The sequence below is a fragment of the Mediterranea sp. An20 genome, assembly GCF_002160055.1.
Taxonomy (GTDB): domain Bacteria; phylum Bacteroidota; class Bacteroidia; order Bacteroidales; family Bacteroidaceae; genus Bacteroides; species Bacteroides avicola.
Genome location: NZ_NFJV01000001.1, coordinates 57,672 through 115,342, shown reverse-complemented (window position 1 = coordinate 115,342; position 57,671 = coordinate 57,672). Strand labels below are relative to the sequence as shown.

The following is a 57,671-nucleotide window of genomic DNA, read 5'->3' as shown; positions in this document are numbered from 1 at the left end:
TGGGGGCGGTCAGCGTCATGTCTACGCTGATGTCGAAATCGTCCGTCACGTCTATTTTGTAGATGAGGCCGAGGTTGTAGACATCCACGGGGATTTCGGGGTCGTAGACTGTCTTCAGCATGGCCACGATTTTCTCTTCTATTTCAAATTTGGTCATATCGCAGATGGTTAAGGGTTCGACGGGCAAAACTAAATAAATTCATTGAAATGACAAAATGCCGGGCGGCTTTTCTCCACAAATGCGGCATGCCCCTCTTTTGGGGTGCCCGTGCTGTCGGAGGCGGGGTGCATATACAGTCGGAGCGTGCTTCCACGCGGTTGGAAGCACGCTCCGGATATGTTCCGAGTACGGAGGTTGTAAGATGCAGTATGTCAGTTCGTTATTTTAAACCCGACGAAGAAGGTGCGCGGTTGGGTAGGCCCGTAGAAATAGCCTGAGTCGCGAAACTCCCCCCGGTCCAGGTCTTTCTGGAAACTGTTGAACAGGTTCTGCACGCCCGTGTTCAGCTGTAGCTTGATGTGGTCGTGCAGCACGAAGGTATAGTTCAGCTTCACCCCCATGTCGAAAAACTGCGGTGTGTGTTCCATGCGGTCGGCCTTTATATAGCCTGCATAGTGGGGCACAATCATCCGTCCGGTGTAGGTGCCCGACAGCGAGAAGTCGAAGTTCTTCAGCGGGGCAGACGAGAAGGTGAAGTAGCCGTAGTAGTCCGGTGTGCGGGGCATGCGTTTGGTGGTGAGGTCCACGCCGTCTACCTGCGTCCATGCCTCCGCATGCGTATAGCGGCTGCGTTGCGCGGTGAAGCCCAGTTGCAGTTGAGCTTCCTTGCCGTGTGCTATCCGGGCGTCGATGTTGGCCCCGTACACCCGTGCTCCGTTGCCGTTTCGGCGTTCTTTGATGACGTCGCCCAGTTCGTTGTAGCCTATGTCTTCCAGCACGAACACGTGGCGCAGGTCGGTGTAGAAGCCTTCCACCAACACGTTGGCCTGCCAATGTCCGAAGCAGGTGGTCCAGTCCACCGAACCGCTGTAGCTGTTGGAGCGTTCCTCGCGCAGTCCGTCGGCCAGTCTGATTTGCACGCCCTCGCCGCCCACGGCCGTTACGTGCAGGTCTTCGTCGTAGGCTTGTGGGGCGCGGAATCCCGTGGAGTATGTCAGGCGTGCCTGCAAGTTGTCTGCCGGTTTATAGAGCAGGTTCACGCGGGGGCTGACGATGAGTTTTTCTATCAGGTTGTGTTTGTCCAGGCGCAGTCCGGCAAGGAGCGTCAGTTGTTCCATCTTCCACTCATTCTGCACGAATGCGCTGGCTATGCGTACCTTTTGTTTCATGTCGCGGTGGTATCCGGTCATGATGTCGTGCAGGGAGTTGTGCTGGTATTCCAGTCCGCCCGTAAAGGTGGCAGGGGCAAAGAAGCAGTTGTCCATGTTGCCCACATACATGCCGCCCGCCACTGCCGTCAGGTCGTCGGTCGCGCCGTAGGCGTTCATGTTGCGCTGCGCGCCGTAGTAGCTGTTGCGGTCGGTGTGCTGCACGGAGGCATAGAGCGACACCTTGTGTTTGTATTCTCTCCAGAACAGGTCGTAGCTCAGTCCACCGCTGTTGATGACGTGCTTGGTCTGCTCGGTGATGTCGGTCTCGTGGGGTTGCAGGTCGAATTTGTTGCCTCCCCGCCGGAATTCGTTCGTGGTGTGATATTCCAGGCTGATGCGGCTGAAAAGGGTGGGGCGGTAATACGCCCGGAGTCCGAAGGTGTTCATGTTCAGCTTGCCCAGTTCCGAGAATCCGTCGCCGTCGCGGTCGTACGGATTGCGGTTGCGGTAGCTTTCGTACAGGGCGATGCCATACGAGTTGTCCTTGGCCACGAGCGATACGTTGGCACCCATGTACTGCTCCCACGACTGTCCGTCCATGTTGGAGAAGGTGCCCGACACTTGGAACGAGTTGCTGACGGGGTCTTTCGTGATGATGTTGATGGTGCCTCCCACGGCATTGGCCCCGAACAGGGCGGAACCTCCTCCGCGCACCACCTCGACACGCTCTATCATGTTGACAGGTATCTGTTCGAGCCCATACACTCCGCCCAATGCGCTGATGACGGGCCGGCTGTTGATGAGTATCTGCGAATAAGGCCCTTCCAGTCCGTTGATGCGCACCTGCGGGAAGCCGCAGTTCTGGCAGTTATTCTCCACGCGCAGTCCCGACTGGAAGTTGAGCGACTTGGCGAGGTCGGTGGAGTTCACCGTTTCAAACAGCTTGGCACTCATCACGTTCACCACCACGGGGGCATCCTTGCGGTTTACCTCGTTGCGGTTGGCGGACACCACCACTTCGTCCGTCAGGAAGCTTTCTTCCTCCATCAGGAAATGCACCACGGCGGTATAGTCCTTGTGTACGCTCACTTCCTTCTCTTGCGTCTTGTATCCCACGAACGAGACACGCAGTCTGTACGTACCTTCCGGCAGTCCGGTCAGGGAGAACTGCCCTTCTTCGTTCGTTACCGTGCCCTGTCCCGTGCCCACAATGAGCACTGTGGCATAGGGTATGTTTTCTTCCGTGCCCTTCACGATGACATGGCCGGAAATCATGTTGCCTTCTTTCACGGGTTTCGTCTCTCCCGCGTATGCCATGCAGGCGGCGAGTGCCACGCATAGCGCCAGTAGATATTTCTTCATCTTGATGATTCGTTTTAATGGTTGGTAATTGATGGCGCAAAGTCCATCTGCTGCGTCCTGAAGTCTCTTCCTCAGAACGCAAAGCGTCTCTTGGGGCGATTGCCGTCCGTCATGCGGGGAGGCGCATCGCCCATGCAGGGTGGAAAAACATGCCGACAGGGCACACCCTTTCCGTCCTCGTGCAGGAACACCGTCGCACGACAGTGCCACTGCCGGGCACAGACAGCATGTTTAACGGATGAAGAAAGATGTGGGAGGGGCTCTGAGCGTAAGGCGTCCCCACGGTCTGCGGACAGCAAGCCGCGCCAGCGGGGCACAGTACAACACGGTCAGCAACACCAAGAGCGGCGACGGGCAAACCGCTTCTCCGCCGGTCGGGGAAGTCAGAGGCTCTGCATGGCCGATAGCCAGGTAGGAGGAGTGTGTGTGTCCGTGGGTCTGGTGAAATGGGTGCGAGTGCACCACCGGAACGCCGTCTACATAGTGTACGTGCAGGAATGCCGTGTATCCTGCCTGATACACAGCGAAAAGTACCAGCAGGCACAGGGCTTTGATCCTTGTCTTACCTTTTTTCAACTGTTGCATTCCCGCGTTCCTTACGTTATGAGCCGCAAAGATACGAGAAATCTGTGGAATATCTGCCGGATTGCGCCGATTAACTTCCCGGAGAGGCAGTATGAGGCATGCGGTGCGAAGCGGTTACAGCCTTCCTTCGTCGTTGAAGCTATACCAGGCGCCGTCGGTCACTATCAGATGGTCCAGCACGCGTATGTTCATCAGGCGGGCAGCCTGCTGCACGTTCTGCGTCAGCTTGATGTCGTCGAGGCTGGGCTGTGCGTTGCCCGACGGGTGGTTGTGCACCAAGGCGAGTTGGGTGGCATGTTGCAGGAGGGCCTCGCGCAAGATGGTCCGCACGTCGGCGGTTGTCTGGTCGATGCCCCCTCGGCTGATGCGCACCTTGTCGATGACACGTCCTGCCGGGTTGAGCAGCAGCACCCAGAATTCTTCGGTGGGCAGGTCGCCCAGGAGGGGATAGAACAAATCATAAATGTCTTTCGACGAGCGGATGCCGGCGCGTTCGGGCCGTTGCTGTAAGGTGCGTCGCTTGCCCAGTTCGAGGGCAGCCATCACGGCGATGCTCTTGGCGGGTCCCATGCCTTTGAAGCGGGCAAAGTCCTGCACCTGCCATTTGCCTAAGTTGTGCAGGTTGTTGCCGGCGGCAGCCAGCACGCGCTGCATCAGTGCCACGGCGCTTTCTTCCGTATTGCCCGAGCCGATGAGGATGGCCAGCAGTTCGGCATCGCTCAGCGCTTCGGCGCCTTTCTGCATCATTTTCTCGCGGGGGCGGTCTTCTTCCGCCCATTGGTTGATGTTCAGTTTGCTCATGGGGAGCGGGTCGGTTAAGCAGAGGTTGTTGGGTGGATTCTACTGCACACAGGGCCGCACGGGTCTTCCGCTTCCGGCGGTTGCGGCAGGGAAACGGCGGCGGAGGCACAGGGGAGGTCTGCCGCAAGCGGCTTGTATCATTCCTCTTCTCTGTGCCTCCGGCTTTCTGTGTCGGAGTGGCTGCGGTTTATCAGAAATCACTCAGGTCGATGGACGACACGCCCACCAGGTCGGGCAGGCTGATTTCTTCCGCGCCTTCCGACTCGATGGACACGGCGTGCTGCGTCCCGCCGTCTTCATACGTATGTGAGATTCCGGCGGCATAGTCCTCTTCGGTGCCGTCGCCCCAGTTGATGCGTGCCGTGCCCAGGGAGGGTCCGGTCAGGGTGGGGGCGGTAAAGACCGTATTGGTATGTACGATGACCACGGTTCCCGCCTGCTGTACGCCGCTCTGCACTACGCGGATGGTCTGCTTCAGCCCGTCGGAAGTCAGTGTGATGAGGGCTTCGCGCGGTTCGAGTGCTTCGTTGGCATCGACCACAAAGCTCAGCGGCACTTCCTGGAGGGCGCGGGTGCCGGTAGCCTGCCTGAGCCAGTCGGCAGAAACGCTCACCTCAAACGTCACGTTGGTGTTCACGCTGAAGTTCAGGTTGCCGCCGGCAGGGCTTACCTCGTAGGTCTCTTTCGCCACTAAGATGGCATCTCTCTGCACTTGGGTGACGGTCACCACCTCGTCGATTTTCTCTGCTTCGTTGACGAAGTGAATCTCGGCGGTGCGCAGGTCGTAGCCATCGTTGGGTGCCACTGTCAGGCGGTGCGTGTAGGTCGACAGGGCGCGGGTGTCGGCTTGGGTAATCCACGTCACGTCGGGCAGCCGCATTTCATAGTCGATGTTGCTCTGCAGTTCGATGACGATTTCTTCGCCGTCGCTGCCCACCGTATATTCGTTCTTCGTCAGCACTATCTCCGGCACGATACCGCTCTGGTAGACGGTGACCGTCTCGCTCAGTGTGCCGCTGCTCAGCAGAATCTTGCCTTCGCGTTTCTCTTCCGTCTCATTGGGTTTCACGGTGAAGCGTAGGGTGGTTGTCTCCAGGGCTTTGGTCTGCACCGGCACTATCCAGTCCGAGGCGGCTTCTTCCACTTCGTAGTCGAACGCGACGTTGGCCTGCACTTCGACGGCAATCTCTCCACCGGCCTTTGCCACCTCTATCTTGCCCGACGTCACCGTGAGGGCATCTTTCTGTTTTTGCACGACCACGATGCGCTTCGTGGTCGTGCCTGCCTGCAAGATGATGGCGGCATTGCGTTCGTTGGGCGTATCGTTTCCTTCTATCGTGACTGTCAGCGAATGGTTGCCAGCCTGGCCCGAGGCGGGCGATACGCTGCACCATTCCTGGTCGGCTCTGGCTGTCCAGGCGACGTTGGTGCTGAAATTCAGGTTCCGGCTTCCACCGGTGTTCTCAAACAGCAGTTGTTCTCCTTCTTCGCTATCGAGGGTAATCACGGGAGTCTGCGCACCCGGTTCTTTGTTGTCGTCCGAACAGGCTGTCCATGCCAACAACAGGAATCCTATCAGTAAGTAACCATATTTCTTCATTGTCGTAATCTTATAAATCGTAAGTAATCAATCAAATTTAAGTAATCAATTAGATTTAATTTATATTCAACACAGAGACACAGAGACACAAAGTTCCGTAGCTGTCTGTCAGAGAAATGACGGGAGGGCACAGAGTCCGCGGCTTCGCCGCATACGAAAGAAAGAAAATTAGCTCTGTGAGCCGTGTACAAGAAAACAAAAAACTCTGTGCCTCCGTGTCTTTGTGTTTAGTATCACTTCATTGGGAGGCGGTTAGCGGTTGGCAGCCCCTGTGGTAAACTGCAGTCGCTTCTCCACGTTCCCTTTTTTCAGCACAATCGTGTGGGTGCCGGCCTCCAGCTGTGAGGTGTCGATGGAAACCGTCTGTCCGCTGCGGCTGCACAGACTGCTCCGGTCGGTGCCGTCGGCTCCGGTCAGGGTCACGCTGACGTCCGTATCTACCTGCAGGCGGATGACCCGTTCGTACCTATTGTAGGTGAAGGAGGTGCTTTCTTCGATGCTTTCTTCTGCCAGGATGATTTCCCACGCCGTGTCGGTCTCTTCGTTGCCGCGTATCAGCGCCCAGTCTGCCATCTGGTCGGTGCGGTAGAAGGCGCGGATGCGGTAGCCGCTGCGGATGGGTTGTGTGATGACACACTGCTGTTCGAACGAGAATCCGTAAGCCGGTTGCAGTTCGGGAGAGACTACCGGGTTGCCCAGTGTTTCCACTTCCTGTCCGTTTCTGTCGGTCACAGCCAGTTTCACCGTGGGGGTGATGTTCATCACGCCGCGGTTGGTAATCAGTCCCGCGCGGACGGTAAACGGTTCATTCTGCGCGATGGTCCCGTCGAGTGTCAGGCCGTTGTATTTCGTGCCGTTGGCATCTTCGTAGGAGACAAACAGCACGATGTCCTCGGCTACTCCACCTGCATCGCGTTGCATGCCGATAACGGCTCCCTGTCCGTCGTTGTAGCTGCCCGAACCTCCGGCTCCCTGTCCGTCCGGTTCCATGGCCGTGAGCAGGAAATAGCCGTTGAACCGGCCGCTCCATCCCCAGTTGACAGAGAAGTAGTTGTCGGTGGTGTAGCCGTCTAATACGAAGGCATGTCCGGCATTGGAGTTATAGCCCGTGTAGATGACGGGGCGGTCGTTGTCCAGTTCGCCTTTCATCAGGGCAATCCATTCATCCATCGTATAATATCCCCGTTCGACGTAGCGCATGGCCTTGTCGTAGCCCATAAACGTAATCAGTCCGGTGGGTATGTTGCCGGCATAGGCGGCGGTGCCGTCGCTGCCGATGACGCCGAAGTCCGATTGCAGCATCAGGGCGCAGTCGCGCATGAGCGTAGCCACGGCTTTTGCTTCGGTGTCCGAATAGCCGGTGCCGTACGTCAGCGGCATGTTTGCCCAGTCGTAGGCATGTCCCAGTCGTTGCGAAGGGATGGCTGTCTGCGTGGAGGCCGACGTGTAGGCAGGCAGTACGCCTTTGCCGCTTGCCGGCCACTGGTGGTAGCGCATGGCGATGGCAAGTGCCGTGGCGGTGCATCCGGTGTAGGTTTTCTGGCCGTTAATCACCGGGCAGAGCTGGTTGTAGGGTGCCTCCTGGTTCCAGTCGGCCGTCTGCAGTTCTACCACAACATTCCCGGCGCGGGTGTCGGTCCAGGCCCGTGTGACGGTTTCTTCGGCCGTTGCACCGCTGCGGCGCAGGTCGTTGACTTCGCGGCGCACGTTGTCGAGCCAGTCGCGCAGGTTGGGTGGCAGGGTGCCTTGCGGGAATTCTTCGCTGAACGAATAGCCCAGGACCGGGCGCACCAGGTCGTCGCCCGCCACGATGACGAAGCCGCTGCCCGCCGTGTTGTCGAAGACGTAATAGGCGGGAGCCGAACCGTCGGAGCGGGTCAGGATACTTTCGCTGTCGAACACCAATTGGAGGGACGACGCGCCAACTCGGGTTTGGGGGGATGTCTGCAGGAAAGCGGCGGCCACCCGGCGGGCTTCCTGCTCGCTGATGTTTCCCGCAAAGGCCAGTCCGGACAGTAGGAATAGCCACAAGAAAAGAACGTATCTCATAAGATGAACTGGGTTTAAAATAGTCATGCATGCGGATGCAGGACCGGTTAACAAATAATCTGCAAATATATGCATAATTCTTACGCCTCCAACTATTCTGCCTTTCTTTTTGTGTCGGAATACAAAAAAATATATTCCCATGCCGCAAATACACCCCGAAACGAGTATCTTTGTCCGGCGAAGCCATACGTAAACATCCTTATGAAGTATTCATTCCTTATTCCCGTCTACAACCGTCCCGACGAAGTGGACGAACTGTTGCAAAGCCTCGCCGCACAGACCACGGCCGGTTTCGAGGTCATCGTGGTCGACGACGGCTCCACCACCCCCTGCGCCGAGGTGGTCAGCAAGTATGCCGACAGGCTGGACGTGCACTATTTCGAGAAACCCAATTCCGGTCCCGGACAGACCCGCAACTATGCCGCCGGGCGGGCGCAGGGCGATTATCTGCTCATCCTCGACTCCGACGTCATCGTGCCGCCCGGCTATGTGGAGGCGGTCGACAGCGAACTGCGGCGCGAGCCGTGCGACGCCTTCGGAGGACCGGACCGCGCCCATCCCTCGTTCACGCCCCTGCAGAAAGCCATCAACTACTCCATGACTTCGTTCTTCACCACCGGGGGCATCCGCGGCGGACGCAAGAAGATGGACCGCTTCTATCCGCGCAGTTTCAACATGGGCGTGCGGCGCGAAGTCTACCACGCCCTGGGCGGATTCTCGGCCATGCGCTTCGGCGAAGACATCGACTTCAGCATCCGCATCTTCGGCGGGGGCTACCGTTGCCGGCTGTTTCCCGAAGCCTGGGTGTGGCACAAGCGGCGCACGGACTTCCGCAAGTTTTTCAGGCAGGTGCACAATTCCGGCATTGCCCGCATCAACCTCTACAAGAAATACCCCGACTCGCTGAAGCTGGTACACCTGCTGCCGGGCCTGTTCACCTTGGGCACCGCCCTGCTGCTGCTCGGCACCCTCGTCTGCCCCTACGCTCCCTTGCCCCTGCTGCTCTACGCCCTGCTGGTATGCCTCGATGCGGCGGTGCAGAACCGCAGCCTGCACATCGGGGTACTGGCTGTGGTTGCCGCCTACGTGCAACTCATCGGCTACGGCACGGGGTTCTGGCGTGCCTGGTGGAGGCGCTGCGTGTGCGGCAAGGAAGAGTTCGAGGCGTTCAAGCAGACTTTCTATAAGTGACCGGCTGCGGGTGTCGCCTGCCTGCAGCCGTCATCGGTGCCCATCGGGGCATACACATTATAATATATAAAGGAGGGAGTGCCGAAATGACAAACAACTGTTATTAGCTTCGCTCAGAACCTCTTTTGACTATTTCATGAAGGTATAGTCTGTCATGTTGAGCGGAGCGGAGCGAAGTCGAAACATCTCACTCAACCCATCTTGAGATTCATCGGCTACGCTCCCTTAGACAAAATGATAGGTACTCTCTATTTTGATACACTCTCTCAAGCATTGTTCAACCTCTTTGAGGTTGCCGGGTGTGCGGGGCAAGAGTTTCTTTTCTTGTGCGGGAGATTTCCGAGAACTCTTCCGACACTATCATTCTGTCATCTCGCGCAGTCGAGGGATCTCAAGACACGTTCCTGTAGATTTAGTGGGATGGCTCGACTTCGCTCGCCATGACAGAATGATAGCAGCTGAGAGGTTTTCGGATAGCCTGGCGGGGGACTGGCGGGGTGGACTCCCACTGCTTTCACACTTTCTTCGCATCTTAGGCTTTCCCAAAGTCACAGTTACGCTGCTCAAAGTCACAGTTACGCCGCTCAAAGTCACAGTTATGCTTCTTGTCTATAAGGAGCCCGCTTCTTGTCTATAAGGAGTAGGCTTCTTATATATATGCAGTTTCTATCGGATATTTTTGTCAAAACCGATACATATATAATTGCTTCTCTGTTTAAATAGGTTAAAAATGGTGGATTCCCATTGTTAAATTACTAATGATTGATTTCTGATTTAAAAAAATGAGTACATTTGCAACGAGAATTTTAAATAAACAAAACCATGTTAAAGCATTTTATTCCATTGGGCGCTCTCCTGCTCGGCTCTTTAGCTTGGGGAGGAACCGCATACGCAGCGCCAAATGCAGCCACAGGTATCAGCTCCGTCCAGCAGGAGGGTGCGTGTACCGGAGTTGTGAAAGATGCTACCGGTGTAACAGTTATCGGAGCATCAGTGTTAGTGAAAGGTACAACCAACGGCGTCATCACGGACATCGACGGTAATTTCCGCCTGAATAATGTAAAGCCGGGAGACATCATCCAGATTTCCTATATCGGTTATGTGACGCAGGAAATCAAATGGGAAGGCAAACCGCTGAACATTATCATGAAGGAAGACACGGAACTGTTGGACGAAGTGGTGGTAGTAGGTTATGCCACGGTGAAGAAAGCCAACCTGACAGGTGCCGTATCGGCCGTGGATTCCGAAGTGTTGGAAGAACGTCCTATCACCAACTTGGGTCAAGGCTTGCAGGGTACCATCCCTAACTTGATTATTACCACCAACCCGCAGCCGGGTAGCGGCTCTTCGTTCAACGTGCGTGGTACTACCTCACTGAACGGCGGCTCACCGTTGGTATTGGTAGACGGTGTGGAAATGGACCCGAACCTTATCAACCCGCAGGATGTGGCGAGCGTATCTGTATTGAAGGATGCCGCTTCTGCATCTATCTACGGTGCCCGCGCCGCCTATGGTGTGGTATTGATTACGACCAAGGGCGGTAAGAAGAACCAGCCCACCCGCGTATCGTTCGACGCATCCGTATCGTTCAACAGCCCGACTACACGTCCCAGCTACATGGACTCCATGGAGTATGCTACGTGGATGAACACGGCCAATATGAATACCAACGGCCGTAACATCTTCAGCCAGGAAGAAATGGACCATATCCAGGCTTACTACAACGACCCGGTGAACAATCTGCCCGTGTTCATTGCTACCGACCCCAACAGCTGGCAATACGGTAACTGCCAGGCAGGCAAGTGGGCTTATTGCGGCAACACGGACTGGATGGACGAAATCTACAAGAAGAGCTATCCGCTGCAGAAGTATAACGTCAACCTGAGCGGCGGTAGCGACAAGACTACGTACTACACCTCGGTGGGCTACATGGACCAAGGCTCTATCCTGCGCTACGGCGATGAAAGCTTCCGCAAGTTCAACGTAGTGAACAACATCAGCTACGATATTAACAACTGGCTGACCATCTCGATGAAGACCAGCTTCATCCGTACCGAGCAGACCGGCATCCAGCAGGATGAGGTACACGGCAATGCATGGATTGGTAACGATACGCAGCCGCTGATGCCTGTAAGACACCCGGACGGACACTGGTCGGGACAGGGCAACTACACCAACTTCGCAGCCGTGCTGGAAGATGGTGGTGACCGCAGAACCACGAAGAACGACTTCTGGAATACGGCAGCCATCGAAATCAAGCCGCTGGAAGGACTGAGCGTGAAGATGGACTACACCTTCAACTACTATGCCCAGCACAACAAGAACCACATGAAGAGCTTCTCGGAATATGGTGCCAACGGCGTTTACCTGCAGGAATTCCAGTACACGGACCCGAACTACGTGTATGAATACCAGAACAACGATACGTACAATGCCTTCAACTTGGTGGGCAACTACGAAAAGACGTTGGGCAAGCACTACTTCAAGGTGATGGTAGGTTACAACCAGGAGTCCAAGCATGTTCGCTCGTTCTATGCACAACGCAACAACCTGATAAACAACGACCTGCCCTCTATGAACAATGCTACCGGCGAACGCTACGTAGGTAACACTGACGACAGCTGGGCAACCCGAAGCGGATTCGCCCGTATCAACTATACGTTCAACGACCGCTACCTGGTGGAATTGAACGGACGTTACGACCTCTCGTCCAAATTCCCGAAGAACGACCGCGCCGTGTTCAACCCCTCTTTCTCTTTGGGTTGGAGACTTTCTGAAGAAGAATGGTTCAGTGAACCCACCAACCGCTTCTTCGACGATTTGAAGATCAGAGCTTCTTACGGTAGCCAGGCAAACCAGGCACTTGGAAGCGATACCGGTAGCTGGTATGCTTACCTGTCTACTTACGGCACAGGCACGAGCAGCTATCTGTTCGGCGGCCAGCAGTTGCGCGTCATCGGAGCAGGCTCCTTGGTGAGCAACACCGTTACGTGGGAAAAGGTGACGCAGTGGGACTTGGGTCTTGACTTCACCGTCCTGAACAGCCGCTTGACCGGTACCTTCGACTACTATCAGCGTAAGACTACCGGCATGTTGGGCACCGGTAAACTGCTTCCCAACATCCTGGGTATGACCGAGCCGCAGGAGAACGCTTCCGACCTGAAGACTTACGGTTGGGAACTTGCCCTGACCTGGAACGACCGCTTGGAAAACGGCCTGCACTATTCGGTAGGCTTCAACATCGCCGACGCACAGGCTAAAATCACGAAGTTCGACAACCCCACCAACTCACTCTCCAGCCACTATGTAGGCGAAAAGTTAGGTGAAATCTGGGGCTATGAATCTACAATCTTCCAGACTGCCGAAGACATCGCCAATGCTCCCGACCAGTCACAAGTGGATGGCGGTATCAGCAAGATTCCGGGCGATATCCAGTTCATCGACATCAACGGTGACGGTGTAGTAAACAACGGCGATAACACACTGGACAACCCGGGTGACCGCCGCATCATCGGTAACAGCACGGCCCGATTCAACTATGGCTTTAACATCACAGCCGACTGGAAAGGCTTCGACCTCGGTCTCTTCTTCCAGGGCGTGGGCAAACGCGACCTCTACCTGCCGAACAGCTTCCGCTGGCAGTATGGCAGCCAGTGGCAGGTTCCTACGGCTTATGCCAATGACTACTGGACGGAAAGCAACCGTGACGCTTACTTCCCCGTAGCACGTTTCAACGGCGGTACAGCACTGGGACAGAACCAGACACGTTACCTGCTGGATGGCTCTTACCTGCGACTGAAATCTCTGTCTTTCGGCTACACACTGCCCGAGACACTGACGCAGAAGGCTTACATCCAGAAAGCACGTATCTACTTCACGGCTGAGAACTTGTTTACTATCAAACATACTCCCGAAGGCTTCGACCCCGAACTGGACAACCCGTATGCTTATCCGCAACAGCGCGCTCTGTCAATCGGTGTCAACCTGACATTCTAATCCAATTACTTAAATTCATACCAATATGAAACTGAAACATATTTTATATAGTTCAATCCTGGGAGTAGCGACAGCCACATCGCTGACTGGCTGTAACGACGCTTTTTTGGAAAGAGCGCCCCAAAGCTTAAATGACAATACTTATTGGAATACTCCCAACGACCTGATGGCATACGCCAACAATTTCTACGGCATCCTGCCCGGCGGTGTCAATAATGTGAGCGACACGCAGAGCGACGACCAGGTGCCCAGCAGCGTCAACCAGTTTATCTGGAACCAGTTTACGGTTCCCACGGAAGGCGGTAACTGGAGCAAGGACAACTGGCAGAACATCCGCAACATCAACTATTTCATGACGCACTACGGAACGGTGACGGGCGATGAAAACCAAATCAACATCTACGTAGCCGAAATGCGCTTCTTCCGTGCCCTGGAATATTACAGCAAAATCCGTACCTACGGCGATGTGCCCTGGCTGGACAAAGACCTGAACACGGACAGTGAGGAACTGTATGGTCCGCGTGACCCGCGTAATGTAGTGGCACGCCACATCGTAGAAGACCTGGACTTCGCTATCCAGTGGTTGCCGGAAAAAGGTGCAGAAGAAGCCAACCGCCTGAACAAGGATATTGCCCGCCACGTCAAGGCACGTATCTGCCTGAACGAAGGTACGCACTACAAGTATCATACGGAGTTGGGCTACGATGCTTCGGAAAGCACTTACTTCCTGCAACTGGCTGCCAGCGAATCGGACGCGTTGATTAACTCCGGTCATTATGAAATCTACAGCACCGGCGACCCTGCCCGCGACTTCTATCACATGTTTATCATGGAAGACAAGAGCAACCTGAGCGAAGCTATCCTCTACATTGACTATGCAGCAGATTTGCGCGAACACAACATGAGCCACGGCGCCATGGAGTCCAGCTGCGGTTTCTCCAAAGACTTTGTAGACTGCATCCTGTATGCCGACGGTCTGCCCAAGGCATTGACTTCCTATCCTACGGACGATACAACCCTGGAACAGGAACTGGCCAACCGCGACCCGCGTGCCACGCAGACTATCCAGGTGGAAAGCTTCTTCACCAACCTGGACTATCCGTCTCTTGACTATTACAGGCACATAACGGCTGATGATAACTATGTGACGCAGTATTGCCCCACTGGTTATCAGACCATCAAGGGTTACAACCCCAGCCTGGCGAGCGGTTACTTCGTGGAAACATCGGATGGTATTGCCTACCGTTATGACGAAACCTTGCTTATCAACGCAGAGGCAAAAGCTGAGTTGGGAACCATCACGCAAGCCGATTTGGACCGCACCATCAATGTTCTGCGCGACCGCGTAGGTATGCCGCACCTCGATGTGAACGTAGGTTTCACGGATCCCAACTGGCCGGACTATGGTTATACGCTCAGTCCGGTGTTGCAGGAAATCCGCCGCGAACGCCGCGTGGAACTGGCCGGTGAAGGTTTCCGCTGGGATGACCTCGTACGCTGGAAAGCCGGTAACCTGCTGAACAACGTAATGACTTACGTAGGCAAGAAGATTTCTACATCAAGCTCGATGGCTGCAGAAGGCTTCCGCTCTAACGACGGTTATGTAATGGTATATCCTCAATATACTAATCCTGACCTGAGTTATCAGGAAAACAAGAGCCGCACGTGGGAAGATAAGATGTACCTGCAACCCATTCCTACCGGTGAACTGCAGCGCAACCCGCAACTGCAACCGCAGAACCCCGGTTGGGATGAATAGAATAACCGCTACTATGTTAAACACCACGCTTATGTTAAAATTACGTTTATCTTAAACACTACGCTTTTAGCATAATAAGAGAGAGGGGGGACATGACTGTGAAGCTGTGTCCCCTTTTTTATTGTCTCTGACTTATACCGAAGGGGTGAACGTACCTTATGCTTTTACCGCACAAGGATTCGTGGCCCAGCCTTGAACGCCCTATCCACGTTTAGCCTTGGAAAGATGAGGCTATATTTCATATTTAATCGTATCTTTGTCGGGCACAGTGTACATTTGCTTTCATTTGTACGCTGTGCTTTACTTTTGGGGTCGGTTGTAGGAGAATGAAGCAAGCTTGAATCGCTTCGGTGTCGTTCTCTACAGATTTGCATTCAGACATTCACTTTTACAAACATACAGACTATGCGATTGAAACCTTTGTGTATGGCAGCGCTGCTGGCGCTGTCTGTACCTGCAGGAGCACAGAAGACCCTCGCTCTGCAGGAACTTGATGTGACGAGAATCTGGCAAGAGTATGGCAATCCGCGGGTGGCAGGCGATACCCTCGAACTGCAGGCGCGCAGCATCCTGAAGGTGAAGCTCGACGGCCGGGCAGAACGGTTCAGGACGCAACTGGCACTGGACAGCCACACGCCGGATGCCGACAACCCCGACTGGCTCGTGCAACCCTTGGTGGACGGTACGAAACTACTGTTCCGCTCCACCTCCGGCGGCAAACAACTGGTAGGCGTGGCGGGCAAAGACGGCAGGGTAGGCGATGGCTCGGTGCGCTTTGTGCTGAAGGCCGACGGACAGCCGGTGTATGACAGCGGCATCCTGCGGCAAGGCAAGACGCTCGATGTGGATGTGCCTCTGGAGGGTGTGCACCTGCTCGAAATGGAGGTCGACCCCACACCCGACGGGCCGAGCGGCGACCTGCTCCGGCTGTTGTCGGCGGGCTTCACCTATCGGGGCGAACGGCCGGAGATGGCAGCGGCAGATGCGGTAGGCGACGGCCCGAGGCAGTCGGAGGCGGTGGTGCAGCACCTGCAAGCCAAGCTGGCTGCCCTGCCCGTAGACAACACCCTGCTTTCGGACAAGACTCCCTTCGACTGGCTGTTGGAGCCGGAACGTGCCAAGGCGGGTGTCTACCGCACTGCCGACGGCCAGGGACTGGTGCTCGACAACGGACTGGTGGCGCGCACTTTCCGTCTCATGCCCAATCTGGCGACGGTGGACTACACCAACCGCATGTGCGGCGAGAGCCTGCTCCGCGCCGTGAGCAGCGAAGGTAGCATCCGGATAGACGGCAAGGATTGGCAGATAGGCGGACTGGCCGGGCAGCCCGAGCGCGGCTATCTGAAAGAAGAATGGCTCGACAGCTTGCAGACGGTGCCCCGGTCGTTTGTGCTGGAGGATTTTGAGATAAAGCCGCTGGACGAAACGCTGGCGTGGGCACGCAACCGCTGGGCGCTGAACAAACAGTCGCCTACGGGGCAGGAGGTGGTCTTCAGGTTGCGGGGCGATGGCGAACTGGCCGACGTCGTGCTGAAGCTGCACGTGGCAGTCTACGACCGGGTGCCGGTGGTCCGCAAGTGGATAGAGGTGGTCAACGGCTCGGCGGTGCCCGTCGGCGTAGACCGCTTCAAGCTGGAAGAACTGGCAATGGCCGAGCCCGAATCGCCGAGCGGAGGCGACCCGTCGACCTTCCTGCTGCCCAACATCCACGTCGAGAGCGACTACCAGTGCAAGGGCAGCTTTACGGAGAAAGAAACCGACATCACCGAACACTGGGTGGAAGACCCCGCCTATACCTCGCAGCGCAACTACCTGCTGCAGACGCGCTGCATCCTCGAAGTGGCACCGCCCCTCGGTCCGGGGCAGACGGTAAGCCCGGGCGGCACGTTCCGGACCTTCAGCGTCTATGAGATGCCCTTCGACAGCTACGACCGCGAGCGCAAAGGACTCTTCACCCGCCGCTTCTACCGCACCGTCGCTCCCTGGACCACGGAGAATCCCATCTTCATGCACCTCACCTCCAGCGACCCCGCCACGGTGCGCCGCGCCGTCGACCAGTGTGCCGAGACGGGCTACGAGATGATTATCCTCAGCTTCGGGTCGGGCGCCAATGCCGAAGACATCTCCGAAGAAAACATCGCCAAGTTCAAGTCGCTGGTGGATTACGCCCGCAGCCGCGGCATCGAGATGGGATGCTATTCGCTGCTCGCCAGCCGCTGGATAAGCGACGAGGTGGACGTCATCAACCCGAAGACCGGCAAGCGGGGAGGCATGACCTTCGGCAGCTCGCCCTGCCTGAGCAGCGACTGGGGGGAGGAGTATTTCCGGAAGATAAAGACCTTCTTCGAGCGGACAGGCATGACTTGCTTCGAACACGACGGCTCCTATCCGGGCGATGTCTGCGCCTCTACTTCGCACAGCGGACACAAGGGGCTGGACGACTCGCAGTGGAACCAGTTCGGCCGCATCACCGACCTCTACCACTGGATGCGTAGCGAAGGCATCTACCTCAACGTGCCCGACTTCTACTTCCTCAACGGCTCGTCGAAGACCAGCATCGGCTACCGGGAGGTGAACTGGTCGCTGCCCCGCGACCGGCAGCTGGTCCACACGCGACAGCTCAATTACGACTGCACGTGGGAGCGCATCCCCTCGTCGCTCTGGAGCTTTGTCCCCTTGGTGGAATATCACGGGGGCGGGGCGGCAGCTACCCTGGAGCCCCTGCACGAGCATTTGGACGAATACCGGACGCTGATGTTCCAGAACTACGGGGCGGGCATACAGGCCTGCTACCGGGGCCCGCGGCTGTACGACTCGCCCGAGGTGAAAGAGGCGGTGAAGGAAATCATCGCGTGGTACAAGCGCTATCGCCGCATCCTCAATAGCGATATCATCCATCTTCGTAAGCCCGATGCACGCGACTGGGACGGTATTATGCACGTCGACCCCAGCGGTCGCGAGAAGGCGCTCGCCCTCTTCTTCAACCCCACCTCCCGGCCGATGACGCGCACCATCACCCTGTCCCTTTATTACACCGGGCTGAAAGACAAGGCACTTATCCGCGAACAGGAGGGGCAGGCAGTGTCTTACTCCCTTGATGCCCGGCAGCACGTCACGCTCCAGGTAGAGATTCCTGCCAACGGATATACGTGGTATGTGGTGGAGTGAGTAGCGGCAACAGCCTGCACGGAACAGAAAAAGGGGTGTGACCAGACAGTCACACCCCTTTTCCTTACAGTCGGGACCGGAGAAGCGCAAGCCTCCTCCCGTTTCCCTTATGCCTTTACGCGGCTGACGTAAGAGCCGTCGCGCGTATCAATTTCAATCGTCTCGCCTTCGTTGATGAACAGCGGCACGCGCACCGTTGCGCCCGATTCCACCGTGGCAGGCTTCAGTGTGTTGGTGGCCGTGTCGCCTTTCAGGCCCGGCTCGGTGTACGTCACCTTCATCTGAACCTTCACAGGCACTTCGGCGTAGAGCACCGTTTCGGTCGATGCGTCGGACACCACGTCCACTACCATGCCTTCCAGCAGGAAGTCTACTCCGTTGATGAGGTCGTGTGCGATGGGAATCTGTTCAAACGTCTCCTGGTTCATGAAGATGTAGTCTTCACCTTCCTTGTACAGATACTGGTGCGGGCGGCGTTCCACACGCACGTCTTCCAGCTTCTCGCCGATGTTGAAGCGGCGTTCCAGAACGTATCCGCTCACCACGTCTTTCAGCTTGGTGCGCATGAACGTGTTACCTTTACCGGGTTTTACATGCAGGAAGTCGATGCAGAAATAGAGCTTGCCGTCCATGCGGATGGCAGTGCCGATTTTAATGTCTTGGGCATTAATCATACGTAATTCTCTTTATTATATATATGTTAGTATTTGCCAATGGCCAGTCTGTGCGCCGCCTTTCTCCCTTTTGCGGGTGCCTCACCGGGCCTTTTAGGGCGGTATCGCTACCGTTTTCGACTGCAAAAGTAATGCAAATCAGAAAAAAATCAAAAAAAATACGAGAAAATGACTGATATATTTTGCAGATTCAAAAAAGTGCCTTATATTTGCACCCGAAATCAGAACAAGAATAAAAAATAAAAAGATATAGTAATGAAAAGGACATTCCAACCCTCGAACAGAAAGAGAAGAAACAAACACGGTTTCCGTGAAAGAATGGCCAGCGCCAACGGGCGTCGCGTATTGGCAGCCCGTCGTGCCAAAGGTCGAAAGAAACTCACCGTTTCCGATGAGTATAACGGCGTGAAAGCGTAAATGCCGTTATGTTAAAATAATAAGGAAGCGCCGGACTCTGCAGTGATGCAGGGTCCGGATTTTTTTGTGCCCATCCGTCTGCTCCTGCCGGTGATTACGAAAATAGCCCGGTGTTCTCCGACGGAGTACCGGGCCAGGCAGTGGGGCGAGTGTCAGGAGCGTTTATAACCCCAGTCGTTTGCGCAGTGCTTTCAGTATGTCGATGTCCTGTTCTCTAATCTTTCCGTCGCGTCCGGGCGGGCAGTTCAATATCAGAATGTTGTCGTTCTTAGTGCCTTGCCGGTAGATTTTCTCCAGTTCGTCCACCGTCTTGAAGACCGTGTCTGTGGTGTTGTAGAACCAGCGCTGGCTGATGCACACGGTCGACTCCCAGGGCATGTAGTAGTCTTTGCCGTCGTGTGTAAACATTTTGGGGTCGTTGTCGGCAGGCAGATAAGGGTCGCCCAACCGGAAGTCGCTGGGGAAGTAACGGATGGGGAATCCAGCCTTCTGTATGTCGGGCGTGACGGATTGTGCGTCGGGGTTCTCAGGTTTTCCGATGCTCCAGTTGATGCCCACCAGACAGTTTGGTTCCCTCGACTTGATGGCCTGGTAGATGTCGGTGACGGGCCAGCGGTAGTTGGGTTTCACCCATCCCCCGTCGAACCAGAACTCGACGAGGTTCGTATGCTTCTGTGCGATGTCAATCAGTTCGTTGATTTGTTTGAGCATGTAGGCATTGTAGGCAGCATCCCGGCTCTGGTCGTCGACGTCGGGATTGACTTTGCGGTCCCACAGCGAGTAATAGAATCCCAGTCCGATGCCGTATTTTTTGCAAGCCTTTGCCACGGCCTCCACCACGTTGGTCCGGTTGCCGGAGTTTGCCACGTCATATTCCGTGTACGGGCTGTCCCAGAGGCAGAACCCGTCGTGGTGTTTGGTTATCAGGATGACATATTTCATGCCGGCATCCCGGGCCGTTTTTACCCACTGTTCCGCGTCTATGTCGGTGGGGCAGTAGGAAGAAGCAGGTTTCGAGCCATCGGTCCACTCCTCGTTGTGGAAAGTGTTGATGCCGAAGTGTATGAACATGCCATACTTTCGCGCAATCTGCTGCTGTTGTGCCGGGCTGGGCCGGTCGGAGGGGACAGGGAGTATCAGTCGTTGTTCCTGTGCGTTCAGGAGAGTTGTGGCAGCCAGCAGGCAGCCGGTTAAAAATTTCTTCATGCCGTTTGTCGCATGGTGAGGCTGTCTTGCACAGGCTTGCTGAGTCCTGGCCTGCCGGTGGTTTCTTACAAATGAGTTCATAATGGTATAGAGTTTAAAAACAGTAGAATCCTTTCTTGTTAACCTAACGATAACACAGCCTTAACCTGAAGCCTTGCCGGCTTCGCTTACCTTTGCAGTGTCAGAAAGACAAAATCAAAATCATTCAATAAGTATCACATTTAAAAACATTACAGATTATGAAAACTTTAGTTATCTCTCTCGCCCTTGCAGCAGCCGGTATGTTGAACTCCGCTTTTGCCGTCACCCCTTCGCAACGTTTCGCCTACAATTCCGACACAGACAGTACGGGTGTCACTACGGAATACGTCTACAAGGTGAACGAAGACGGTCTGACCCTGCGCCACCACCTGAAATACCGCTACACCTACGACGATGCCCACCGCCTGCTCTGCAAGGAAACCCTCCGCTGGGATGCCGTTGCTGCCTGCTACCGTCCCGCTTTCGCCCTGCGCTACGCCTATGCCGCCGATGCCTCCGTGGCCGTGGAACTGGCTCTGTGGAACACGCGCGACCAGGCCTACAGCGATGTGCGCGAAAAGGCTGTCTACGCCGCCGATGCCTTCGGCCTTACCTACCAGGCGTATGCCTACGATGCCGACAACCGTTCGTGGCAGCTTACCGGCAGTCACGAAGTGGAAGCGGAATTGCTGGCGGGGCGATGAAGACGAAGTCAGAAGCGTATTCTCACCTCCGTTCTATCCGCATCACCCATCCTCCTCCCGGCATCAGGTCTGTCTTGACCTGCTTTCCGGCGCGGGTGCGGAAGCTCTTCAGGACGATTTGCTTCCGGTTGCCGGGTGCGTCGCAGGCCATTTCGACCTGGTAGCTGCCTTTGGGGAGGAAATCGAGCGGACAGGTAAACGTGCGCGACTCTTCGCCGTTCAGCACCGATACATACCACACGTCGCCTTTTCTCCGTGCCAGTGCGGCAAGCTTGCCTATCTCACTGCCCGGCAGCACGCGGGTCTCGTCCCACTCCACGGGCACTTCTTCGATGAATTTCCGGGCGGGGCAGGCAAGCATGTCTTCCATGTCGGCGGCAAAGATGAGCATGGGCGAGGTGAACGTGTAGATGGTGGCAAGCTGGTGGGCAAAGGTGACCGACGGCGGACAGAAAGCGCGGAAGTTCAGCGGCGTATAGTCAGCCGGTCCTGCCAGCCATCGCGTGAAAGGCAGCACGGTGTTGTGGAAAGGCCAGGCGGGTCCCGGAGCCCACGAGTCTTCTCCACCCACGCATTCCAGCCCGCGCACCGCTTCCTTGGCCAGGAGGTTGGGATAGGTATAAGAGTCGCCCGTCGGCTTGTTCACTCCGTGGAAGATGACCATCAGCTTCTCGCGGGCGGCATCGCGCAGGAGGGTTTCCATGAAGTCGACGGTGAAGAGGTTTTCCGTGCAGAAGAAGTCAACCTTCAGCCCCTTGACACCGATTTCCGCGCAGCGGTGCATGAAGTCCTTCCGCTCCTCCGGGTCGAGCAGACCGATGTCCGTGCGGTTGCCGGTGCGTGGCGATGAGGGCCTCCATACCCAGATGTTCACCCCTTTGTGGCGGGCATAATCCACCAATTCCGTCAGCATCTCCCACTTGTCGCGTCCGTGTGCATCCGGGTCGGTCTGCGGCCAAAGCTCCCAGCCGTCGTCCACCACCACCGATTCGATGCCCAGTTCGGCACATCCGTCCACATACTTCTTATGGTTGGCCAGGCTCAGGCGTTCGATGCCTCCCTCCGCGAGCCAGGTGAACACGGCCCGTCCCGGGCGTATCCAGTCGGTCTCGGCACCTTGCGGGAACAGGGCGGGGTCGGGCTGGTCGGCTACCTGCCGCAAGATGCCGTTGTTCACCAGTCCGTTCAAATCTTCTGCCAACATCAGTATGCGCCAGGGCGTCACCACCTCCGTTTCACCGTTGCGGGGTGCCACGAGCCAGGGCACATCCCTCACAGCCTCGTGTGCATACTGTCCCTGCGGCATGCCGGTGCTGGTTCCGCTCAGCAAATGCCCTTTGTTGTCCACGTAGCCAAACTGCACCAGTCCCTGCTCCCTGCCCAACAGCACGGCGCCGTGGAAGTGCGTGAGGTTGCCCTCGGTGATGGCTGCGTAGATGCCTTCCGGTGTCAGGAAGGTGGCTGGCGGTGCCAGCAGTTCGCCTTCTATCGCGTCGGTGGTCCGTTGCTGGTACTGTTGCAGCCAGCCATACTGGAAGGGTCCGCTGGCATACCACGTCTGCGTCTGTTCCGGGAATCGCATGCCCGTTTTCTCGCCATAGATGCAGATGGGTCCTTGGGCAGGGAGCCGGTAGCGCAGAGCCAGCCCATCGTCGAAGAGACGTACTTCGAGGCAGAACGTCGAGCGGTCGGCCTGCGTCACCTGGTAGACGATGTGCCGGCTGTCCAGCGTGTCTGCCGTGAGTGAGGCGACATCCTCGCCCCATGCCCGGTGGTCGACCACCATTCCCAAGGGCGACTCGCGCACGGTTTCCTTGCCGGCGTATTCCACCTCGTACACCAAGTCGCCGTTGCCGTTCAAGTGAATGTTCAACTGCGGAATGTCTCCCGTCGCCGCGTTTCCGGCACCGGAGGCGAGCAGGCATCCCATGGCTAATGATAAGAATCTGTTCGTGTAGTCCATGTCAGCATGTTGTTTTTAGGTTTTTCGTAAGGAGGGTTAACCATCCGGGAGCAAAATTAAGAAGATGTGGGGTAAGGTGCAAGTTGTGGGGGGATAAAATGCCCCTTCCCTCCTAAAAAGAAGAGAGCGGGGGGAAGGGGCTGCAGCCGAGACATCATATAGGCACTGCTGTCATTCTGTCCTAATATAGAGGAAGCGTGGTGCATCTGTATGCGGACCGTGCTTCTTCTATATAAGGGTCAGCTCTCTGCATTCAGCATGAACAGGGCGCCGCTTCCTCCCCAAAGTTCCACTTCATAATAAGTGAGTCCGTCGGTCTGTTCCACGGGGTTCAGCACCTCCCGTTGTCCGGTGTGCGGATTTATCCATGCGCACGATGCGGCTCCCGCTTCCTCCATGTCGATGGCAAAGCGTATTTTCTGGCTCAAGTCTTCGGCCGTTTGTACCGTCATCGAGGCCCATCCGTTGGTAATCATGAAGAACTTGTCTTCTCCCTCCCTGAAGAAGCCGGGGTCACCCTGTTCCTCTTCCGGGATGATGCCGAAGAATCCGAGGTAGAGGTCGGTTCCCTGTCCGGGTTCATCCGGTATTTCGGCAGATATGGTCTTGATGTAGGAGGCCGAGGGACTGAAGTCGCCGATGTTTCCGGGTTTCCCTTCGGTGTATTTGTCACTTCCCGCCACGTAGCGCACGTCGGTTGTCTTCAGGCGCACCAAGTAGTCGCCGATGTATTTGCTCTCGGTGTTGCACAAGTTCACCCAATCCATGTAGTGTGTGGGCTGGCCGGGCATACCGTTTTCGAGCAGCAGGGCCCATTGTGTCGGCGCGGTCTTGCCTCCGTAGCCGTCGCCCTGCAGATAGCGGAACCAGTTGATCCACTTTCCTCCCAAGGTCCACGTCAGGTAGTAATACAAGCGTAGCTGCGACTCTGTGGGGCGGTAGGTGCCTTCGTTGGCAAATCCTAAGATGTATTGCCCGAAAGCCAGGTAGTCCGACTTGTCTCCATTCCAGCCTTCGAGGGCCAGGTTGCGGTAAATCTGCAAATCCTCTGCCATGTCGCGGGCACCTATGTAGGTGGCCGGGTCGCTGGTGTGGAAGTAATACCAGTCATACGTGATAAGGTCTGGCTTTGCCTCTCGGATGTAGGTCCGCATGTTCGACTCGGTCCACTGTCCGATATACTGGTTGTTGTGTACCAGCACATCGGGGTAGAGACGCCTGGACAGGTCGTACCAAGCCTTCAGCTTGCCGACGAGTTCGTAGGAATAGGCTTCTTCGTCGCCAAAGCACACGGTGGTGAGTTTGTCAATGTGTGCCTTCTGTTCGTCAGACAGATACCCGTTACGCTGTTCGTAGTCCGTAGGCTCCACGTCCAGCTGGTCGCCGTGCGGTGCCTTGGCGATGGCCCACTGGCTTTCGGGGAACGATTCAAAATAAGAGGGGTTTATGAGCGGTGGACCGAAGAACGTGGGTCCCGTGAATCCGGTCAGCGCCCAGTCCGATGGCAGCATGTTGTAGGCCGGTTGTCCGGCTGCGCCGCCCAGTTCGTAATTGTCCGTAGCCACCCAGCACTGCAGTTGCAGCCCGTGCTTAATCAGCAGGCGGTTGGCTCGGAAAGGTTCTGCCACCACTTCTTCGATGGGGTTGTCTTCGCCAGAGTCTGGCGTAGCCGGTGTTTTTGATTCGCTGTCCGAGCAGCTTGCGACCAGCATCATACCGGCGATAAATATCCAGTTAGCTTTCATTGTTGTTCTGTTTTTCTGTTACCGATTTCCTTGGGTCTTGCTGTTGTATTGCTCCTGTCCTTGCAGCATATACTCCCACACGCCCTTCACCCAGCTTTGTACGCGCGTTTTTTCCTCGTCGGTCGTGGCCAGCCGGGTGGCTTCTTCGATGTAGCCGCGCAGTTCGTTCATTACTTCCGGTGTGCCCAGATACTTCCAGGCTATCTCTTCCGTCTGGTGGAACTGGGCCTCTTCGGTCTGCACGTTCTCCGGGTAATTTTCAGGTGTGCTGTAGACGTCCTCTATCTTGCGGTAGAAAGCCTGCATGGGTTCGGCCGCTTTGCCGAAGTAAGTGTTAAAGAACTCGTTCAGCAGCACGTCCGTGTCTTGCGTAGGGTCGTCCAGCAGTTTCATGGCCAAGTAGAAGTCCAGCTGCTCTCCGATGCCGCAGAAGAAGATTCCCTTCACCCCGTCGGCAGCATACATCCGCAACTGCTCGCCTGTCTTATGCGCATTGAATCCGGGGAATACGTTGAATCCGCCGATGGCTCCGCGCTCCGTGGGGAAGCACAGGTAGCTCCACAGGAAGATGTCGCGGCCGGACTGCTTGCTTTCTTCTATCCATTCTTTATACAACTGGGTCTCGTTGCGTTCCATGCCCGGCGCCCAATAATTGCGGGTATGCAGGCAAGGAGCCACAGAGATGTTGTCTTCCAGTTGGATGTCTTTGGGCCGGTAGGCGTAGACGTGGTAGGCCAGTGCGGCAATCTTCTTGTCTGAATCCGGCATCATCTTCTTCACTTCGCGTGCCACGTTGTTGACAAAGTTCCACAGGTAATGCGTGGCCGTTCCGCAGTTGAAGTGGCTGCCTCGTATGTTGTCTTTGTCCAAGGCCAGTTGTTTCTGGCACTCGTCGCACAGGCACCAGGTGGCGTTGTCCATAGGCACCAAGGCGAAGTAGTCGCCCAAGGCAATTTGTTCGCCCACTGTCCCTTTGCCCTGGAAGTAGTCGACGGCATCTTTGGCCACCTGCTTGATGAAGCCGGGGTTGGTGTAGCAGAACTGCCGTTCGTAGGCACTGCCTCCGCGGCCTTTGGCAAAGTACTCCGGGTGATAGCCCTCGAAGATTTCCGGGCGTTGCGGGTTCTTCTTCAGGAAGCGGTCCTGGTAAGCACCAAAGGCATGGTTGGCTGCCCAGCGCCGTCCGCCCATACGGAGGCGCCGTCTGAAGAGTTGCTGCATGTCGTCATTCGAGTCCATGTACTGGTCTTTCATCATCAGGTAGCCGAAAGACGGCGTACCGTAGCGGTATTTCACGGCCGGGGTGCGGCGGATGCTTTGTGCCTCCAGTTTCACCTTGTCCGTTTGGGGAATGCACACGTTTTGCGGGTGCGGTCCGTAGAAGCGGATGCCCAGAAAGCGTTCGGCAAAGTCATAGACCGCATAGCAGGTGCCTTGCGCATCGTACACCGAAGGCAGGGTAAGCGTGGCGGGTACATCATCCGAACCGGTGGCCCGGCGGTAGTTTATCTGTACACGGTCCGTGGCGGGTGAAAGGCCGTTATTGTCTCGTCCGCCGTCTTTCACATAGTCGGGGACCGATTCTTTGTCCTTACCGGCCAGCACGATGAAATCAGGCGTGATGTGTATCAGGTATTCTTGCTCGCCCAGGGGAGTTCCCTCCAATACGTCTGCTCCCGACCGCGGGATGAAGCTTTCGCCCAGGCAAATCAGGCGGCTGTCTTGCCCTGCCTGGTTGGGTGAAGTAATGATGGGCACCTGGATGCCTGTGGCCTGATGGATGAAGTACTGTAACTCGGTGCATGCCAAGGTTGTTACGGGATTCTGTACCGTGTCTGCCACGATGTATGTATGGGAATCTATGGTAAAATGATTGCCTGAACAAGCCGCTAATGCCAGCAAGGGCGACAGTAACAGGCCGGTTAAAAATCTTGTTTTCATTTGTCTGATTGATGGTAGTTCGGTTAAAAGGAAGTTCACTTTGCGTTCCCGCAGGTTGTCAGGAAGGCCGGGTGTATGCCCGTAAATCTCGCCGGATGCGGGGTATCAGCCCGGCCTCCTGACCTCTCTCTACATGCGGGTACCTAATGGAACGGTAAAAAATAGTAGCAGTCTGTAATTGTTGGCGTTTGGTTTACCAGCCCGCCCCTTGCGTGATGTACGGGTTAGCCGTCTGCTCGGTGAGCGGGATGGGCCACTGGTCATATTTGGGGAATGTGCAGTTGCGCGTTTCCACCTGTACGTATGCATTGGTATTGGGGTTCCAGGCACCTAAGACGGGTCCGGTCATTACCTCGTTGCCAATATCCCAGCGGCGGATGTCCCAATAGCGTTTACCTTCGAAGGCCAGCTCCACCCGGCGTTCGCGGCGGTACAATTCACGCACTTTCTCCTGTGTGTTATACACGGTTTTGTCCATGTTGGGCATGCCGGCACGGTTGCGTATCAGGTTGATGTAGGTCTCTACATCGGGATTCTGCCAGTCGCCGCTTTCCACTAAGCATTCCACATAGTCCAGCAGAACTTCCGCATAACGGTAGAGCGGGAAGTACAAGCTTCCGCCAGAACCGTTCGGGCGGTCCTGTTCGTCCAGGAATTTCTTGGCCCAGTAGCCAGTGCGTGAATAGCCGATGGCACCGGGATATTCTACCACGCCTTCGCCAAACGGGTTGTACGAATAGTCTTGGAACGATGTGTTGTCGCCCGGCACCACGATGGTGGCATACAAGCGCGGGTCGCGCGGTTTGTACAACGGCGAATGCTCGTAGTTGGTACGTTCGTCGGCAGGCAGGTCTGCCAAGGGCACACCGTCGATGGTCTCATATTCATCCACCAGTGACTTCAGCACGCTGGCTGCTCCTTGTCCGCTCAGGTTCTGAGGAGCATGGCGGAACCATATTTCCGAACAGCCACTGTTACGATACATGATTCGTTCCCGGTTGTCCTGTCCCACGTAGCGGAACATGTCGCGGTAGTTCTTGCCCGGATCGTCATCGGTAGATTCCGAATAATACAGTTCAAACTCGCCGGAATCTATCAGTTGCTTGGCGCAATCGCGGGCAATGTCATATTGGTGGAACTGCAGGTTGAGGTCCATTTTCAGCGTCAGGACGTAGGCTTTGCACATACGTCCGCGACGGTCGCGGTCCCAGAGGAAGGGGAAGACGGCATCGTCTGTGATGCTCAGCAGATGGTCGAATTCACCATTCAGCCAGTTCAGGCATTCCTGAGCCGGGGTGCGTGCCTGATAGATGTCTTCTCCGTCCAGTACCCTGTCGGCAATGGGTATGCCTTCGTTCAGGCCATAATACAGCAACAGTTGCATGTGGTACCACGCGCGGTAGGTCAGGGCTTCGGCGCGCATTCTCTCGCGTTCGGCCTCATCCGTGAAGTAGGCTTGGTCGATGTGGTCCAGCAGACGGTTGCAGCGACGTATCCAAATGTAATATTGTGTCCACACATCGTTGTTGAACCCGCCCGTTGTTGTGGTAAGCGAGCCGTTACCGATGTTGACAATCTCTCCTTTGAAGTTTCCGCTCCAATACATATTGTCGGTCATGCCTTCCATGTGTACCCATGAAAGATAGGGCGATGTATAATGGTGGGTGCCCTGCGGCCAGTACTGGCAGGTACCCAATGCAGCCGAAATTTCGTTGGTGGTTCCCCAGAAATCGTCATCAGTCACGCCCGTAGGATGGTCGCGGGTCAGGAAGTCTTCGCAACTGCAAAACATCAGCGACAGGGCCAATACGGGCAACGCTCTCTTGTTGAAAATGCTATTCAGTTTCATAATGGTATTGTCTATAATTAGAAGTTCAGATTAACACCGAAGGAATAGGTCTTTACCAGCGGATAGGCGCCCAACTGGCCGCGGCTTTCCGGGTCTACCAGTCCTTCCTTGGCAAAGGTGAAGGGATTCTGTGCATTCAGATACACGCGGATGCTGGAAATGCCCCAGCGTTTCAAGCCCATCTGGTCGAAAGTGTAGGCCAGTTGTATGTACTTCACACGGCAGTAGCTGGCGTCGAATTTCCAGTAGTCGGATTGCAGGGCATTGTTGCCGTAGGTGGCATTCGGGGCCAGGCGCGGATAGCGGGCGTCGGGATTCTCCGGTGTCCAGTAATCGGTCTGCACGGCCAGCGGCGTGAAACCGTCGCCTGTGATGTCCAGACCATACGAGTAGGGCTGTCCGTAGTAAGCTTCCACGCCTTGCACACCTTGGAACAGGACTTCCAGTTCCCACTTCTTCCAGTTCAGCGTGAGGTTGGCAAAGTAGTTCAGCTTGGGCTGGTCATTGCCGCGGATGACGCGGTCGTCTGCCGAAATCGTGCCATCGTTGTTGGTATCCAGGTAGTGGATGTCGCCCGGCTGCTGGCCGTCGAAAATCACCACGCCTTCATTGGGCACCCAGTTGCCGTCGGCATCTTTCGTGAAGTCGCTTTCCTGCAACAATCCGTCCGTAGGATATACAAAGTAGCTGCTCAGTGCATAGCCCTCTTTGTTGATGGTGCTGCCGTTGTCATACGGTCCGCCGAAGAGTTCCAGAATCTTGTTCTTGTTCTGGCTCACACCACCGTGAAGGTTGAAGCCGAAGTCGCGGGTCACTTGCTTGTTCCAGTTGAGGTCGATTTCCCAACCACGGTTGCGCAGGCGGCCGGAGTTGAGCAGTACGGTTGAAGTACCGCCGATGTAGGAGATAGGCGGCTCGAGAATCAGGTCTTTCGTCAGCTTGTTGTAGTAGTCGATGGTGATGTCCAGTTCGTTGAACAGGCGGATGTCGGCACCGATGTTGGCCATTTGCACGGTTTCCCACGTCAGGTTGGGGTTACCGAAGTAAGTCTCCGTACCATCGCTGGCACTAATCAGGTTCTGGTATTGGTACAATCCGACGTTCTCATTACCCAGCATACCGAACGAGCCTCTAATCTTGAAGTTGTTGATGAACTTCAGGTTTTCCATGAACGATTCCTCGTGCAGGTTCCAGCCGGCACCAATGGAGGGGAATACGCCGAACTTGTGTCCTCTGCCGAAGCGGGAAGAACCGTCGCGGCGCACTGTGCCTTCCAGCAAGTAGCGTTCGTTGAACGTATAGTTGGCTTTGGCAAACATGGACACCATGGCCCACTGGTCCCAACTTCCGCTGTTGGTCAGTTCCTGGTTGTAGCCACCGATAGCGAACAGGCGGTGTTTGCCTTTCTCAAACGTATATTCAGCCGTTGCACCCAAGTAGTAGTAACTACTGCGGTTCATGCCGGCACTGCTGATGGCATCCCACGTCTGCAGGAAGGCATCTGTGTCATAATCGAAGAAGTTGTAGGAACGGCGTTTTTCGCTGGTGGCCGAACTGCTGATGCGGTACGAGAATTGCCCACGCAGTACCAGGTTGGGAATCACTTCCCAGCGCGGGGCGATGTTGATGCTGATGTTGTCTTCCAGCGCCTTGTACTCACCACCGTGTTGCAGCATGGCGGCCGGGTTGCGTTGTTCCGGGCGGTTACCGTAGAACACGATGTCGCTGCCTTCTTTCATCGGATAGACGGGAATGACGTTGGGTGGAGTCTGGTAAGTGTAATATAGTATATGATAGGCATGCTGGTCTGTGCGGTACATGGGCTCATAGCGCACCGTGCGATATGAGTTGAAGTCCATGTTGACCGAGAGGTTATCCAACAGGTTCACCGTTGTATTGGCACGGATGTTGAAACGGTTGGAACGTGCCTTTTCTATCAGACCTTCATTCTGCATATAGTTAGCTGTCAGGGCAAAACGCGCCAGGTTGCTACCGCCGGACACGCTTACCGAGTGGCTGTGGATCATGCCGTTCTTAAAGATGTAGTCCATCCAGTCGGTGTCGGGGTAATTGATGGGGTCGGTATGAGCCCGCGTGATATCAATCGTCTCCTGTGAATACGTGGGGTCACCTCCGATGTTCATGTTGGCTTCGTTGGCCATTTCCATGTAAGTGGCTGCATCGACGAATTTGGGCAGGTAAGTGGCTTGCTGGATGCCCACATAGCCGTTGTAGGACACCGATACCTTGCCCGGCACGCCGCGCTTGGTCTTTACCACGATGACACCGTTGGCGGCGCGGGCACCGTAGATGGCAGATGCGGCGGCGTCTTTCAATACCGTCACGCTCTCAATGGTGTTCGGGTCCAGCTGGTTCATGTCCATGGGGATACCGTCAACCAGCACCAGCGGGTCGTTGTTGGTCATGATGGATGAGATACCGCGGATTTTGATGGTGGCGGCATCGGCGCCAGGCAGACCGGAGCTTTGCGTCACTGTCAGACCGGTGATACCGCCCTGCAGCGATTGCGACAGCGAAGTGATAGGCTTGGTGGCTAAGTTCTTGGATACGTCCAAGGTAGATACGGCCGATACGGAGTTGACGCGTTTTTCTTCGGAGAAACCGGTGACGATGACTTCGTCCAGCAGTTCGTTGTCGGGTGTCAGGGCGACGGTCAGGTTGTTGATGGAACGGGAAACCACGTGTTCAAAATCCTGATAACCGATGAAGCTGAACACCAGCACATCGCCGCGTTTGGCTTTGACGCTGAAGTAGCCGTTGGCGTCGCTGATGACACCCAGGTTCGTGCCTTTGATGCGGATGCTTACGCCGGGCAGCGGATAAGGTGGTTCGGTGTTTTCCAGTACCTGTCCGGCAATTGTCCAGTTGCGTTTCTCGCCATCGTCGACAGCGGATGCTTCGGTTTTGCTGACGGCAATGTAGTCTTCAATTTGTTTGAACGAATAATCTTTGCCGAATACCGATTGCAGGGCAACCAGAATGTCGGATGTCTTGATGTTGACGGTTACTTTCCGGCTGGCGTCGACTACGTCGCTGCTATACACTATTTTTACGCCCGATTGTTCGGTGATGGCATCTAATACGCGCTCTAAGGGAGCATTCTCAAAAGATAATTGTAATTGATAATCTTGTTCAAAAATGGAGTTCGCTGCCTTTATTTGGGGTGAAATAAGCAATGAACTTGCTAATAAAATCAAAAAAGACAGTTGATTTAAGACTTTTTTTAAGCAGACAGAAGTCTTCTCTCTGTTTTTCTTCATAACTTTGAATACTTTTCAGGTTTAAATTTAAGAGTTTCACTCACTAAATCTGTTGACTGGAGATTGGTATCTGGTACATACCTGTCTCCTTTTTTTATTCTCTCACGGTATTTCTTTTTCTGGTCATTCCACCTCCTTGCTTGTTGGTTCTACACTGATTGTTATCTGGTCTCCGGTTCGTTTCAGCTTGACATCGGACGTGTAGCTGAGCAGTTCGAGCAATTGCTGCAGACTGATGCTGCGGTCGACGGTGCAGGAAAAACGTTTATCTTTCAGTCGCTGGTCTTCGTATTGCACACGGAAGTCATACCAGTGGCTTAGCTTTGTCAGTATCTCATCCAAGGTGGCATCTTTGAATATATACTCTCCCCTCGTCCACGATGTAAACATCTGGGTTTGTACGGTCCTGATGTCCGATTGGCGGCTTTCCCTGTGGTAGGTGAGCTGTTCGGAGGGTGATATTCTGAATTCTTCGCCCTTGCCGGTCTGTACGGCCACTGCTCCTTCGGCCAGCGTCACGCAGATGTTGGCTTCGTTGTCGTAGGCCGATACGTTGAACGAGGTGCCCAGCACTTCGACATCCAGTCCGCCGGTTTTCACCCGGAAAGGTTTATCGGGATTCTTGGCTACTTCAAAGTAAGCCTCGCCTTTCAGTTTCACTTCCCTCTCTCCGCCTTGGAAAGTGGTGGGGTAGGACAGCTCCGATTCGGCATTCAGCCAGATGTGTGTGCCGTCGGACAGAGTCAGTTCGTAGGCGTTGCCTTTGGGGATAATCAGGTGGTTCCATCTGACCGGTTCGTTGTCTGCTGTTTTCTCGTCCGACCGGTAACACAGCTGGTTTTGCAGGTTGTTGTGGATGGTCGCTTTTCCTGTGCTGATGGAGAAACTGTCTTCGCGCAGGTCGATGGTCGTTCCGTTGTCCAGCAGCAGGGTAGGGCGTTCGTAGGCCATGTGCGACGGTTTGGCAGGCTCGGAAGACGGTTGCCCGATGAAGTAGGCGGCCAGACACACGAGGGCTATCATGGCTGCATAGCCCATCCACTGCCGCACGATGCTCCGTTGTTTCTTGGCTATGGTTTGCCGGCGCACTTTCTGCCAGGCTTTCTCCACGTCGTACTGTCTGTGGTCTTTCCGGGGGGAGACGTTGGCCAGTCGGTAGAGCTTTTCCATCTCGCCGAACTCCCGTCGGTGGGCTTCCGACTCCGACAGCCAGTTTTGCAGGCGTCGGCGCTCTTCTTCCGTGGCTTCTCCGGTGAGCACGGCTAAGATAATCGAGTATATAGGGTCTGTAAATGATTCCATGTTTTTTCTTGCTTTTATTTATAAGACAACCGGCCTGCCCGAAATGGGTAGGGTAAAAAAGACTTTTTTTTGAAAAAATTTTCTGCGGGCGGGGTGTTCCCCCTCTCTTTTCTTCCGTTTCAGAACAGTTGTGCAAGTACGAACGCCACGGGGGGCATTAACCGGAGCAGGTCCTTCAGCTCTTCGTGCATCAGGCGGAACGCTTCTCCCAAATGATACTTGACGGTGTTGACCGAGATACCCGCGATGTCGGCTATTTCCTTGTATTTCATATTCTTCAGGCATCTCAGCAGAAACACACGCTTGCATTGGGGCGGCAGGCGGTGCAGGGCAGCCTGGATGCGCTCTTTGTGGGGAAAATCGTCACGCTCCTGTTGCATTTCCTTCCATTCTTCGAGAAACAGGGCGAGGAAATTTTCTTTGGACAGTTCGGCCTTGTAGTAGTTCAGGCAGCGGTTGTGGATGGCGCGTTGGGCGTATGACTGGAAGTGGTGTACGTTGGCAGACAGCGTTTTGTTCTCCCAAATTGTTACGAAGAATCCCTGCACGATGTCTTCGACTATTTGGGGGTCGGATACATAATGGGCGGCATACTGGCATAGGTCCTGGTAATGTGTCCGGAATAAATGTTCAAAAATCTGTTCTTCCGTCATAAGTCTTTGTTGCTCCGCAACCCCTGCCGCTCCTTTTATTGGGAGGTCGGGAGTGCAGATGGGGTGGATTAGAATAAGGGTTCCCTGATGGTCCGAGGGAAGTCGGTCTGTTTATTTTTTTGGCACAAAATTACAGAAAATTTCCATTTATGGGCAAAAGACTGGTAATTTTTATGAAATCATCCGAATTCAGTTTCCCTTTGGCGTGCATATACCTTCGCTGTCCGTCCCAGATACCGTTGCTCCGTGCTTCGTATACCGTTGCCGTTCCCTCCCCCCAGGCTGTCCGAAAACCTATCAGCTGCTATCATTCTGTCATGGCGAGCGAAGTCGAGCCATCTCACTAAATCTACAGGAACGTGTCTTGAGATCCCTCGACTGCGCTCCCTTAGAATGATAGTGTCGGAAGAGTTCTCGGACAATCTCCCCCGCTGCCCGCCGCCGTTGAAAACGGCCTTTCCGGCCCTGCTCAGGCGCCTCATGGTGGCTTGGGAGGATTTTGACAAAGAAATGCGCGATTTATGCAAAATCTCTTGGATATTGTTTCCCTTTTTATTAATTTTGCTACCGACATCTTATGTGGACTAAAAGCGTTTTTAAATAGAGAAAATATGAAACATTTGAGTCTTTTACCGGCAATTGCCCTCATGTTGCTTTCGTGTTCTGCAGAAAACGAGGAGATAATTGCTCAGCAGGTTCAGGCTTTATCGTCTGTATATGTCACTGTGCCTGATACCAGTGATGCAGTTACCATGGAAACTGTAGAACGGGTAGCCGCTAACTTCGGAAATAAACTCGTTGAAACGAAAGCGACGGGTGAGAAAAGCATTGAATCTGTCTTGACCATTCGGTCAGAGGCAGATGTTCCCCAACTCTATGTGGTTAACTACAGTAATAACGCCGGTTTCATGGTTATTTCTGCCACTAAAGACTATGAACCCGTGCTTGCTTATTCCGATCAGGGCACTTTTGATGTTACGGCGGCTGAGAATAGTGGACTTTCAGTCTGGCTGGACGAACAGAAGTATAATATTGATAAGGCAAGCAGTTTCCCGGATAGTTTGAAGCTCAAATTCCGGTCAAGGTGGATGGAATATACCGATGCTAAGAAAGAGATGCCTCAAACTCGTGCATATAGTGATGTTATAAATTTGGTTAGCAGCCAATATAATCAATGGATAGCAGAAGGATATACCGTATATTTCCTATCCGATTATAAGAATACGGATGAATTCAAAGCTTTGCCTTCGGATGTTCAGGATAAGTTCTTGACATTGCCTTTAGGATATGCCAATCCTAATTATGGGGGGAGAGATGCGGTTACTTTTGTCTTATGTAAGACCACAACTACTGTAGAGGAAGTTCTTCCTTTGACGAAGACTACATGGGATCAAATAGGTGGTTATAATGAATGTGTGCCTAATCGAGAAGAATTAGGCTGTGCTACAGTTGCGGTTGGGCAGATCATGCGTTATCATGAATATCCTGCGTACTATCCATGGGATGATATGCCTAATACAGAGCCAGAAACTGTAACGTCACAGTTCCTTGTGGAAGTTGGCAGGGCTCTCGGGATTGATTATGAACATGGCGATTCCGGTGCTAATATCAATGAAATGCTTGCTGTATTGAAGAATTTTGGATATTCTCAATCTCGGCAAGTCGGGCATGATGCATCAGTTGTGGAAGATAACTTGAAAAATAATCTTCCTGTATTGATGACTGGGTTTGACCAAGCAGGACATGGTTGGGTTTGTGATGGATTTAGATCTACATATACTGGACCAAAACAGTTATTACTGATGACGCTTGAAGATTGTCCACCTGAATATGAACCCACTAAATTTTTAAATCTTTATTCATATAGTTTAGGTCATGGCGTTGCATCATCAAGGTACCACATGAACTGGGGATGGGGTGGTATTAGTAATGGTTACTTTTTCGATGATAATTTAACCACGGATCTGGGTGATGGTACATTAGTGAATTATGTTAATGATAGAAAAGATATTGTTGATATATATCCTAATAATTAAAGTAATGGCTTGTTAGCCGGATTCTTTCTTGAGAAAGAGTAATATGAATGTAGGTCAGATTTGTAACTATTAGTGTAAACAGTAATGATGGTTTAATTTCTTAAATGCAATAATGATGAAGACAAAACTTTCCTTTTTAGCTGCGTGCAGTTTCATGCTCTGCACTTTGTTCCTTGTGGCGTGCGATAACGGGGAAGAGGCATTGACCATTTGGGATTATTCCCCGGTGGTGTGTTATGTGGCCGTGGAGGATGCTGAAGGCCATGACCTGCTCGATCCGCAGACCGAGGGCAATATCCTTGGTCAGGACATCAAGGCAGACTTCATGGGCGACACGTATGAACTGAATGCCGAGGTCGTGCAGACCCGTTATTATCTGGCGAGATTCACCGGACTGCAGTTGGTGTACGGAGGTGACGAAGAGCGTTACTATCTGCGCTTCGGTGAACTGGCGGGCGAGAACACCTACGAGAACGAACCGCTCACGTTGCACTGGGGTGATGGAAGTACGGATGTAATCACCGTGTACAACCGCCTGCTCATCCATGCGCAGGATGACCACGAAATTGTGCGCCGCTTCTCCCTCAACCAAGGACCGGAGCAGGAGAGTGATTTGCTCACCGTGACCCGTGCGGCGGGAGATACGCCCGTGCTGAACGGTGCGCCGTGGCAGTTGGACGATGTAAGCCCGGTGGTCGATGCCACGCTTGCCGATGAGATAACCGATTCTCTCGCCAAGTTGCCTTTCGGGGCCGGAACGGGTTTCAGACTCGAATTTCCCGACGGTCGGATAGAGGCGGGGCAGACCGGCACGCTGGCCATCACTTCGCCGGACGGAACGTCCGTGCAGTCGGAAATGACCGTGAAGCAGGTGCTCAGCGAAGAGAATTTCAATTTCTACCGTCAGGCATCAGACGAACAAAAGGCGGTGTACGAGGACTATGAGATTCCTTATTTCTATTTCTACATGCTTTGTGAAACGTCGTTCGGCGAAGCGGACGATGCGTCCCGCACCTACCATGTGTTTGCCGTGCGCACGGATGCCGAACCCTACTATGAATTGTGGCTATGCGAAGATCTGACCGCAAGCTTCCAGGCCTTGTATCCCGACGAAACCGTGAACCGGGCAGGGCGGCTGCTGAAAGGACAGCTTTTATTGGCAGAATAAGGTCTGTTTAAATTCTCATATTGGCGCAGGGGTGGGGCGTGGTGACGGGAATGTTTCCCCGCACGCTCCCTCCGATGCCGATATTTTCGGACTGTACGGGACGGACTATGTGGAGGTGGAATCCCGTTCGGGGTGTCTTGTGCCCCAATTGTCATTTCAGCCTGCTGGTGTGCTACCTCTGTCATAGTGTAGGCAATCGTATGTGCTGTGTATCTTTAAAGCAGGCTGAGTAATCAATCGGATTTTACTCAGACATGGGCTTATCCCGGCGAGACCGTGAACCGGAGGACTGTTGTCCTGCGTGCCGGCCCGGCATCCCTTGTCTGACGGGTGAAATGCGAAATTCTTCGTTCTTCGTTCTTCATTCTTCATTATAATCCGTATCTTTGTGGCGCATAACTCAACGCAGAGACAGATTATGACGATTAAAGAATTTTTCTCCTTCCGCGCCAACCGCTTTTTCTGGCTCAACCTGCTGGCCATGCCCGTCGTGCTGACCATCCTGGTGATAGCTACCCTCAGGTGGCTGGACGCTTATACGCACCACGGCGAAGCGGTGACGGTGCCCGACGTGAAACACAAACCCGTGGCCGAGGCGCAGAAAATACTCGCGGCAGACGGACTGCAAAGCGTGGTGGCAGACTCGACCTACGTCAAGACGCTCCCGCCGGGCTGTGTGCTCGAATACCGGCCCGCCGTCAACCAGCGCGTGAAGCGCGGACGAATCGTCTACCTGACCGTCAACACCAGCAACGTGCCCTTGGTGGAACTGCCCGACGTGGCCGACAACAGCTCTCTGCGAGAGGCTGAAGCACGGCTCCTGGCTGCCGGATTCAAACTGATGCCCAACGATACCGTGCCCGGCGAGAAAGACTGGGTGTATGGCGTGAAGTGCGAAGGACGAGTGCTCGACTTCAAGGAGAAGGTGCCGCAGGGTGCCTATCTGACCATCGTCGTGGGCGACGGATTGGAACATACCGAAATCATGCCCGAGACCTTGGCAACCGACTCTATGGGCTTGCAACGACAGCAACAGACGACGGGGGCGGCCGATGAGTCGTGGTTCTGACGGGTGGAGTGAAGAACGAAGAAAGAAAAAATGATGGAGGAAGAATTAGCCGGCCGACAGGACGAACTGACGGACGATGAACTGGACGAACTGGAGCCTGCCGCCGCAGGCGACGGAACGCAACTCTACGAACACTTCCGCGTGGTGGTGGACAAGGGGCAGGAGATGGTGCGTGTAGACAAATATCTCTTCGACCGTATCACCAACGCCTCGCGCAACCGCATACAGAAGGCTGCCGACGCGGGGTTTGTCCTGGCCAACGGACGGCCCGTGAAGTGCAGCTACAAGGTGAAGCCGCTCGATGTCATCACACTCTCGATGGACCGGCCGCCTTACGACAACGACATTATCCCCGAAGACATTCCGCTTGAGGTGGTCTACGAAGACGACGACTTGCTCGTGGTCAATAAACCGGCGGGGCTCGTGGTGCATCCCGGACATGGAAACTGGCACGGCACGCTGGTCAACGCCATCGCCTGGCACCTGAAGGACAACCCCCGCTACGATGCCAACGACCCTCACGTGGGACTCGTACACCGCATCGACAAGGATACGTCCGGACTGCTCGTCGTGGCAAAAACACCCGACGCCAAGACTTGCCTCGGCAACCAATTCCTGCACAAAACTACCCGGCGACGCTACCGTGCCTTGGTGTGGGGCATCGTAGAGCAAGACGAAGGAACCATCTGCGCCAACATCGGACGAGACCCGAAGGACCGCATGCTGATGACCGTCCTGCCCGAAGGAGAGGGACGGCATGCCGTCACACACTACCGCGTGATGGAACGGCTGGGCTACGTCACCTTGGTGGAGTGTGTGCTCGAAACAGGACGCACGCACCAGATTCGCGTACACATGAAACACATCGGACACACTCTCTTCAACGATTCACGCTACGGGGGCCACGAAATCCTGAGGGGCACCCGTTTCGCCAAATATAAACAGTTTGTCAACAACTGCTTCGACATCTGTCCGCGGCAGGCACTGCATGCCATGACGCTGGGATTCAAACACCCCGTCACGGGCGAGGAGATGGACTTCACCTGTCCCGTTCCTCCCGACATGACTGCCTTGGTCGACAAATGGCGAGGCTATATCAGTAACAGAGATTCAGTATGAAACGTACGATTGCTATTGTGGCCGGAGGAGACACCTCCGAGTATGAAGTTTCCCTGCGCAGCGCGCAAGGTATCGAATCCTTTCTCGACAAGGACAGGTACATCTCTTATATCGTCGTGATGCACGGCACCGACTGGCACGTGCAACTGCCGGGAGGCGGCACAACGCCTGTCGACCGCAACGACTTCAGCTTCACGCTGGCAGGAGAAAAGACGCGGTTCGATTATGCCTACATCACCATCCACGGCACGCCCGGCGAAGACGGACGGCTGCAGGGCTATTTCGACATGCTCCGCCTGCCTTACTCCGGCTGCGGAGTGATGGCTTCGGCCCTCACCTACAACAAGTTTGTCTGCAACCAGTATCTCAAGGGGTTCGGCGTGCGCATCGCCGAATCGCTGCTCCTGCGCCGCGGACAGGGCATCGCCGACGAGGACGTGGTGCAGAAAATCGGACTGCCCTGCTTCGTCAAACCCAACCTGGGAGGCTCCAGCTTCGGAGTAAGCCGGGTGAATACGCCCGCACAAATCCAACCGGCCATCGCCAAGGCTTTTGCCGAGGCTGATGAGGTGTTGGTAGAGGCGTTCCTGGACGGCACGGAGGTGACCTGCGGATGCTACAAGACCAAGCAGCATGCGGTGACTTTCCCCGTCACGGAGGTCGTCTCGCACCACGAGTATTTTGACTACGACGCGAAGTATTGCGGCGACTCCGACGAGATTACGCCTGCACGAATCCCCGATGAACTGAGCGAACGTGTGCAGAAACTCACCTCGGCCGTCTATGACATCGTGGGGGCCGCCGGACTGATACGCGTGGATTACATCATCACCGAGGGCTCTAAAATCAACCTGATTGACGTGAACACCACGCCCGGCATGACTGCCACCAGCTTCATACCACAGCAGGTGCGCGCCGCCGGACTGGACATCAGCGACGTGATGACCGACATCATCGAGCAGGGCTGACCGTAGCGTCGCCGACTACCACTGACCATTAACCATTAACCATCAATGAACATGTACGAAGAATTTGACGAAATCCGCCCTTATTACGACGAGGAACTGCCCGCCGTATTCGAAGAACTGATTGCCGACCCCGCCTTCCGTCATGTGCTGGAACTGGCCCTTCCCGGCGTGCCTTTCGACGTGCTGGCATCCAGGATGCGTATGTGCAAGAGCAAACTGCAATTCCAGGTAGATTTCTGCTATGATTTCCTGAAGAGAATCATACGGGAGGCTACGTTGGGAGTGACGCTCGACAATTCATCCTTGGCCGACGAGGGAAAGGCGTATACTTATGTGTCCAACCACCGCGACATCGTGCTCGACTCCGGATTCCTCTCGTTGATGCTGGTGGAAAAGGGGCTGAATACGGTCGAGATTGCCATCGGCGACAACCTGCTCATCTACCCCTGGATTAAGAAACTGGTGCGCATCAACAAGTCGTTCATCGTGCAGCGGGCGCTGACCATGCGACAGATGCTGGAGGCGTCGGCACGCATGTCGAGATACATGCACTATACCATCGGGCTCAAACACCAGTCTATCTGGATTGCACAGCGCGAAGGACGTGCCAAAGACTCCAACGACCGCACACAGGAGAGCATCCTCAAGATGTTTGCCATGGCGGGCGAAGGCGATGTCATCAGCCGGCTGAAGGAGATGAACATCGTGCCGCTGGCCATCTCTTACGAGTTTGACCCCTGCGACTATCTCAAGGCCAAGGAATTCCAGATGAAGCGCGATAACCCCGACTACAAGAAAACCACCGCCGACGACCTGCTGAACATGCAGACGGGACTGATGGGATGGAAGGGGCACGTACACTTCTGCACCGCACCTTGCCTCAATGAGCAGCTGGAACGCCTGGACCCCGCGCTGCCCAAACAGGAACTCTTCGCCCGCGTGGCAGGACTGATAGACCGGGGCATCTTTGCCAATTACCGACTCTATCCCAACAACTACGTGGCGGCCGACCTGCTGGAGGGGGGAAACCGATTCGCCGCGCATTATACGGCCGACGACCGCCAGCGGTTCACTGCTTACATTGACCGCCAGTTGGGGCGCATCGACCTGCCTGGCAAAGACGATGACTTCTTGCGCGGGAAACTTCTGGAGATGTATGCCAACCCCTTGCGTAACCAGTTAAGTTTGTGAAGATGAGAAAAATGCACGGCTCTTTGCGAAAACTCCTGATGCTGCCCGCGGCCTTGCTGCTCTGGGCGGCATGTAGCGACGACGACTACCACTATCCGTCGGTCAGCCTGGAGTATCTGACGGCTCGCAGCAACTCTGCCGGCACGCTGGAAACGGTGCTGACCGACGGGGGAGGGCTTTATGCGGTGCTCAACGAGGTGACCGCGCCCAACCGTGCCGCCGACTCTACCCTGCGCATCATTGCCAACTATGCCTGCGAGCTTGCCGACAACGGCGACACGACGGGCGTCCTGCTTTATTCGGCCAGCACGGTGGTGTCGCCCGTGCCCCAGCCTGCCGCAGCTTTTGCCGGAGGGGTGAAGACCGACCCCGCTTCGGTGCTGAGCATCTGGATGGGGCTGGACTACCTGAACGTGGTGCTGGAAATCAAGGGGACGGATGCGGCGCATGCCTTTCATTTCGTAGAAGACAAGGTGGAAGGCGGGGAGGAGGAGGCACACCGGGAGGTTGCGCTGACGCTTTACCACGATGCCGCCGACGACCCACCGTATTACACGCGCCGTGCTTATCTCTCCGTACCGCTCTGCTCCTATATTACAGACCAGACCGAATCGCTTACCGTCCGGTTCAGCCTGCAAAACGAGGAGGATGAGACGGAAACTTATACGTTCAATTACCTGCCCCGGCGGTAGCCGCAGGCAAGATACAAGCAGATTTTATTGAATTGAATATGAAAACCATTCTTACCGTGCTGGGGGCCGTCCTTGCCTTTCTGTGGGCCTGCCAGCAACAACCCGGCGGCTTTGAAACTCTCTCCGTCGACGACTTCCGGAGCCTGATAGACGACCCCTCCGTGCAGCGTCTCGATGTGCGCACTACCGCCGAATACACCGAAGGGCATATCCCCGGCAGTCTCAACATCAATGTGCTCGACAGCCAGTTTGCCCCGATGGCCGACTCGCTCTTGCAGAAAGACCGTCCCGTGGCTGTGTATTGCCGCAGCGGCAAGCGCAGCAAGAAGGCGGCAGAGGTGCTTACCCGGTCGGGCTACCGGGTGTACGAACTTGCCACCGGCTTCCAGGGCTGGCAGGCGGCAGGGGGCGACGTGGAGAAGTGAAAAAAGAAAGGACCAACCGTATGGGATAACGGTTGGTCCTTTCTGTACCCGGAGCGGGACTTGAACCCGCACAGCCATTACTGGCCAAAGGATTTTAAGTCCTTCGTGTCTACCATTCCACCATCCGGGCGGACCTTGTGAAGATGAGCGGCAAACGAGACTCGAACTCGCGACCCCGACCTTGGCAAGGTCGTGCTCTACCAACTGAGCTATTGCCGCAGGGCTTAAAGAACGGCTGCAAAGATAGGAAGTTTTCTGTTTACTGGCAACTATTTCTTTAAATAAATATGATGCCCGGCCTCGAAGAGGGGCGAAAGAAGGGGCGTCGGTCTGAAGAAAACGGGCAGGGAGAGCCTCCCCGCCGTCAAGATTTATCTGCCCAGCAAGGCTTTTTCGGCCTGCTCCATTCTCTCGAAGTGGAAGCCCTCGGTCACCTCGTGCATCAGAGCAGTGATGCGGTCGTTGCACAGGTTGCCGATGCTGCCCTCGTGCGTGTGGTGCACTTCCTTGACGGGCGTGAACTGTCCCGCCTCAATCTCCAGCCCCACTTTCTTGTAGGCATCGCGGAAAGGCATGCCTTCGCGTGCCAGGCGGTTGACTTCTTCGACGCTGAAAATCGGGTCGTAGCGGTGGTCGTCGAGGATGTGTTTGTTCACCTTGATTTCGTGCATGATGTAAGTAACCATCTGCAGGCAGTCCTTCAGTTCGTCGAAAGCAGGCAGGAATACCTCCTTGATGATTTGCAGGTCGCGGAAGTACCCCGATGGCAGGTTGTTGGCAATCATCATGATTTGCTGGGGCAGCGCCTGCAGTTTGTTGCACTTGGCCCTGGTCAGTTCGAACACGTCGGGGTTCTTCTTGTGCGGCATGATGCTGGAGCCGGTGGTGCAGTCGTCGGGCAGCTTCACGAAGCCGAAGTTCTGGCTGTTGAAGAGGCAGGCGTCGAACGCCAGTTTGGACAGCGTTCCGGCGATGGAAGCCAGTGCGAACGCCACGTTTCGTTCCATCTTGCCGCGTCCCATCTGTGCATAGACCACGTTGTAGTTCATGGAGTCGAAGCCCAGCAGTTCGGTAGTCATCGTGCGGTTGAGCGGGAACGACGAGCCATAGCCTGCCGCCGAACCCAGCGGGTTGCGGTTGCACAGACGGTAGGCAGCCTGCAGGAACATCATGTCGTCCACCAGGCTTTCGGCATACGCTCCGAACCACAAGCCGAACGACGAGGGCATGGCCACCTGCAAGTGCGTATATCCCGGCATGAGCACGTCCTTGTAGGCCTCGCTCTGCTGTATGAGCACGCCGAAGAGCTGCTGCACCGCCTCGGCTATGTCTTTGATTTGGGCACGTGTGAAGAGCTTGAGGTCGAGCAATACCTGGTCGTTGCGCGAGCGTCCGCTGTGTATTTTCTTGCCCACGTCGCCCAGTCGCCGGGTCAGCATCAGTTCCACCTGCGAGTGTACGTCTTCCACGCCGTCCTCGATGGTGAAACGTCCTTGTTCGGCTTCGGCGTAGATGAGCTTCATTTCCGCCAGCAGCCGTTGCAGTTCGTCGTTGGTGAGCAGTCCGATGCTTTCCAGCATGGTGATATGTGCCATAGAACCCAGCACGTCATATTTCGCCAGGTAGAGATCCATTTCGCGGTCGCGTCCCACGGTGAATCGTTCGATGTCTTTATTGATTTCGACGGATTTTTCCCAAAGTTTCAGAGCCACGTTGGTGTTGTTTTTAGAGGGGTTATCGGGTATGCGGGGTATGTAAGAGAGCTTGAAGCGGCAGAGTAAAGCCGGCGGTTCTGCCTTTGCGTGGCGAACAGTCGGCTTGTCTTCTGCTGTTTCTTTTTCTCTTTTTTCTTTCTTGTCTTATGAGTTATACGGGATCATCGCCAGCATGTCGGCCATTTTCTCCAGTCCTTCCTGCAATGGTTTCTGCACCATGGTCTTCATGAACGGGTTCAGTTCCATGCCGATGGTCAGTTTCATTTTGCACTCTGTGTCGCTGACGGGCAGAATCTGTATCCAGAGGTTGAAGGGCAGTGGCGAGGACGTGGTTCCGAACTTGATGCATTTCTCCGGTTCACGTTCCACAATCTGCAGGGTGACGGTTCCGGCGGGAGGTACGTCCATGCTGAGCGTATCTGCGTCGAAAGTGAGGTTTTTCACCTTGTCTTCCGGCAGTCGGTCTTTGATTTGTGCCAGATTATTGAGGTCGGACAATTTGGCGTATACAGCCGCCTGTGTGGCTGCTACGTGCTTGATGCTGCTTTCAAACTTCGTCATTCGTTCGTTGTTTATTTGGCAGCGTCCCAGTGTGCAGGGTCTTTGCGCCATTCGTTCAGCGTTTCGATGTCCTGTTCTTCGATGTATCCGGTGCGTAGTGCCACATCCATCACGGCCTCGTAGTTGGTGAGCGTCACCAGTGATACTTTGGCGTCTTTGAATGCTTTTTCGGCCACGGGGAATCCGTAGGTATAGGCTGCCACCATGCCGATGACTTCGCAGCCGTCGCGTCGGATGGCGTCAACGGCTTTCAGGCTGCTTCCTCCGGTCGAGATAAGGTCTTCTACCACTACGACCTTCATGCCCGGTCGCAGTTCGCCTTCAATGAGGTTTTCCAGCCCGTGGTCTTTCGGGGTGGAGCGCACATAGACAAAAGGCAGATTCAATGCGTCGGCTACCAAAGCGCCTTGTGGAATGGCTCCGGTGGCTACGCCGGCAATGGCGTCGGCCTGTCCGAAGCGTTCGAGAATCAGCCGTGTGATTTCCGTTTTCACGAAGCTGCGCAGCGACGGATAGGACAGTGTCTTGCGGTTGTCGCAATAGAAAGGCGACTTCCAGCCGGACGCCCACGTGAAAGGATTGGCCGGTTGAATCTTAATCGCTTTGATTTTCAGTAGCTTTTCAGCAAACAGTCTTTCTAAGGTTTTCATTGTTAATCTGTGCTTATGTGATTAATCCACTGCAAATGTACGTAATCAGAATGAGAAAAGGAAGAGATATGCCTATTTTTTACTTTGTTTCTTCATTTTCCTCCGGCAGGTCGATGCACTGTCGGATGTCATCTGCCGCGAAGCCCCGGCTGAGTGCGAAGCGCATCAGTTTTCCGTTGCGTTCGTAGTCGTTTTCAGCGCGTATGCTTTTGCGTTTGGCTTCGAGCAGGGCGCGCAGGGTGGCGAGGTAGTCGTCGGCATCGATGGCGTTGAGCAGGGGCCGGTAGATGTATGGGTCCAGTCTTTTTTGCTGCAGGGCCATGTCTATTTTCTGTTTTCCCCACTTGTCGAGCCGGAATTTGTCGTTGATGAAGGCGCGGCAGTATCGGCTTTCGTCGATGAATTTCTCCTGCTCCAGCCGGTCGGCAATGCGGTCGGCCACGTCGTAGGGCACGTTGCGTTTCACCAGTTTTTCGGTCACTTCCGAGCGGCAGTGTTCGCCGGCGGCGCACCAGGTCTGCATGCGTTTCAGTTCTTCGTTCTCGTTTATCTCGTTCATCTTTACTATGATTATGGTGAGCAAAATCAAGTGTTCCGGCCAGTTTTTCCCCGTCCGGCCGTGTGTATGGAGGCTGGGGGTTGCTGTCAGGCCAGGGGGTTGCGTCCTGTGACGAACCTTTCGTTGCCGCTCAGGTCGCGGGTGGAGCTTACCTCCGTGTATCCCTGTTGCAGGAGTAGCGCCACCGTTTCTTGTGCGAAGGCGCGGTTAATCTCGAAAGCCATCCGTCCGCCGGGCACCAGCAGTTTCCGTCCTATCCGTCCGATGTGGCGGTAGAATCGCAGCGGGTCGTTGTCGGGCACGAAGAGCGCCCTTTCCGGTTCATACAGCAGCACGTTGGGTTGCATGTCGTTGCGTTCGTTTTCGGTCACGTAGGGCGGGTTGCTGACGATGAGGTCGAACCTTCCTTCCGTGTCCTCCTCCGGTTCATACGCCAGGACGTCCTGTTGCCGGAAGCAGACGTGCGCTCCGAGTCGTCGGCAGTTGTCTCGTGCCGTGTCCAGCGCTTCGTCTGCGATGTCCCATGCTTCCACCTGTGCGCCGGGCACCTCCAGCGCCAGGGTCACGGCGATGCATCCGCTGCCCGTTCCCACGTCGAGGATGCGTGCTCCGGGGGGTGTTGTCTGCACGAGGCGTTCCACCAGTTCCTCCGTTTCCGGTCGTGGAATCAGCACGCCCCGTTTCACGCCGAAGTCCCGTCCGGCAAACCTTGCCTTCCCTTCGATGTATTGCATCGGCTCGTAGTCCAGCAGGCGTTGTGCCAGTTCGTGGGCCCGTTGCGCCTGTCGGGGGTCGTCGGGGAGCGGTTCGTTCAGCACATAGTCTGTGGGGCGCTGTCCCAGCAGTTCGCAGCACACGATGCGTGCCAAGGCGGCTGCTTCCCGTTCATCGTATTTGGTTTTCAGCAGTTTGCGCCATTCGGCGGGAGTCTGTGGCATGGGATTTATTTTTTTTGCGGGCGCAAAGATAGAGATTTATTTTGTGTGTCGCAGCAAGGTGGCAAGTTTTTTTTGCGTGCTGTCGGTCGGGTGTGAAAGGAGACGGTAGGGGGACGGCGCCTGGTAAGATGTCGGTCTTTTGGCGTGCGCCTGTCCCCCGTTCCGTTCCGAAGGTTTACAGATTCATGGCCTGGGCGCCCAGTGCCCCGGCGATGGCCGAGAGCAGAGCGATGACTACTTTCAATATTTTGTCCCAGAGGGCTTTCCGCCCGTTGCCTTTTTCAGAAGTTTGTGTGTTCATTTCATTATTCTTTGCTTGCATGAGTCGTGTTTCATTTTGTAATGTTCTTATTTTGACCACAAACGGACATCTGCCCGTATGTTTCGTGTTGAAATCTTTCTTTCCGTTCCGTCCGGTGGTCGGAGGGTGGATGCCGTCTGTGGTCCGTGCGTTGCCGGAGGTTTATCCCAAGGCTCCTCCTCCACCGTCTTCTTCCTCCTCCTCGCTGTCATCGGGCAGGGTGGGAATATCCTCGCCCTGGATTTGGTCGAAGCGTACACACTTGGCTCCGTCCACCAGCGAGCGGGTGCTTCGTGTGCCGTCGGTGTTGCGCCGGCAGGCGGGGAGGAACCTCACCATCAGCTGCGCCAGGCTGGCGCTGACGTCGGTTGCGTTTTCCACGCCCCCTCCGGTTGTCTTCAGGGCATAGCGGAAGGAGCCGAACCCGTCGAGGGTGACACTTTCCGACGACTGCAAGTGGCGGGTCACCACGGTGATGAGGTTGTCGATGACGTTTTTCACATCGCCCGACGTGAGCGAAGAGAGTTCGGCAATCTCGCGTGCCACGGTGTTGGTGTCGACGTTGCCCGTGAGTTTGACGCGCGGATAGAACAGTTTTTTGCCCGAACGGTTGGCAATGGTCGACTGACAAGGTTTGTAAATTACTGGCATAATTGTTTTGTGTTAAATGGTTGATAATCGTTTTAATTGTGTTTTGTGTTAAGCTTAACGACGCTGCAAAGGTAATGCTTTCTGCAAACTTTCCCCCGGATTTTGGGGTGTTTTGTACCACAAAATGCATCTGCCCCTTTTTCCGGTGTCATTTCACGCAGAGACTCAGCAAGTAACGCGACGGTTGCCGGATTTTGCCGTGGCTTTCGCGCAGCACGCCGAACCCCCTCCACACGGGATGCCCGATGACGCCGTAGTTGCTCTTCAGGATGATGGCATACTGCTCCTTGGGCGGTATCCGGTGCTGCAGGAAGTTGATTTTCAGCCCTTCCAGGTTGCGCGGCAGTCCGTCGTCGGGCGGTTGCAGGGCGTCGATGTCCTGCTGCGTCCATTCGCGGGCCTTCTGTTTGGCGGCCGGTTTTCCGTTCGTCCTTTCCCCAGCCCCGGCATCCACCTCCGCAGGCCTCCAGCCTGCGCCTTCGGTTTCCCCGTCGCCGGGGGAACCTTTGAGGAGAGGGTTTTCTTCGTGTCGTGTCGTGTTGTGTCGTGTAGTGTGTGTACTTTGGGGCGTCAAATCGCGTTTTTTAGCGTTATCTTCCGCCTTTTGGGTTGTTCCCGGCACCTTTTGCGTGTTTCCCGGCACCTTTTCCGGGCAGGTTTCCGTGGGTTCTGTCCCCTCGTTTTCGCCGTCCTCCTTCCGTCTGGGCAGTCCGGACCGTTGTCCGTCGGGCGTCTTGGGTTCGGGCATGTCGCGGCAGCAGAGGGCCTCGTCGTCGTCGGTCAGCAGGTTGAACCGCGGGTCGATGCTCTTGTTGATGCGTTTGCGGGTGGCATAGATAAATTCGCTTTGGATGCCCGACGAGGTGAGTATGCCATATTGGCTGTACAGTCCGGCGTCGAACAGTCCGTTTTCGATGGCGGTTTCCAGAATCCGCTTCACGTCTTCGGGCTCCAGACGGAAGAACAGGTCGGCGAGGTCGTCGAAGAGCCTGGGCCCGGCCTCCACGTAATAGCCGTCGCCGGCATAGATGGCAGCGTATGTCTCCATGAGCACGGCGATGGCGGCTTCTCCTTCACGTTTCATGACGCGTCTCACGGCGCGGCTGTGCAGGTAGTCGGTATGTATGGTAAAAAAATCTATTCCTTGTCTTTTTAGTTTGGGCATAATAATGTATGGTTTGTGGGTTAAGCAATCTTTCGTTTTGTGTTTCCTTACAGTTCTTCTTTATACAACATTTTGATTTTCCATCCTGTTTCGAGGTAGAATTCGTTTTCGTGTTGTTTGCAGGCCCTTCGTATCATGCTAAGTTGTACGGTCTCGATGGCATTGCGTATCATCTCCAGTCGCGTCTCCCGTTCGGCCACGTCGGTGATGAGCACCCGTTCCGGTTTGGAAGCCGTTGTCTGTTGGGTGTTGCCGGCCGCTTGCCGGCGCTGTCGTTGCCGGGTGCGCTGGCATTCCTTGCATCGCGATTCGGGCCGGCCGTTGCTGTTGTTCGAGAAGGCTGTCAGCGGCAGGAGCCGGTGGCAGGATGAGCAGATTCGCTGACTGGGTGCAGGCTGGGAAGCTTGAGTGTCTTCTGGTATTCCTGTTGTTTTCATCTGTTGGTTATTTGTTTGAAAATATGGATAGATAAGTTGGAGGATATGTGTGTTTTTCCTTCCATCTATATTGCAAAGATAGGCAGATAATTTCAATTATGAAAAAACATCCGGCGATTATTTTCAAAGAAATCGTTAACTTGTTGGCTCTCTTCTCCATCCGTTTGCTTCTTCGCTATGCGCAGCCGCCTTCGCACCGCTTGTGTGCGTGCTTCCTACCCCTTGGCATCCTGCCTCCGCAGCCCGCGGCGGCGAGGGGCGGACGGCGGTGCCCCGGAGGGTGGATACGGATTTTTCTTAAAACGTCAAAACCCGGAATGCCCGGCTTGGCCGCGCGTCTTTGCGTGCGAGTAATCAATTAGATTTAGTATCTATCAAACACAGAGACACAGAGACACAAAGTTCTGTAACTGTCTGTCGGGAAAATGACGGGAGGGCACAGAGTTCGCGGCTTCGCCGCATACGAGAGAAGGAAAATTAACTCTGTGAACTATGGGCAAGAAAACAAAAACTCTGTGTCTCCGTGCCTCTGTGTTTAGTATCATTTAATTTTGCACATTTACTTATAATTCTGTGTTCTTCCTATACGCGCAAAGCGGTAAAATTCGTACCTTTGCCCCTGATTATATAATTACGCGTACTTTATTAATACAAACATCATGTCCGAAACAAAAAAAATCAAGACCGCGCTGGTTTCCGTTTACCACAAAGAAGGACTGAACGAAATCATCACCAAGCTGCACGAGGAAGGCGTTGAATTCCTCTCGACAGGCGGCACCCGCCAGTTCATCGAATCATTGGGCTACCCCTGCAAGGCAGTGGAAGACCTCACCACGTATCCCTCCATCCTGGGCGGACGCGTCAAGACACTGCACCCCAAAATATTCGGAGGCATCTTGTGCCGCCGCGCCTTGGAGCAGGACCGCCAGCAGATTGAAAAATATGAAATCCCCGAAATAGACCTCGTGATTGTCGACCTCTATCCTTTCGAGGCCACCGTGGCCAGCGGAGCCCCCGAAGCCGACATCATCGAGAAAATCGACATAGGCGGCATCTCGCTCATACGCGCCGCTGCCAAGAACTACAACGACGTGGTCATCGTGGCCTCGCAGGCACAATACCAGCCGCTGCGCGACATCCTGATGGAACGCGGAGCCAACACCACGCTCGAAGAACGGCGCTGGTTTGCCAAAGAAGCCTTCGGCGTGTCGTCGCACTACGACTCGGCCATCTTCAACTACTTCGACGGCGGGGAGGGCTCGGCCTTCCGCTGCTCGGCCAACCATCCCACCGCCCTGCGCTACGGCGAAAACCCGCACCAGAAGGGCTACTTCTACGGACAGCTGGACCAGATGTTCGACCAGATTCACGGCAAGGAAATCTCTTACAACAACCTGCTGGACATCAACGCGGCTGTCGACCTCATCGACGAGTTCCAGGAAACAACCTTCGCCATCCTGAAGCACAACAATGCCTGCGGACTGGCTTCGCGGCCCACCGTGCTGCAGGCGTGGAAAGATGCCCTGGCGGGCGACCCCGTGTCGGCCTTCGGAGGCGTGCTCATCACCAATGCCGTGGTCGACAGGGAAACGGCCGAGGAAATCAACAAGATTTTCTTCGAAGTCATCATCGCTCCCGACTATGACGTGGATGCCTTGGAGGTGCTGGGCGAAAAGAAAAACCGTATCATACTGGTGCGCAAGCCGGTAGAACTGCCCAAAAAGCAATTCCGCTCGCTGCTCAACGGAGTGCTGGCGCAAGACCGCGACCTGAAGGTAGAAACTCCTGCCGACCTGAAGACGGTCACCAACCAGGCACCCACGCCGGAGGAGGTGGACGACCTGCTCTTTGCCAACAAAATCGTGAAGAACTCGAAGTCGAACGCCATCGTCCTCGCCAAAGGCAAGCAACTCCTCGCCAGCGGCGTAGGACAGACCAGCCGCGTCGACGCCCTGAAGCAGGCCATCGAAAAGGCAAAAAGCTTCGGCTTCGACCTGCACGGCGCCGTGATGGCCAGCGATGCCTTCTTCCCCTTCCCCGACTGCGTGGAGATTGCCGGCAACGAAGGAGTCACTGCCGTCATACAGCCCGGAGGAAGCATCAAGGACCAACTGAGCTTTGACTACTGCAACCAGCACGGCATCGCAATGGTGACCACCGGCTTCAGACACTTCAAACACTAAAATGTAAGTGATTAGGGATTAGTGGTTAGTGATTAGCACGAAATGAATCATTAACCACTAATCATTAACCATTAACCATTAACCATTAAACATTAACCACTAATGGGTATTTTCTCTTTTACACAAGAAATAGCAATGGACCTGGGCACGGCCAACACCATCATCACCAGCAACGGCAAGATTGTGGTGGACGAGCCTTCGGTAGTGGCCCTCGACCGACGCACGGACAAGATGATTGCCGTGGGCGAAAAGGCCAAGATGATGCACGAAAAGACACACGAGAACATACGCACCATCCGCCCGCTGCGCAACGGCGTGATTGCCGACTTCTATGCCTGTGAGCAGATGATACGCGGACTGGTGAAGATGGTCAACCGCAAGGGACGACTCTTCTCGCCTTCGCTGCGTATGGTCATCGGAGTGCCGTCGGGCAGTACGGAAGTAGAACTGCGTGCCGTGCGCGACTCGGCCGAACACGCCGGCGGACGTGACGTCTACCTCATCTTCGAACCCATGGCGGCAGCTATCGGCATCGGCATAGACGTCGAAGCACCGGAGGGCAACATGATTGTCGACATAGGCGGAGGCTCGACCGAAATTGCCGTCATCTCGCTCGGAGGCATCGTGAGCAACAACTCCATACGCATCGCCGGCGACGACCTCACCGCCGACATACAGGAGTACATGAGCCGCCAGCACAACGTCAAGGTGAGCGAACGCATGGCCGAACGTATCAAGATTCACGTGGGAGCCGCACTCACCGAACTGGGCGAGGACGCACCCGAAGACTACATCGTGCACGGACCTAACCGCATCACCGCACTGCCGATGGAGGTGCCCGTGTGCTACCAGGAAATAGCACACTGCCTGGAGAAGTCTATCTCGAAAATAGAAACCGCCGTGCTCAGCGCACTCGAAAACACGCCACCCGAACTCTATGCCGACATCGTGCACAACGGTATCTACCTGGCCGGAGGAGGTGCCTTGCTGCGCGGATTGGACAAGCGTCTGACGGACAAGATAAACATCCCCTTCCACATTGCCGAAGACCCCCTGCATGCCGTCGCCAAGGGAACGGGCATCGCACTGAAGAACGTCGACAAGTTCTCGTTTCTGATGAGATAACGGAGGGAAGCTTATGCGGAATCTGCTCAACTTCCTGATGAAATACAATTACTGGTTCCTCTTCCTGCTGCTGGAGGTGACCAGTTTTGTTTTATTGTTCCGCTTCAACCGCTACCAGCAAAGCGTGTTCTTCACCTCGGCCAACGAAGCGGCAGGAAAACTCTATGAGGCACGCAACGGCATCGCCTCGTACTTCCACCTGCGCGAAGTGAACGAAGACCTGCTGGACCGGAACATGCTGCTGGAACAACGCATCGCCGTGCTGGAAAACCAACTGGCCGATATGCGCTCCGACACCGCCGCTTTCCGCAGCCTCGATTCCATACCCCCGCAGGCGGGATATACGCTCCGCAAGGCGCACGTCGTCAAGAACAGTCTCAACCGCATGGACAACTACCTGACGCTGGACCGCGGAGAGGCAGATGGCGTAAGGCCGGAAATGGGAGTGGTGGATGCCAACGGGGTGGTGGGAATCGTCTACAAAACCACGCCGCACTACGCATTGGTCATCTCCCTGCTCAACAGCAAGTCCAGCCTGAGTTGCAAAATCCAGGGAAGCGAATACTTCGGCTACCTGAAGTGGGAGGGAGAAGACGCACAGTATGCCTACCTGCGCGACCTGCCACGGCATGCCGAGTTCAGCGTGGGCGACACGGTGGTGACCAGCGGATATTCGGCCGTGTTCCCCCCCGGACTGCTGGTGGGATACGTGGAAGAGATGAGCGACTCGCACGACGGACTGTCGTATTTGCTGAAGGTAAGGCTGGCAACAGACTTCGGCAAGGTGAACGATGTGCGCGTCATTGCGGTGGAAGGACAGGACGAAATGAAACAACTCAAGGAAGATTGACACATCATGCTACAAGACTATCTGCATAAAATAGAATGGTTCATCGGCTTGGTGCTGCTGCAGGTGCTGATTCTCAACAATGTGCACATCGACGGCTATGCCACACCGTTTCTTTACATCTACTTCATTATGAAGATGGATTCGGACACGCCACGCAACGCACTGCTGCTGTGGGCCTTCTTCCTCGGACTGGTGATAGACATCTATTCGGATACGCCGGGCATGAACGCCGCAGCCACCGTGCTGCTGGCTTTCCTGCGGCCGCTGCTGCTGAGGCTATTCGTGCCGCGCGACATGACCGACCTGTTCGTGCCTGCCATCCGGACCATGGGCATGGCGCCCTTCCTGAAATACATCACCGCCTGCGTGCTGCTGCATCACGGCGTACTGCTGTGCATCGAGTTCTTCTCGACGGCACACCCCCTGGCGCTGCTGCTGCGCATCGTGTCGGGCGCGCTGCTCACCTTGTGCTGCATACTGGCGCTCGAAGGCATACGCACGCAGCGCAATCCCTGACACGGGGGAGGGGAGTGAAGGCCGGGAAAGTGACCCCGGACGCTCGCACTCCCGTTGACTCTATAAACTAATTCTGATTGATTACTGGCATGGCTAAGGATTATAAACTCGAAAAAAGGAAGTTCGTGATTGGAGGGGCGGCTGCCCTCATTGTGCTCGTCTATCTGATTCGCCTGGTAGACCTGCAGCTGCTGTCGGACGAATATAAGAAGTATGCCGACAACAACGCCTTCCTCAACAAGGTGCAGTATCCTTCGCGCGGCGCCATCTACGACCGCAACGGCAAGCTGCTGGTGTTCAACCAGCCGGCCTACGACATCACCTTCGTGCCACGCGAAGTGAGCAACCTCGACACGGCCGACTTCTGCCGCACGCTGAACATCACCCGCGAACAGTTCGACCGGCTCATGGCCGACGTGAAGGACCGGCGCAAGAATCCCGGCTACTCGCGCTATACGCAGCAGGTGTTCATGACACAACTTTCGGCCGAGGAATGCGGCATCTTCCAGGAAAAACTCTTCAAATTCCCCGGATTCGGCATACAGAGGCGAACCATACGGCAATATACCTATAACGCCGCCGGACATGCCTTGGGAGACATCGGGGAGGTGTCGCGCCGAGATATTGAGAAAGACGACTATTACCGCAGCGGCGACTACATCGGCAAGCAGGGCATCGAGAAAAGCTACGAAAAGTACCTGCGCGGCGAGAAGGGCGTGGAAATCTTGCTGCGCGATGCCCACGGACGCATACAGGGGCATTACATGGACGGGCGGCTCGACCGCCCTTCCGTACCCGGGAAGAACCTGAAACTGGGCATCGACATCGACTTGCAGATGTTGGGCGAAAGGTTGATGCAGAACAAAATCGGGAGCATCGTGGCCATCGAACCCAAGACGGGCGAGATTCTCTGCATGGTGTCGTCGCCCACCTTCGACCCGCACCAGCTCATCGGACGACAGCGGGGCAGAAACCACGCCTTGCTGCAGCAGGACAAACAGAAACCGCTGCTCAACCGGGCCATACAGGGCACTTACCCGCCCGGCTCCACCTTCAAGACGGCACAGGCGGTGACGTTCCTCCAGGAGGGAATCATCGGCAAGGAGGCGCCTGCCTATCCCTGCTCGCACGGATTCATCCACCGGGGGCTGCGGGTGGGTTGCCACGGGCATGCCTCGCCGCTCACGCTGGTGCCTGCCATCGCCACGTCGTGCAATGCTTACTTTTGCTGGGGGCTGTATTACATGTTCGGCAACAAGGCGAAGTATGGCTCGCCGCAGAACGCCATCACCGTGTGGAAGGACCACATGGTGGCGCAGGGCTTCGGCTATCGGCTGGGCACCGACTTGCCGGGCGAACAGCGCGGACTCATACCCAATGCGCAGTTTTATGACAAGGCATATCGAGGCTCGTGGAACGGGCTTACCGTCATCAGTATTGCTATCGGGCAGGGAGAGGTGCTGGCCACTCCCCTGCAGATTGCCAACCTGGGGGCCACCATCGCCAACCGGGGCTGGTTCATTACGCCGCACATCGTGAAGGACATCGAAGACAATCCGCTCGACAGTGCTTATACCACGCGGCGATACACGGGCATCGACCGGCAATACTACGAGTGGGTGGCCGAGGGAATGCGGGCCGCCGTGACGGGAAGCACCGGCAGCGGAACCTGCCGCATGGTGAACCTCATGCTGCCCGACGTGGAGGCATGCGGCAAGACGGGCACGGCCCAGAATCCGCACGGCAAGGACCACTCCGTCTTCATGGGATTCGCACCGATGAACGACCCGAAGATTGCCATCGTGGTCTACGTCGAGAACGGGGGATGGGGAGCTACCTACGGCGTGCCCATCGGGGCCATGATGATGGACCAGTACCTGCACGGGCATCTGTCGCCGGAGAATGAATTGCGGGCGGAGGAGTTCAGCCAGCGGGTAGTGATGTATGGCGAAGAAGGGAGGTAACGATGAGGCGCAAGGAATCTGTTTTTAAGACGCTCGACTGGCTGACGGTGGTCATCTACCTCTGCCTGGTGGTGTTCGGCTGGTTCAGCATCTGCGGAGCCAGCTACGATTACAGCGAACACGACCTGCTCGACTTCTCTACCCGCGCGGGCAAGCAATTCGTGTGGATTATCTGCTCTTTCGGGCTGGCAGGCATGCTGCTGATGCTCGACGACCTCTTCTACGAGACATACGCTTACCTCATCTACGGCGTGCTGCTGCTGTTGCTCGTGGTCACTATCTTCATCGCCCCCGACACCAAAGGCAGCCGTTCGTGGCTCATCCTCGGACCGGTCAGCCTGCAGCCCGCCGAGTTTGCCAAGTTTGCCACCGCGCTGGCGCTGGCCCGCATCATGAACGTCTACGGCTTTGTGCTGAAGACGTGGCGCAACGCCCTCACCGTGGGGCTGGTCATCGTGGTGCCCATGCTGCTCATCATCGCCCAGCGCGAGACGGGCTCGGCGTTGGTCTACCTGTCGTTCTTCCTGGTGCTCTACCGCGAGGGCATGCCGGGCACGGTGCTGTTTGCGGGAGTGTGTGCCGTGCTCTATTTCGTTTTGGGCATCCGCTACGCCGAGGTGATGCTGGCCGACACGCCCACGCCGCTGGGACAGTTTCTGGTGCTCACCATCGCGCTGCTCTTCTCGGCGGGCATGACGTGGGTCTACACGAAGCGGGCAGAGGCGGCGAGGCTCATTGCCGGCGTGACGGCAGGCGTGCTGCTGGTGGCGCTGGCGGTGTCCGAATGGCTCGTGCCGTTCAATCTGGTGTGGGTGCTGTGGGTGTTGTGCGTGGCAGACATTGCCTACTTGGGCTGCCTGTTCCTGCAGACGCACCGTGCCGCCTACCTCACCACGCTGGTGTTCATGGTCTGCTCCATCGGCTTCCTGTATTCGGCAGATTATATGTTCAACAAGGTGCTGGAGCCACACCAGCAGGTCCGCATCCAGGTGTTGCTGGGCTTGGAAGAAGACCTCAGCGGCGCGGGCTATAACGTAAACCAGTCGAAGATAGCCATCGGCTCGGGCGGACTGACGGGCAAGGGCTTCCTGAACGGTACGCAGACGAAACTGAAATACGTGCCCGAACAAGACACGGACTTCATCTTCTGCACCGTGGGCGAAGAAGAGGGTTTCTTGGGTTCGGCGGCGGTGTTGGTGCTTTTCCTGGCGCTGGTGCTGCGTCTCATCCACCTGGCAGAGCGGCAACCCTCCACGTTGGGGCGTGTCTACGGCTATGCGGTGGCGAGCATCTTTCTGTTTCATCTATTCATCAACATCGGCATGGTGCTGGGACTGACCCCCGTCATCGGCATCCCGCTGCCTTTCTTCAGCTACGGCGGTTCGTCGTTGTGGGGATTCACCATCCTGCTGTTCATCTTCCTGAGGATGGATGCGGGGAGGGATGCGCGGAAATAAAGGAGAAGGCAGTAGTTTTCACTCCCCGTCCGCAATCTTCACCCCCACATCGTTCACGCCCGGCAGGAGACTGTCCGGCAGGGCGGAGGTGAGGCAGATGCGGCACGTGTCGCCGATGCCGGGCGGCAGGTCGACGGCGGGAGAGGTGGAGACGCGCAGGTCGCCCCAACCCAGCCCGAACCAGTTGCCCTCCGCATCGGCCACGGGTATCTGCAGCGTGTCGCACACAGGCAATCGGCCCGGCACGGCGAGGGTGAACCTTACGGGCAACGTGCGGTAGGGGAAAGCGGTGCGGTGGCGCAGCTCCACCGAGAGGCGGAACGTGGCAGTCGGGTCGGGCAAGACGGCCTCGA

At 55.6% G+C, this 57,671-nt stretch carries 45 protein-coding genes and 2 tRNA genes (2 of these 47 cut by a window edge); 20 read left to right on the top strand and 27 right to left on the bottom strand.

The features are described 5' to 3' along the window. The 6 genes from B5F34_RS00475 to B5F34_RS00450 form a co-directional block, all read right to left on the bottom strand. On the bottom strand, window positions 1-157 hold the 5' portion of the coding sequence (locus B5F34_RS00475) for an iron-sulfur cluster assembly protein (RefSeq protein ID WP_087333917.1). Its footprint begins 155 nt before the window's first position; the window shows 157 of its 312 coding nt (coding positions 1-157); its start codon is at window positions 155-157; its stop codon lies beyond the left edge, outside the window. 215 nt (window positions 158-372) lie between these two features. Next, the gene (locus tag B5F34_RS00470) at window positions 373-2,673 is read right to left on the bottom strand and encodes a TonB-dependent receptor (protein WP_087333915.1); all 2,301 of its coding nucleotides are present in this window, start codon (window positions 2,671-2,673) and stop codon (window positions 373-375) included. Between the two features lie 231 nt (window positions 2,674-2,904). Beyond that, window positions 2,905-3,258 carry a hypothetical protein gene (locus B5F34_RS00465; protein ID WP_087333913.1) on the bottom strand — a complete coding sequence of 118 codons (354 nt, stop codon included), beginning with the start codon at window positions 3,256-3,258 and terminating at the stop codon, window positions 2,905-2,907. Between the two features lie 114 nt (window positions 3,259-3,372). Next, window positions 3,373-4,059: a DNA repair protein RadC gene (gene radC, locus B5F34_RS00460; protein ID WP_087333910.1), complete on the bottom strand. Its 687-nt coding sequence runs from the start codon at window positions 4,057-4,059 to the stop codon at window positions 3,373-3,375. A gap of 190 nt (window positions 4,060-4,249) precedes the next feature. After that, a complete protein-coding gene (locus tag B5F34_RS00455; protein ID WP_087333908.1) occupies window positions 4,250-5,659 on the bottom strand; it encodes a BACON domain-containing protein in 1,410 nt (469 codons plus the stop codon). Between the two features lie 252 nt (window positions 5,660-5,911). Then, complete coding sequence (locus tag B5F34_RS00450) at window positions 5,912-7,708, bottom strand: C10 family peptidase (RefSeq protein ID WP_162609262.1); 1,797 nt, start codon at window positions 7,706-7,708, stop codon at window positions 5,912-5,914. 201 nt (window positions 7,709-7,909) lie between these two features. Between B5F34_RS00450 and B5F34_RS00445 the strand changes: the two genes are divergently transcribed. The 4 genes from B5F34_RS00445 (at window position 7,910) to B5F34_RS00430 (ending at window position 17,822) form a co-directional block, all read left to right on the top strand. After that, entirely contained in the window at window positions 7,910-8,899 is a 990-nt protein-coding gene (locus B5F34_RS00445) for a glycosyltransferase (RefSeq protein WP_087333903.1), read from the top strand. Between the two features lie 822 nt (window positions 8,900-9,721). Continuing rightward, window positions 9,722-12,895, top strand: coding sequence for a TonB-dependent receptor (locus tag B5F34_RS00440; RefSeq protein ID WP_087333901.1), 3,174 nt, complete (start codon window positions 9,722-9,724; stop codon window positions 12,893-12,895). A 25-nt stretch (window positions 12,896-12,920) separates the two neighbouring features. After that, complete coding sequence (locus B5F34_RS00435; protein WP_087333899.1) at window positions 12,921-14,654, top strand: RagB/SusD family nutrient uptake outer membrane protein; 1,734 nt, start codon at window positions 12,921-12,923, stop codon at window positions 14,652-14,654. Between the two features lie 405 nt (window positions 14,655-15,059). Beyond that, window positions 15,060-17,822, top strand: a complete 2,763-nt coding sequence (locus B5F34_RS00430) for an NPCBM/NEW2 domain-containing protein (RefSeq protein ID WP_087333897.1) — start codon at window positions 15,060-15,062, stop codon at window positions 17,820-17,822. Between the two features lie 107 nt (window positions 17,823-17,929). Here the strand turns inward: B5F34_RS00430 and efp are convergent, their stop codons facing one another. Further along, on the bottom strand, window positions 17,930-18,496 hold the full coding sequence (gene efp, locus B5F34_RS00425) for an elongation factor P (RefSeq protein ID WP_087333895.1): 567 nt from the start codon (window positions 18,494-18,496) through the stop codon (window positions 17,930-17,932). Window positions 18,497-18,751: 255 nt separating this feature from the next. On the opposite strand from efp, the gene rpmH reads away from it, so the two are divergent. Continuing rightward, window positions 18,752-18,913, top strand: coding sequence for a 50S ribosomal protein L34 (gene rpmH / locus B5F34_RS00420; RefSeq protein WP_087333893.1), 162 nt, complete (start codon window positions 18,752-18,754; stop codon window positions 18,911-18,913). A 162-nt stretch (window positions 18,914-19,075) separates the two neighbouring features. Here the strand turns inward: rpmH and B5F34_RS00415 are convergent, their stop codons facing one another. Next, the gene (locus B5F34_RS00415) at window positions 19,076-20,119 is read right to left on the bottom strand and encodes an alpha-L-fucosidase (protein ID WP_087333890.1); all 1,044 of its coding nucleotides are present in this window, start codon (window positions 20,117-20,119) and stop codon (window positions 19,076-19,078) included. Between the two features lie 236 nt (window positions 20,120-20,355). On the opposite strand from B5F34_RS00415, the gene B5F34_RS00410 reads away from it, so the two are divergent. Then, a complete protein-coding gene (locus B5F34_RS00410) occupies window positions 20,356-20,844 on the top strand; it encodes a DUF3836 domain-containing protein (RefSeq protein ID WP_255376942.1) in 489 nt (162 codons plus the stop codon). A gap of 22 nt (window positions 20,845-20,866) precedes the next feature. On the opposite strand, the gene B5F34_RS00405 is transcribed toward B5F34_RS00410, so the two are convergent. The 7 genes from B5F34_RS00405 to B5F34_RS00375 form a co-directional block, all read right to left on the bottom strand. Then, window positions 20,867-22,807, bottom strand: coding sequence for a glycoside hydrolase family 97 protein (locus B5F34_RS00405; RefSeq protein ID WP_087333886.1), 1,941 nt, complete (start codon window positions 22,805-22,807; stop codon window positions 20,867-20,869). 239 nt (window positions 22,808-23,046) lie between these two features. Then, window positions 23,047-24,552, bottom strand: coding sequence for a hypothetical protein (locus B5F34_RS00400; protein WP_087333884.1), 1,506 nt, complete (start codon window positions 24,550-24,552; stop codon window positions 23,047-23,049). An 18-nt stretch (window positions 24,553-24,570) separates the two neighbouring features. Next, window positions 24,571-26,493: a DUF4838 domain-containing protein gene (locus B5F34_RS00395; RefSeq protein ID WP_087333882.1), complete on the bottom strand. Its 1,923-nt coding sequence runs from the start codon at window positions 26,491-26,493 to the stop codon at window positions 24,571-24,573. A 193-nt stretch (window positions 26,494-26,686) separates the two neighbouring features. Then, window positions 26,687-28,342, bottom strand: a complete 1,656-nt coding sequence (locus tag B5F34_RS00390; protein WP_087333880.1) for a RagB/SusD family nutrient uptake outer membrane protein — start codon at window positions 28,340-28,342, stop codon at window positions 26,687-26,689. A gap of 17 nt (window positions 28,343-28,359) precedes the next feature. Beyond that, window positions 28,360-31,560: a TonB-dependent receptor gene (locus tag B5F34_RS00385; RefSeq protein ID WP_239448719.1), complete on the bottom strand. Its 3,201-nt coding sequence runs from the start codon at window positions 31,558-31,560 to the stop codon at window positions 28,360-28,362. 186 nt (window positions 31,561-31,746) lie between these two features. Further along, entirely contained in the window at window positions 31,747-32,925 is a 1,179-nt protein-coding gene (locus tag B5F34_RS00380) for a FecR domain-containing protein (RefSeq protein WP_087333876.1), read from the bottom strand. Window positions 32,926-33,044: 119 nt separating this feature from the next. Then, window positions 33,045-33,578, bottom strand: coding sequence for an RNA polymerase sigma-70 factor (locus tag B5F34_RS00375; RefSeq protein WP_087333874.1), 534 nt, complete (start codon window positions 33,576-33,578; stop codon window positions 33,045-33,047). A gap of 521 nt (window positions 33,579-34,099) precedes the next feature. Between B5F34_RS00375 and B5F34_RS00365 the strand changes: the two genes are divergently transcribed. The 8 genes from B5F34_RS00365 (at window position 34,100) to B5F34_RS00330 (ending at window position 42,246) form a co-directional block, all read left to right on the top strand. Beyond that, complete coding sequence (locus tag B5F34_RS00365) at window positions 34,100-35,614, top strand: C10 family peptidase (RefSeq protein WP_087333869.1); 1,515 nt, start codon at window positions 34,100-34,102, stop codon at window positions 35,612-35,614. 112 nt (window positions 35,615-35,726) lie between these two features. Continuing rightward, window positions 35,727-36,782, top strand: a complete 1,056-nt coding sequence (locus B5F34_RS00360; RefSeq protein ID WP_087333867.1) for a hypothetical protein — start codon at window positions 35,727-35,729, stop codon at window positions 36,780-36,782. Window positions 36,783-37,200: 418 nt separating this feature from the next. Beyond that, window positions 37,201-37,851: a PASTA domain-containing protein gene (locus tag B5F34_RS00355; RefSeq protein WP_087333865.1), complete on the top strand. Its 651-nt coding sequence runs from the start codon at window positions 37,201-37,203 to the stop codon at window positions 37,849-37,851. 33 nt (window positions 37,852-37,884) lie between these two features. Beyond that, on the top strand, window positions 37,885-38,970 hold the full coding sequence (locus B5F34_RS00350) for an RluA family pseudouridine synthase (protein WP_087333863.1): 1,086 nt from the start codon (window positions 37,885-37,887) through the stop codon (window positions 38,968-38,970). Further along, window positions 38,967-39,938, top strand: coding sequence for a D-alanine--D-alanine ligase (locus B5F34_RS00345; RefSeq protein ID WP_087333861.1), 972 nt, complete (start codon window positions 38,967-38,969; stop codon window positions 39,936-39,938). Before B5F34_RS00350 ends, B5F34_RS00345 begins: the two co-directional genes overlap by 4 nt. 45 nt (window positions 39,939-39,983) lie before the next feature. Continuing rightward, on the top strand, window positions 39,984-41,129 hold the full coding sequence (locus tag B5F34_RS00340; protein WP_087333860.1) for a 1-acyl-sn-glycerol-3-phosphate acyltransferase: 1,146 nt from the start codon (window positions 39,984-39,986) through the stop codon (window positions 41,127-41,129). Between the two features lie 2 nt (window positions 41,130-41,131). Next, complete coding sequence (locus B5F34_RS00335; protein WP_239448734.1) at window positions 41,132-41,821, top strand: NigD-like C-terminal domain-containing protein; 690 nt, start codon at window positions 41,132-41,134, stop codon at window positions 41,819-41,821. A 38-nt stretch (window positions 41,822-41,859) separates the two neighbouring features. Then, window positions 41,860-42,246: a rhodanese-like domain-containing protein gene (locus tag B5F34_RS00330; RefSeq protein ID WP_087333858.1), complete on the top strand. Its 387-nt coding sequence runs from the start codon at window positions 41,860-41,862 to the stop codon at window positions 42,244-42,246. 45 nt (window positions 42,247-42,291) lie between these two features. Here B5F34_RS00330 and B5F34_RS00325 read toward each other — a convergent pair. From B5F34_RS00325 to B5F34_RS00280, 11 genes are all read right to left on the bottom strand, one after another. Then, window positions 42,292-42,376, bottom strand: a tRNA-Leu gene (locus B5F34_RS00325). A gap of 16 nt (window positions 42,377-42,392) precedes the next feature. After that, window positions 42,393-42,465, bottom strand: a tRNA-Gly gene (locus B5F34_RS00320). 152 nt (window positions 42,466-42,617) lie between these two features. Further along, entirely contained in the window at window positions 42,618-43,958 is a 1,341-nt protein-coding gene (argH, locus tag B5F34_RS00315; protein WP_087333856.1) for an argininosuccinate lyase, read from the bottom strand. A gap of 147 nt (window positions 43,959-44,105) precedes the next feature. After that, on the bottom strand, window positions 44,106-44,522 hold the full coding sequence (locus B5F34_RS00310) for an SRPBCC family protein (RefSeq protein ID WP_087333854.1): 417 nt from the start codon (window positions 44,520-44,522) through the stop codon (window positions 44,106-44,108). An 11-nt stretch (window positions 44,523-44,533) separates the two neighbouring features. Further along, the gene (pyrE, locus tag B5F34_RS00305) at window positions 44,534-45,172 is read right to left on the bottom strand and encodes an orotate phosphoribosyltransferase (RefSeq protein WP_087333852.1); all 639 of its coding nucleotides are present in this window, start codon (window positions 45,170-45,172) and stop codon (window positions 44,534-44,536) included. A gap of 79 nt (window positions 45,173-45,251) precedes the next feature. Further along, entirely contained in the window at window positions 45,252-45,731 is a 480-nt protein-coding gene (locus tag B5F34_RS00300) for a regulatory protein RecX (protein WP_087334267.1), read from the bottom strand. Between the two features lie 86 nt (window positions 45,732-45,817). After that, window positions 45,818-46,669: a peptide chain release factor N(5)-glutamine methyltransferase gene (gene prmC, locus B5F34_RS00295; RefSeq protein WP_087333850.1), complete on the bottom strand. Its 852-nt coding sequence runs from the start codon at window positions 46,667-46,669 to the stop codon at window positions 45,818-45,820. Window positions 46,670-46,844: 175 nt separating this feature from the next. Next, entirely contained in the window at window positions 46,845-46,970 is a 126-nt protein-coding gene (locus B5F34_RS17485) for a smalltalk protein (RefSeq protein WP_162609261.1), read from the bottom strand. A gap of 162 nt (window positions 46,971-47,132) precedes the next feature. After that, window positions 47,133-47,621, bottom strand: a complete 489-nt coding sequence (locus B5F34_RS00290; protein ID WP_087333848.1) for an HU family DNA-binding protein — start codon at window positions 47,619-47,621, stop codon at window positions 47,133-47,135. A 148-nt stretch (window positions 47,622-47,769) separates the two neighbouring features. Next, on the bottom strand, window positions 47,770-48,786 hold the full coding sequence (locus B5F34_RS00285) for a DUF4373 domain-containing protein (protein ID WP_087333846.1): 1,017 nt from the start codon (window positions 48,784-48,786) through the stop codon (window positions 47,770-47,772). 47 nt (window positions 48,787-48,833) lie between these two features. Next, a complete protein-coding gene (locus B5F34_RS00280; protein WP_087333844.1) occupies window positions 48,834-49,223 on the bottom strand; it encodes a hypothetical protein in 390 nt (129 codons plus the stop codon). A gap of 659 nt (window positions 49,224-49,882) precedes the next feature. On the opposite strand from B5F34_RS00280, the gene purH reads away from it, so the two are divergent. The 6 genes from purH to rodA all read left to right on the top strand — a co-directional run bounded on the left by purH (window position 49,883) and on the right by rodA (window position 57,318). Continuing rightward, window positions 49,883-51,406, top strand: a complete 1,524-nt coding sequence (purH, locus tag B5F34_RS00275) for a bifunctional phosphoribosylaminoimidazolecarboxamide formyltransferase/IMP cyclohydrolase (RefSeq protein ID WP_087333842.1) — start codon at window positions 49,883-49,885, stop codon at window positions 51,404-51,406. A gap of 102 nt (window positions 51,407-51,508) precedes the next feature. Further along, entirely contained in the window at window positions 51,509-52,531 is a 1,023-nt protein-coding gene (locus B5F34_RS00270; RefSeq protein ID WP_087333840.1) for a rod shape-determining protein, read from the top strand. Between the two features lie 13 nt (window positions 52,532-52,544). Then, on the top strand, window positions 52,545-53,381 hold the full coding sequence (mreC, locus tag B5F34_RS00265) for a rod shape-determining protein MreC (protein ID WP_087333838.1): 837 nt from the start codon (window positions 52,545-52,547) through the stop codon (window positions 53,379-53,381). Window positions 53,382-53,387: 6 nt separating this feature from the next. After that, window positions 53,388-53,897 (top strand): rod shape-determining protein MreD, encoded by a 510-nt coding sequence (gene mreD / locus B5F34_RS00260; RefSeq protein WP_087333836.1) that lies wholly within the window; start codon window positions 53,388-53,390, stop codon window positions 53,895-53,897. Window positions 53,898-53,986: 89 nt separating this feature from the next. Beyond that, window positions 53,987-55,861, top strand: a complete 1,875-nt coding sequence (mrdA, locus tag B5F34_RS00255; RefSeq protein ID WP_087333834.1) for a penicillin-binding protein 2 — start codon at window positions 53,987-53,989, stop codon at window positions 55,859-55,861. A 2-nt stretch (window positions 55,862-55,863) separates the two neighbouring features. Next, window positions 55,864-57,318, top strand: a complete 1,455-nt coding sequence (gene rodA, locus B5F34_RS00250) for a rod shape-determining protein RodA (protein ID WP_087333832.1) — start codon at window positions 55,864-55,866, stop codon at window positions 57,316-57,318. 18 nt (window positions 57,319-57,336) lie between these two features. Here rodA and B5F34_RS00245 read toward each other — a convergent pair whose 3' ends face one another. Further along, on the bottom strand, window positions 57,337-57,671 hold the 3' portion of the coding sequence (locus tag B5F34_RS00245; protein WP_087333830.1) for a gliding motility lipoprotein GldH. Its footprint extends 139 nt past the window's final position; the window shows 335 of its 474 coding nt (coding positions 140-474); its start codon lies off the right edge, out of view; it ends in the stop codon at window positions 57,337-57,339.

What these genes read in the sequence shown, in the direction of transcription:
- pyrE (WP_087333852.1), bottom strand. Translation starts at nt 45,172, where the DNA reads ATGAAAACCTTAGAAAGACTGTTTGCTGAAAAGCTACTGAAAATCAAA.
- B5F34_RS00430 (WP_087333897.1), top strand. Translation starts at nt 15,060, where the DNA reads ATGCGATTGAAACCTTTGTGTATGGCAGCGCTGCTGGCGCTGTCTGTA.
- B5F34_RS00285 (WP_087333846.1), bottom strand. Translation starts at nt 48,786, where the DNA reads ATGCCCAAACTAAAAAGACAAGGAATAGATTTTTTTACCATACATACC.
- B5F34_RS00310 (WP_087333854.1), bottom strand. Translation starts at nt 44,522, where the DNA reads ATGACGAAGTTTGAAAGCAGCATCAAGCACGTAGCAGCCACACAGGCG.
- B5F34_RS00360 (WP_087333867.1), top strand. Translation starts at nt 35,727, where the DNA reads ATGATGAAGACAAAACTTTCCTTTTTAGCTGCGTGCAGTTTCATGCTC.
- B5F34_RS00405 (WP_087333886.1), bottom strand. Translation starts at nt 22,807, where the DNA reads ATGGACTACACGAACAGATTCTTATCATTAGCCATGGGATGCCTGCTC.
- mreD (WP_087333836.1), top strand. Translation starts at nt 53,388, where the DNA reads ATGCTACAAGACTATCTGCATAAAATAGAATGGTTCATCGGCTTGGTG.
- B5F34_RS00340 (WP_087333860.1), top strand. Translation starts at nt 39,984, where the DNA reads ATGAACATGTACGAAGAATTTGACGAAATCCGCCCTTATTACGACGAG.
- mreC (WP_087333838.1), top strand. Translation starts at nt 52,545, where the DNA reads ATGCGGAATCTGCTCAACTTCCTGATGAAATACAATTACTGGTTCCTC.
- B5F34_RS00335 (WP_239448734.1), top strand. Translation starts at nt 41,132, where the DNA reads ATGAGAAAAATGCACGGCTCTTTGCGAAAACTCCTGATGCTGCCCGCG.
- purH (WP_087333842.1), top strand. Translation starts at nt 49,883, where the DNA reads ATGTCCGAAACAAAAAAAATCAAGACCGCGCTGGTTTCCGTTTACCAC.
- B5F34_RS17485 (WP_162609261.1), bottom strand. Translation starts at nt 46,970, where the DNA reads ATGAACACACAAACTTCTGAAAAAGGCAACGGGCGGAAAGCCCTCTGG.
- radC (WP_087333910.1), bottom strand. Translation starts at nt 4,059, where the DNA reads ATGAGCAAACTGAACATCAACCAATGGGCGGAAGAAGACCGCCCCCGC.
- B5F34_RS00280 (WP_087333844.1), bottom strand. Translation starts at nt 49,223, where the DNA reads ATGAAAACAACAGGAATACCAGAAGACACTCAAGCTTCCCAGCCTGCA.
- B5F34_RS00300 (WP_087334267.1), bottom strand. Translation starts at nt 45,731, where the DNA reads ATGAACGAGATAAACGAGAACGAAGAACTGAAACGCATGCAGACCTGG.
- B5F34_RS00355 (WP_087333865.1), top strand. Translation starts at nt 37,201, where the DNA reads ATGACGATTAAAGAATTTTTCTCCTTCCGCGCCAACCGCTTTTTCTGG.
- B5F34_RS00290 (WP_087333848.1), bottom strand. Translation starts at nt 47,621, where the DNA reads ATGCCAGTAATTTACAAACCTTGTCAGTCGACCATTGCCAACCGTTCG.
- B5F34_RS00465 (WP_087333913.1), bottom strand. Translation starts at nt 3,258, where the DNA reads ATGCAACAGTTGAAAAAAGGTAAGACAAGGATCAAAGCCCTGTGCCTG.
- B5F34_RS00435 (WP_087333899.1), top strand. Translation starts at nt 12,921, where the DNA reads ATGAAACTGAAACATATTTTATATAGTTCAATCCTGGGAGTAGCGACA.
- B5F34_RS00415 (WP_087333890.1), bottom strand. Translation starts at nt 20,119, where the DNA reads ATGAAGAAATTTTTAACCGGCTGCCTGCTGGCTGCCACAACTCTCCTG.
- B5F34_RS00450 (WP_162609262.1), bottom strand. Translation starts at nt 7,708, where the DNA reads ATGAGATACGTTCTTTTCTTGTGGCTATTCCTACTGTCCGGACTGGCC.
- B5F34_RS00395 (WP_087333882.1), bottom strand. Translation starts at nt 26,493, where the DNA reads ATGAAAACAAGATTTTTAACCGGCCTGTTACTGTCGCCCTTGCTGGCA.
- B5F34_RS00440 (WP_087333901.1), top strand. Translation starts at nt 9,722, where the DNA reads ATGTTAAAGCATTTTATTCCATTGGGCGCTCTCCTGCTCGGCTCTTTA.
- efp (WP_087333895.1), bottom strand. Translation starts at nt 18,496, where the DNA reads ATGATTAATGCCCAAGACATTAAAATCGGCACTGCCATCCGCATGGAC.
- B5F34_RS00455 (WP_087333908.1), bottom strand. Translation starts at nt 5,659, where the DNA reads ATGAAGAAATATGGTTACTTACTGATAGGATTCCTGTTGTTGGCATGG.
- B5F34_RS00375 (WP_087333874.1), bottom strand. Translation starts at nt 33,578, where the DNA reads ATGACGGAAGAACAGATTTTTGAACATTTATTCCGGACACATTACCAG.
- B5F34_RS00380 (WP_087333876.1), bottom strand. Translation starts at nt 32,925, where the DNA reads ATGGAATCATTTACAGACCCTATATACTCGATTATCTTAGCCGTGCTC.
- B5F34_RS00330 (WP_087333858.1), top strand. Translation starts at nt 41,860, where the DNA reads ATGAAAACCATTCTTACCGTGCTGGGGGCCGTCCTTGCCTTTCTGTGG.
- B5F34_RS00350 (WP_087333863.1), top strand. Translation starts at nt 37,885, where the DNA reads ATGGAGGAAGAATTAGCCGGCCGACAGGACGAACTGACGGACGATGAA.
- mrdA (WP_087333834.1), top strand. Translation starts at nt 53,987, where the DNA reads ATGGCTAAGGATTATAAACTCGAAAAAAGGAAGTTCGTGATTGGAGGG.
- prmC (WP_087333850.1), bottom strand. Translation starts at nt 46,669, where the DNA reads ATGCCACAGACTCCCGCCGAATGGCGCAAACTGCTGAAAACCAAATAC.
- B5F34_RS00470 (WP_087333915.1), bottom strand. Translation starts at nt 2,673, where the DNA reads ATGAAGAAATATCTACTGGCGCTATGCGTGGCACTCGCCGCCTGCATG.
- B5F34_RS00390 (WP_087333880.1), bottom strand. Translation starts at nt 28,342, where the DNA reads ATGAAACTGAATAGCATTTTCAACAAGAGAGCGTTGCCCGTATTGGCC.
- B5F34_RS00270 (WP_087333840.1), top strand. Translation starts at nt 51,509, where the DNA reads ATGGGTATTTTCTCTTTTACACAAGAAATAGCAATGGACCTGGGCACG.
- B5F34_RS00345 (WP_087333861.1), top strand. Translation starts at nt 38,967, where the DNA reads ATGAAACGTACGATTGCTATTGTGGCCGGAGGAGACACCTCCGAGTAT.
- rpmH (WP_087333893.1), top strand. Translation starts at nt 18,752, where the DNA reads ATGAAAAGGACATTCCAACCCTCGAACAGAAAGAGAAGAAACAAACAC.
- rodA (WP_087333832.1), top strand. Translation starts at nt 55,864, where the DNA reads ATGAGGCGCAAGGAATCTGTTTTTAAGACGCTCGACTGGCTGACGGTG.
- B5F34_RS00400 (WP_087333884.1), bottom strand. Translation starts at nt 24,552, where the DNA reads ATGAAAGCTAACTGGATATTTATCGCCGGTATGATGCTGGTCGCAAGC.
- B5F34_RS00445 (WP_087333903.1), top strand. Translation starts at nt 7,910, where the DNA reads ATGAAGTATTCATTCCTTATTCCCGTCTACAACCGTCCCGACGAAGTG.
- B5F34_RS00365 (WP_087333869.1), top strand. Translation starts at nt 34,100, where the DNA reads ATGCAAAATCTCTTGGATATTGTTTCCCTTTTTATTAATTTTGCTACC.